45 protein-coding genes, 5 tRNA genes, 1 pseudogene and 1 riboswitch (1 of these 52 cut by a window edge) are annotated in these 57,671 nt (G+C 73.3%); of the genes and pseudogenes, 16 read left to right on the forward strand and 35 right to left on the reverse strand.

Translation table 11 applies throughout. The annotated features are described in order from the left end of the window. From ACIQWA_RS22150 to ACIQWA_RS22170, 5 genes are all read right to left on the reverse strand, one after another. Positions 1-857 carry the 5' portion of an SPFH domain-containing protein gene (locus ACIQWA_RS22150; protein ID WP_402484902.1) on the reverse strand. It extends 427 nt beyond the left edge of the window, so 857 of the gene's 1,284 nt are visible here — the first part of the coding sequence; it begins with the start codon at positions 855-857; its stop codon lies off the left edge, out of view. Positions 858-1,052: 195 nt separating this feature from the next. Further along, positions 1,053-3,836 carry an Ig-like domain-containing protein gene (locus tag ACIQWA_RS22155; RefSeq protein WP_402484904.1) on the reverse strand — a complete coding sequence of 928 codons (2,784 nt, stop codon included), beginning with the start codon at positions 3,834-3,836 and terminating at the stop codon, positions 1,053-1,055. Between the two features lie 296 nt (positions 3,837-4,132). Then, positions 4,133-4,208, reverse strand: a tRNA-Arg gene (locus ACIQWA_RS22160). Positions 4,209-4,239: 31 nt separating this feature from the next. Further along, positions 4,240-4,315, reverse strand: a tRNA-Arg gene (locus tag ACIQWA_RS22165). Between the two features lie 206 nt (positions 4,316-4,521). Further along, positions 4,522-4,615 (reverse strand) — tRNA-Ser (locus tag ACIQWA_RS22170). Between the two features lie 177 nt (positions 4,616-4,792). On the opposite strand from ACIQWA_RS22170, the gene ACIQWA_RS22175 reads away from it, so the two are divergent. After that, the gene (locus ACIQWA_RS22175) at positions 4,793-8,224 is read left to right on the forward strand and encodes a PAS domain-containing protein (protein ID WP_402484906.1); all 3,432 of its coding nucleotides are present in this window, start codon (positions 4,793-4,795) and stop codon (positions 8,222-8,224) included. A 56-nt stretch (positions 8,225-8,280) separates the two neighbouring features. Here ACIQWA_RS22175 and ACIQWA_RS22180 read toward each other — a convergent pair whose 3' ends face one another. Then, positions 8,281-9,942: a long-chain fatty acid--CoA ligase gene (locus ACIQWA_RS22180; RefSeq protein ID WP_402484909.1), complete on the reverse strand. Its 1,662-nt coding sequence runs from the start codon at positions 9,940-9,942 to the stop codon at positions 8,281-8,283. Positions 9,943-10,156: 214 nt separating this feature from the next. Further along, positions 10,157-11,023, reverse strand: a complete 867-nt coding sequence (locus ACIQWA_RS22185; RefSeq protein WP_402484911.1) for a DUF1906 domain-containing protein — start codon at positions 11,021-11,023, stop codon at positions 10,157-10,159. Positions 11,024-11,186: 163 nt separating this feature from the next. On the opposite strand from ACIQWA_RS22185, the gene ACIQWA_RS22190 reads away from it, so the two are divergent. Continuing rightward, positions 11,187-12,251: an EamA family transporter gene (locus ACIQWA_RS22190; RefSeq protein ID WP_360227277.1), complete on the forward strand. Its 1,065-nt coding sequence runs from the start codon at positions 11,187-11,189 to the stop codon at positions 12,249-12,251. A gap of 58 nt (positions 12,252-12,309) precedes the next feature. Here the strand turns inward: ACIQWA_RS22190 and ACIQWA_RS22195 are convergent, their stop codons facing one another. The 5 genes from ACIQWA_RS22195 to ACIQWA_RS22215 all read right to left on the reverse strand — a co-directional run bounded on the left by ACIQWA_RS22195 (position 12,310) and on the right by ACIQWA_RS22215 (position 17,953). Further along, positions 12,310-13,086 (reverse strand): pyridoxal 5'-phosphate synthase, encoded by a 777-nt coding sequence (locus ACIQWA_RS22195; RefSeq protein WP_402484915.1) that lies wholly within the window; start codon positions 13,084-13,086, stop codon positions 12,310-12,312. 438 nt (positions 13,087-13,524) lie between these two features. Next, a complete protein-coding gene (locus ACIQWA_RS22200) occupies positions 13,525-13,854 on the reverse strand; it encodes a hypothetical protein (RefSeq protein ID WP_402484918.1) in 330 nt (109 codons plus the stop codon). Positions 13,855-14,329: 475 nt separating this feature from the next. Continuing rightward, positions 14,330-15,694, reverse strand: a complete 1,365-nt coding sequence (locus ACIQWA_RS22205; RefSeq protein ID WP_402484920.1) for an FAD-binding oxidoreductase — start codon at positions 15,692-15,694, stop codon at positions 14,330-14,332. A 130-nt stretch (positions 15,695-15,824) separates the two neighbouring features. Then, positions 15,825-17,069 (reverse strand): MFS transporter, encoded by a 1,245-nt coding sequence (locus ACIQWA_RS22210; RefSeq protein ID WP_402484923.1) that lies wholly within the window; start codon positions 17,067-17,069, stop codon positions 15,825-15,827. 56 nt (positions 17,070-17,125) lie between these two features. Next, positions 17,126-17,953 (reverse strand): MerR family transcriptional regulator, encoded by an 828-nt coding sequence (locus ACIQWA_RS22215; RefSeq protein WP_402484926.1) that lies wholly within the window; start codon positions 17,951-17,953, stop codon positions 17,126-17,128. An 811-nt stretch (positions 17,954-18,764) separates the two neighbouring features. Here ACIQWA_RS22215 and ACIQWA_RS22220 point away from each other — a divergent pair. Both ACIQWA_RS22220 and ACIQWA_RS22225 read left to right on the forward strand, forming a co-directional pair. Then, positions 18,765-19,376, forward strand: a complete 612-nt coding sequence (locus ACIQWA_RS22220; RefSeq protein ID WP_402484928.1) for a hypothetical protein — start codon at positions 18,765-18,767, stop codon at positions 19,374-19,376. A gap of 13 nt (positions 19,377-19,389) precedes the next feature. Further along, positions 19,390-19,770, forward strand: coding sequence for a hypothetical protein (locus ACIQWA_RS22225; RefSeq protein ID WP_360434443.1), 381 nt, complete (start codon positions 19,390-19,392; stop codon positions 19,768-19,770). 77 nt (positions 19,771-19,847) lie between these two features. Here ACIQWA_RS22225 and ACIQWA_RS22230 read toward each other — a convergent pair whose 3' ends face one another. Further along, entirely contained in the window at positions 19,848-20,297 is a 450-nt protein-coding gene (locus tag ACIQWA_RS22230; RefSeq protein WP_402484931.1) for a transposase, read from the reverse strand. A gap of 2 nt (positions 20,298-20,299) precedes the next feature. Between ACIQWA_RS22230 and ACIQWA_RS22235 the strand changes: the two genes are divergently transcribed. Then, positions 20,300-20,620: a hypothetical protein gene (locus ACIQWA_RS22235; RefSeq protein ID WP_402484933.1), complete on the forward strand. Its 321-nt coding sequence runs from the start codon at positions 20,300-20,302 to the stop codon at positions 20,618-20,620. Here the strand turns inward: ACIQWA_RS22235 and ACIQWA_RS22240 are convergent, their stop codons facing one another. The 3 genes from ACIQWA_RS22240 to ACIQWA_RS22250 form a co-directional block, all read right to left on the reverse strand. Next, positions 20,621-21,154 carry an NUDIX hydrolase gene (locus ACIQWA_RS22240; protein ID WP_402484935.1) on the reverse strand — a complete coding sequence of 178 codons (534 nt, stop codon included), beginning with the start codon at positions 21,152-21,154 and terminating at the stop codon, positions 20,621-20,623. It lies immediately after the preceding gene. Positions 21,155-21,429: 275 nt separating this feature from the next. Continuing rightward, a tRNA-Ser gene (locus tag ACIQWA_RS22245) sits at positions 21,430-21,517 on the reverse strand. Positions 21,518-21,580: 63 nt separating this feature from the next. Beyond that, the gene (locus tag ACIQWA_RS22250) at positions 21,581-23,518 is read right to left on the reverse strand and encodes a S1C family serine protease (protein ID WP_402484936.1); all 1,938 of its coding nucleotides are present in this window, start codon (positions 23,516-23,518) and stop codon (positions 21,581-21,583) included. A gap of 208 nt (positions 23,519-23,726) precedes the next feature. Then, positions 23,727-23,875: riboswitch (TPP riboswitch) on the forward strand. Here ACIQWA_RS22250 and ACIQWA_RS22255 point away from each other — a divergent pair. The 4 genes from ACIQWA_RS22255 (at position 23,868) to ACIQWA_RS22270 (ending at position 28,205) form a co-directional block, all read left to right on the forward strand. Next, positions 23,868-25,280, forward strand: a complete 1,413-nt coding sequence (locus ACIQWA_RS22255) for a purine-cytosine permease family protein (RefSeq protein ID WP_402484939.1) — start codon at positions 23,868-23,870, stop codon at positions 25,278-25,280. Its footprint overlaps the riboswitch before it by 8 nt. A gap of 125 nt (positions 25,281-25,405) precedes the next feature. Further along, positions 25,406-26,230, forward strand: coding sequence for a glycerophosphodiester phosphodiesterase (locus ACIQWA_RS22260; RefSeq protein ID WP_402484942.1), 825 nt, complete (start codon positions 25,406-25,408; stop codon positions 26,228-26,230). Positions 26,231-26,636: 406 nt separating this feature from the next. Further along, on the forward strand, positions 26,637-27,059 hold the full coding sequence (locus ACIQWA_RS22265; protein ID WP_402484944.1) for an ATP-binding protein: 423 nt from the start codon (positions 26,637-26,639) through the stop codon (positions 27,057-27,059). Positions 27,060-27,221: 162 nt separating this feature from the next. Next, positions 27,222-28,205, forward strand: coding sequence for a DUF5926 family protein (locus ACIQWA_RS22270; RefSeq protein ID WP_402484947.1), 984 nt, complete (start codon positions 27,222-27,224; stop codon positions 28,203-28,205). 217 nt (positions 28,206-28,422) lie between these two features. Here the strand turns inward: ACIQWA_RS22270 and ACIQWA_RS22275 are convergent, their stop codons facing one another. Further along, a complete protein-coding gene (locus ACIQWA_RS22275; protein WP_402484949.1) occupies positions 28,423-29,103 on the reverse strand; it encodes a bifunctional DNA primase/polymerase in 681 nt (226 codons plus the stop codon). Positions 29,104-29,721: 618 nt separating this feature from the next. On the opposite strand from ACIQWA_RS22275, the gene ACIQWA_RS22280 reads away from it, so the two are divergent. Both ACIQWA_RS22280 and ACIQWA_RS22285 read left to right on the forward strand, forming a co-directional pair. After that, positions 29,722-31,173 (forward strand): PP2C family protein-serine/threonine phosphatase, encoded by a 1,452-nt coding sequence (locus ACIQWA_RS22280; protein WP_360227311.1) that lies wholly within the window; start codon positions 29,722-29,724, stop codon positions 31,171-31,173. Positions 31,174-31,297: 124 nt separating this feature from the next. After that, positions 31,298-32,797 (forward strand): aminopeptidase P family protein, encoded by a 1,500-nt coding sequence (locus ACIQWA_RS22285; RefSeq protein WP_402484951.1) that lies wholly within the window; start codon positions 31,298-31,300, stop codon positions 32,795-32,797. Between the two features lie 148 nt (positions 32,798-32,945). Here ACIQWA_RS22285 and ACIQWA_RS22290 read toward each other — a convergent pair whose 3' ends face one another. Continuing rightward, a complete protein-coding gene (locus ACIQWA_RS22290; protein WP_402484954.1) occupies positions 32,946-34,385 on the reverse strand; it encodes a hypothetical protein in 1,440 nt (479 codons plus the stop codon). Further along, positions 34,382-34,984 carry an RNA polymerase sigma factor gene (locus ACIQWA_RS22295; protein WP_402485242.1) on the reverse strand — a complete coding sequence of 201 codons (603 nt, stop codon included), beginning with the start codon at positions 34,982-34,984 and terminating at the stop codon, positions 34,382-34,384. The genes ACIQWA_RS22290 and ACIQWA_RS22295 overlap by 4 nt, the downstream gene beginning before the upstream one ends. A 393-nt stretch (positions 34,985-35,377) precedes the next feature. Between ACIQWA_RS22295 and ACIQWA_RS22300 the strand changes: the two genes are divergently transcribed. Beyond that, positions 35,378-36,505, forward strand: coding sequence for a helix-turn-helix domain-containing protein (locus ACIQWA_RS22300; protein ID WP_402484957.1), 1,128 nt, complete (start codon positions 35,378-35,380; stop codon positions 36,503-36,505). A 129-nt stretch (positions 36,506-36,634) separates the two neighbouring features. Here the strand turns inward: ACIQWA_RS22300 and ACIQWA_RS22305 are convergent, their stop codons facing one another. The 7 genes from ACIQWA_RS22305 to ACIQWA_RS22335 form a co-directional block, all read right to left on the reverse strand. Continuing rightward, the gene (locus tag ACIQWA_RS22305) at positions 36,635-37,411 is read right to left on the reverse strand and encodes a MerR family transcriptional regulator (RefSeq protein WP_402484960.1); all 777 of its coding nucleotides are present in this window, start codon (positions 37,409-37,411) and stop codon (positions 36,635-36,637) included. A 79-nt stretch (positions 37,412-37,490) separates the two neighbouring features. Then, entirely contained in the window at positions 37,491-38,714 is a 1,224-nt protein-coding gene (locus tag ACIQWA_RS22310; protein ID WP_402484963.1) for a hypothetical protein, read from the reverse strand. A gap of 205 nt (positions 38,715-38,919) precedes the next feature. Then, on the reverse strand, positions 38,920-40,044 hold the full coding sequence (locus tag ACIQWA_RS22315) for an LPXTG cell wall anchor domain-containing protein (protein ID WP_402484966.1): 1,125 nt from the start codon (positions 40,042-40,044) through the stop codon (positions 38,920-38,922). A 441-nt stretch (positions 40,045-40,485) separates the two neighbouring features. Next, positions 40,486-41,064 (reverse strand): flavodoxin family protein, encoded by a 579-nt coding sequence (locus tag ACIQWA_RS22320; RefSeq protein WP_402484968.1) that lies wholly within the window; start codon positions 41,062-41,064, stop codon positions 40,486-40,488. Between the two features lie 140 nt (positions 41,065-41,204). Then, complete coding sequence (locus tag ACIQWA_RS22325; protein WP_402485244.1) at positions 41,205-42,152, reverse strand: NAD(P)-dependent oxidoreductase; 948 nt, start codon at positions 42,150-42,152, stop codon at positions 41,205-41,207. Between the two features lie 107 nt (positions 42,153-42,259). Then, the gene (locus tag ACIQWA_RS22330) at positions 42,260-42,682 is read right to left on the reverse strand and encodes a hypothetical protein (RefSeq protein ID WP_402484971.1); all 423 of its coding nucleotides are present in this window, start codon (positions 42,680-42,682) and stop codon (positions 42,260-42,262) included. A gap of 195 nt (positions 42,683-42,877) precedes the next feature. Continuing rightward, complete coding sequence (locus ACIQWA_RS22335) at positions 42,878-43,438, reverse strand: heme-binding protein (RefSeq protein WP_402484974.1); 561 nt, start codon at positions 43,436-43,438, stop codon at positions 42,878-42,880. Positions 43,439-43,850: 412 nt separating this feature from the next. Here ACIQWA_RS22335 and ACIQWA_RS22340 point away from each other — a divergent pair, with 412 nt between their 5' ends. Both ACIQWA_RS22340 and ACIQWA_RS22345 read left to right on the forward strand, forming a co-directional pair. Beyond that, entirely contained in the window at positions 43,851-45,083 is a 1,233-nt protein-coding gene (locus tag ACIQWA_RS22340) for a sensor histidine kinase (RefSeq protein WP_402484977.1), read from the forward strand. Then, on the forward strand, positions 45,080-45,748 hold the full coding sequence (locus ACIQWA_RS22345) for a response regulator (RefSeq protein WP_402484980.1): 669 nt from the start codon (positions 45,080-45,082) through the stop codon (positions 45,746-45,748). Before ACIQWA_RS22340 ends, ACIQWA_RS22345 begins: the two co-directional genes overlap by 4 nt. Before the next feature lie 488 nt (positions 45,749-46,236). Here the strand turns inward: ACIQWA_RS22345 and ACIQWA_RS22350 are convergent, their stop codons facing one another. The 5 genes from ACIQWA_RS22350 to ACIQWA_RS22370 form a co-directional block, all read right to left on the reverse strand. After that, on the reverse strand, positions 46,237-46,818 hold the full coding sequence (locus tag ACIQWA_RS22350; RefSeq protein ID WP_402484982.1) for a hypothetical protein: 582 nt from the start codon (positions 46,816-46,818) through the stop codon (positions 46,237-46,239). A gap of 1,085 nt (positions 46,819-47,903) precedes the next feature. After that, entirely contained in the window at positions 47,904-48,248 is a 345-nt protein-coding gene (locus ACIQWA_RS22355; RefSeq protein ID WP_360227352.1) for a DUF6086 family protein, read from the reverse strand. A gap of 14 nt (positions 48,249-48,262) precedes the next feature. Continuing rightward, the gene (locus ACIQWA_RS22360) at positions 48,263-49,471 is read right to left on the reverse strand and encodes a putative T7SS-secreted protein (RefSeq protein WP_360227355.1); all 1,209 of its coding nucleotides are present in this window, start codon (positions 49,469-49,471) and stop codon (positions 48,263-48,265) included. After that, positions 49,471-49,728 (reverse strand): hypothetical protein, encoded by a 258-nt coding sequence (locus tag ACIQWA_RS22365; RefSeq protein WP_402484985.1) that lies wholly within the window; start codon positions 49,726-49,728, stop codon positions 49,471-49,473. Before ACIQWA_RS22365 ends, ACIQWA_RS22360 begins: the two co-directional genes overlap by 1 nt. A gap of 537 nt (positions 49,729-50,265) precedes the next feature. After that, positions 50,266-50,339: transfer RNA gene (locus ACIQWA_RS22370), tRNA-Gly, on the reverse strand. A gap of 278 nt (positions 50,340-50,617) precedes the next feature. Here ACIQWA_RS22370 and ACIQWA_RS22375 point away from each other — a divergent pair. Together ACIQWA_RS22375 and dcd are read left to right on the forward strand one after the other, a co-directional pair. Beyond that, positions 50,618-50,839: a hypothetical protein gene (locus ACIQWA_RS22375; RefSeq protein WP_360227361.1), complete on the forward strand. Its 222-nt coding sequence runs from the start codon at positions 50,618-50,620 to the stop codon at positions 50,837-50,839. A 70-nt stretch (positions 50,840-50,909) separates the two neighbouring features. Then, complete coding sequence (gene dcd / locus ACIQWA_RS22380; RefSeq protein ID WP_360227364.1) at positions 50,910-51,485, forward strand: dCTP deaminase; 576 nt, start codon at positions 50,910-50,912, stop codon at positions 51,483-51,485. A 119-nt stretch (positions 51,486-51,604) separates the two neighbouring features. Here the strand turns inward: dcd and ACIQWA_RS22385 are convergent, their stop codons facing one another. From ACIQWA_RS22385 to ACIQWA_RS22400, 4 genes and pseudogenes are all read right to left on the reverse strand, one after another. Beyond that, positions 51,605-52,495, reverse strand: coding sequence for a metal-dependent hydrolase (locus ACIQWA_RS22385; protein ID WP_360227367.1), 891 nt, complete (start codon positions 52,493-52,495; stop codon positions 51,605-51,607). A 133-nt stretch (positions 52,496-52,628) separates the two neighbouring features. Further along, a complete protein-coding gene (locus tag ACIQWA_RS22390) occupies positions 52,629-53,594 on the reverse strand; it encodes a Yip1 family protein (protein ID WP_402484990.1) in 966 nt (321 codons plus the stop codon). A 328-nt stretch (positions 53,595-53,922) separates the two neighbouring features. After that, positions 53,923-54,987 (reverse strand): annotated as a pseudogene (locus ACIQWA_RS22395) (sugar phosphate nucleotidyltransferase); the annotation flags it as partial. Positions 54,988-55,332: 345 nt separating this feature from the next. Continuing rightward, positions 55,333-57,555: a (Fe-S)-binding protein gene (locus ACIQWA_RS22400; protein WP_360227373.1), complete on the reverse strand. Its 2,223-nt coding sequence runs from the start codon at positions 57,553-57,555 to the stop codon at positions 55,333-55,335. Positions 57,556-57,671: the final 116 nt, after the last annotated feature.

Consider the following 57,671-nt stretch of genomic DNA (forward strand, 5'->3'; position numbering starts at 1 on the left):
GTGAGCACCGCCTGGACCTGCTCGCGCAGGTAGCTCTCGTGGTCCTCGATCGCCAGCAGCGCCCGCGCGGTGTCCTTGACCCGCCAGACGATCAGCAGCCGGACCACGATCGGGGTGCCGGTGCGGTCGACGGCCTTGACCGGCTCGCTGCGCCAGTGCCGCAGCCGCACGTCGACCCGGCGGCGGCGCAGCAGCGGGTTGACCCAGACCAGCCCGGTCCTGCGCACCGTGCCCCGGTAGCGGCCCCAGCGGCTCAGCACCCGGGTCTCGCCGCCCGCGTTGGCCAGCAGGCCGGCCAGCGCGAACACCACCAGCAGCCCGGCCGCGCCGACCGCGGCGATGGCCTGGGCGTCGATCTCGGCCCGGCCGCTCGCCCGCGCGGCGGGACTGCGCAGTTCGGGCAGCACGTCCCAGTGCGGGACGACGCCGGTGCGCAGCAGCGCGTAGCCCACCGCGGCCAGGCCGAGCAGCACCACCAGCAGGGCGACCCAGCCGGGCAGGACGGCGGCGGTGTACTCGCGCAGCGCCTGGTCCGCCCGCGGGGGGCGGCGCGAGGTGGCGGCGGCGGGCGCACCGGCCGGCCCGGGCTCGGGGAGTTCGACGGTCTCCGGGGCGGCGGTCTCCAGCGGGTCCCGCTGGTCGGCGGGACCGGCCGGCGACGGGGCGGGGACGACGGCCATCGGGGCCGTGGCCGGACCGCCGTCGCCCGGACCGACCGGGCCGACCGGCTTGGCGGCCTTGACGGTCGAAACCCTGGGCAGCGGGCTGGCGCCGGAGGCGGAACGTTCCGGCAGGGCCGGGGGGAACGACTTGGACAGGTGGTCGGGTCGCTGCGAAGAATCGCGGGTGACGTCCATGCACGGATCCTCTGGGTCTGGTGTGTCGCGCAACGGGCGGCCCGGATCTGACGGGCAGTGCCAGAGTCAGGCTAAGTTCATACGTCATCAAATGCGACATTTGAGCCGAGGTGTGTCGACATTTACTGACTAATCGTCCAAAGCTGACCTGACGCGCAGGCACATGGTCGGTTGGTCGGGACGGTTCGGCGCAGGTCAGCGCCGTCGGGCACCGGATCCACGGGCGAACACCCGACGGGTGATCAGCCCGATTCCGGCGAGCACCAGCAGCACCCCGGCGAGCAGACCGTGCCAGCGGGCCTCCCGTGGCTGGGCAGCCGCCGCCTGGGCCGGGGGCGCCGGCAACGGCCGGGCAGCGGCCCCGCTCGCCCTGCTTCCTCCCTGGTCAGCGGCCGACAGCGGCTCGGCGGCGACCGGTCCGCCGCCGGGCGACGCGGCCGCCACGGCTCTCGTCGAGCCGACGCCCGGGGCCGGGACGGCGGAGGCGACGGAGGCGGCGGGAACGAACGGAACCGACGGACGGGCCGAGGCGCTGGAGCCGGCCGAGGCCGCCGCAGGAACCGCGGGAAGAGACGTCGCCGACGGCACCACCGGCGGCACGACGATCGGCAGCAGCCCCACCGGAACCGGCCGGAGCGCCGGCACCCCGGTCGGACTCGGCGACCCGACGGCCGACGGCACCACCGCCGACGGCGACGGCGAAGCCGACGGGCTCGCACTCACGCTCGCACTGGCGCTCGCACTCGCCCCCGACGGAACCGCCACTGACGGACTGACCGCCGGAGAGCTGACGGCCGAAGGACTCACCACCCCCACAGCCGCCACCCGCACCCGCACCGGATCCGCCGAAGTCCCGTTCCCCGCCCGGTCGGTGACCGTGACGGTCAGCCACTGCTCCCCGTCCGCCAGGTCCCGGTTGGCGGTGCAGCTCCAGCTCCCGTCCAGCGCCGCCGTGGCCCCGCAGAGCACCGTACGGTCGCCGCCCGCCGTCGGAGCGGCCGCGACCTGCACGTTCGCCCCCGCTTCGGCCCGTCCGGCGAGCTTGGGCCGGCCGACCCGCAGGACCTCCCCGGGAGCGGGCGCGGTGAGCACCGGCTTGTCCGGCGGCACGGTGTCCACGACCAGCGCGACCGGCTGTCCGGCCGTCCGGTTCCCGGCCGCGTCGACGGCGACGGGGGCGAGCTGGTGGCTGCCGTCGGCCAGGTTCTCGACCGGCAGGCAGGACCACCCGCCGTCCGCGCGGACCGCGCTGCTGCACAGTTCGGCGGAGGCGGAGGCGGAGGAGGGTGCGGAGGCGGCCCGGTCGGTGACCGAGACGGTGCTGCCGGCCTCGCCGGTGCCGGTGAGTTGCAGCCCCGGGTCGTTGGTGTAGGCGGGAAGGGTGAGCACCGGCGCGGTCGGCGGGGTGGTCTTCACGGTGACCTTGGCGGGCTCGCCGCGCAGCACCACGCCGCCGCTGGTGGTCTCCACCGGGGTCAGGGAGTGCGGCCCGGCCGCGAGCGCGTTGCCGGGGCGGCAGGACCAGTCGCCGTTGCGTTCGACCTTGGCCCGGCAGAGCACGGTGTCGCCGTCCCGGATCTCCATCGAGGCGCCGGCGACGGCGCCCTCCCCGCTGATCCTGGGGCGGGCGTCGGCCAGCACGGTGCCGTCGACCGGCTCGGCGACCTCAGGCCGGGCGGCGCCGACGGTCAGCTTGATCCGCTGGTCGGTGACCTGTCCGGAGTCGGCGAAGCCGCCGGAGGGCACGAGTTGGCTGGTGTCCCGGCCGATCCGCAGCCGGGCCCAGGTGTCGCCGGAGGCGGCGCCGGCCGGCACGGTCCACTCCAGCGTGGCGGTGTCGGCACCGGCCGGGATCTCGGTCTGCACCCGGTCGGCGGGGTCGAACCGGCCGCTGTGGTCGAAGTCGATCCAGCCGGCCAGGGTGGCGGGCTGGTCGCCCACCGCGACCGGGACGGTGACCCGGTAGTACCGGCCGATGGCGGCCTGGTCCGGGAAGCCGAGCGAGGGGTCGGCGCCCTGGTACTCGCCGCGGCCGGGCTGGAGCTTGGGGGGCGGCGGGCTGCCGGAAGGGCCGGTGGGCAGGCTCGCGAAGGGGTTGCCGCGCCGGACCGCGTCGTGGTCGAGCTCGACCAGCGGCCGGTCGGCCGAGGCGGTGGCGGGGCGGCTGCGGTCGCGGTGGCCGGGGGTGGTGGCGTCAGCGCCCAGGAAGAGGTCGGAGACCACGTGCGAGGCGTTGCCGTAGGCCTGCGGCGCGGTGCCGAACTCCTCGTCCACGGTGACGGTGTAGGCCTGCCGCAGGACGGGCGGCGCGGTGGTGCTGCCGGCCCGGGGGGTGGAGCGCTGCTCGATCCGGAAGACCGCGGTGCGGACCGTCCCGGTGAGTTCCAGGGTGCCCTCGGCGGCGGAGCCCGCGGCGGCGTCGGTGGAGCCGTCGGTGCCCGCGGGCGCCAGGGAGTTGCCGCCGACCGTCCAGCCGGGCCAGTCGGTGCGCCCGACCAGGCCGGGGGCGGCGGGGGATCCGCCGGTGAGGGTCAGCCGGGCCGCGGTGCTGGTGGTGCCGGAACTCCCGGTGGCGACGGCGGCGAGTCCGCTGAGGTGCAGCCGGGGATTGCGGACCGGCCGGGAGAAACCCAGCCGGAGGGTTCCGACGGTGCGCCAGGAACCGTCCGGCTGCGGACGGTCGGGGGTGAGGAGGAAGGTCTGGGCGGGGTCTCCGGCGTGCATTCCGTCCGCGTACCGGACGGGACTCCCCCCTCCGGGACGATCGGCCAATCGGCCCGCTTCGGCGGTGACCGCCGTTCCGGTCTCGGCCGTGAGGTCGAACTGGACGGAGAGCCCGGAGGGCAGCACCGCCCGGTGTTCGGCCGACCAGGAATCCGGGGTCTGTCGGGCCACCGAGAGCGGGGCGTTCCAACCGGTCAGCGCCCCGACCGTGAGGACGGCCAGGGCGGCAGCTGTGCGGGGAAACCGTCGGCTCATCCGGCTCTCCTTCACGGTCGGCTGCCGGGGCGGCGGGCAGTCTGGGCACAAGATCTGACAAACGGAACCACGATCCTGGGCCGGCCATACTCCGACACATGTGCTTCTGGCTGCATCCCACCCGATTGGCGGCCATTCGGGCGGTAGGACGGGAGGTACCCGAAACGACCGCATGTGATCCATTAGGTGGGGCCAGATGCCACCCGGACCGCCCTGGAGTGACCGGCGTCACACGCCTCCGGAAGCCGTGCCCGGAAAACGGAGAAGCCCCCGGCCGGTGGCCGGGGGCTTCTCGCTGGTGCGCTCAGCAGGATTCGAACCTGCAACCTCTTGATCCGTAGTCAAGTGCTCTATCCGTTGAGCTATGAGCGCAAGGAACGGGCGAACCCGATCTTGCGGAGTGTGGTGCGCTCAGCAGGATTCGAACCTGCAACCTCTTGATCCGTAGTCAAGTGCTCTATCCGTTGAGCTATGAGCGCTCGCCCTGGTGAACCATGCCCCCGGGGCGTTGCGTGGACAACATTACATGACCTGCGACGCAGGACGAAATCGATTGATCCGACCCGGGCCGACCGCCAGCGGACCCCGTCCCGGCAGCCCGCGGCCCCCGTCCCGGCCGGGCGGCCGACGGGCCCCGGACATGCGAAGAGCCCCGCCGACATGATCGTCGACGGGGCTCCCCGGCTGGCGGAGGCTGAGGGATTTGAACCCTCGATCAGGAATAACCCCGAAACCGCATTAGCAGTGCGGCGCCATAGACCGGACTAGGCGAAGCCTCCCCACATGGATCACACCCGCGCGAGCGGGCTCGTTCCGTGTGTCAGTGATGATGCCACAACCGTGGGGCTCGGCACCAACCACCGCCCACGTTACTAGGCGGGTCGCTCCCGCCGCAAAGAAGAATGAGATACTGCCGATTCCGGAGGAGCTGCCCTGAGCCGAGGAGACCTGTCGACGTGAGCAGCAGGCCGATCCGAGGCGCTGCTCGCCTCGACGCCATACTCGACGCCCTGCCCGAAGCGCTGTTGCTGGTGAACAGCAACGGCACCGTGGTGGACGCCAACAGCGCGGCGGTCCAGGCGCTACAGGCGCCCGGCACCTCGCTGGTCGGCATGGGCGTGCTCGGCCTGCTACCCGAGTTCGACCCCAGCCGGATCCCGGGCTCGATGCGCCCGGCCACCCGCGAGGCCGACGCCCTGGACCGTCCGGTCCGGATGACCGCCCACCGCACCGACGGGACGACCTTCCCGGTCGAGGTCTCCGGCAACGACTTCGCCGCCGACGGCGGCGACGGCTACGGGCGCTCCCCCTACGAGCCCTACCGCGAGGGCTCCCGCGCCTCCTCGTCCTCCGACCTGCTCCTGCTGCTGGTCCGCGACCTCTCCGGGCGGCTCGGCGTCGAGACCGAGCTGCGCCGCCAGCACAAGCAGACCGAGATGATCCTGCGGGCCGCCGCCGAGGGCGTGCTGGGCGTGGACCTCGAAGGCCGCTGCGTCCTGGTCAACCCGGCCGCCGCGCACATCCTGGAGTACCGGGCGAGCGAGCTGGGCGGGCGCGAGCTGCACCCGCTGATCCAGCACTCCCGGGCCGACGGCACCCCGCTGGCGCTGGAGGAGTCCGCGCTGCTGGACACCCTGACCTCCGGGCGCAAGCACCGGGTGCGCGGCACCGTGCTGTGGCGCAAGGACGGCCGCCCCGTCACCGTCGACCTCACCACCGCCCCGGTCCGGGACGGCGACGAGCTGGTCGGCGCGGTGATGACCTTCACCGACCGCAGCCGCGAACTCGCCCTGGTCGCCCGCAACGAGCACCTCACCGCCGTCCTGGAGAGCGAGCTCGGCGGCGCGCTGAGCGCGCTGAACCAGCGACTGGACCGCCTCGCCGCCGACCCGGCCGGGCAGCTCTGGCCCGAGGCCAACTGGACCCTGCGGCGGCTCGCCGACGAGTGCCGCCGGTTCGGCAGGCTGATCGACGGCGTGCTGGAGCACCAGCGCTCCGAGGCCGGCGAGGGCGCACCGCCCGAGGGCCGGGACGGCAAGGGCGGGCGCGGGGCCGCGAAGCGGGTCCCGGTCGGCCTGGACCAGGTGGTCCGCCGGGCCGTCGAGGAGGCCGGCGAGCTGGTCGGCCCCGGCCGGGTGCGCTTCTCGGTGCACGCCGCCGCGGTCGAGGTGATCGCCGACGAGCGTCGGCTCGCCCAGGCGCTGGCCCACCTGGTCGCCGACGTCAGCGGCACCGGCCTCTCGCTGGACCCGCCCACCGCCCCCTCCCCCGGTCTGGCCGTCCCCGGACTGACCGCGCCCGGGCTGGGCGGCCCGCCCACCCCGCCGGCGCCCGCCGAACCGCCGACCGTCGTCCTGGCCGCCGCCCAGCGCGGCGAGGTCGCCCGGGTCGAGATCCGCGGCCCCGGTGTCGGCGGCAGCCCCGTCCACCTGCCGATAGCCCGCGCGGTGGTCGAGCGCCACGGTGGCGTGCTCCAGCCGCACGAGCTGCCCGGCAAGGCCGGGACCACCTACGTGGTCGAGCTGCCGCTGGACCCGGCCGCCGCGAAGGCCGCCGCCGAACGCGCCTCCGCCGAGGGCCGCTCGGACCGGCCCAAGGAGGGCGACAGCGCCGTCCTGCCCGAGCTGCCGGGCATTCCGCAACTGCCCACCAGCGGCGGCGAGGCCGCCGAGTCCACCGGGCCCACCCCGGCCGCCGGCACCCCGACCGGCTCCGGCCGCCCCGGCGACGCGCCGGGCACCCGCGAGGCCGCCGAACCGGAGCAGGCGCCCGCCGAGGAGGCCCCGGCCGAGCGCCGCGGCCGCCGCGGCCGGCCCGCCGCCGAAGCCGGGGCCCCCGAGGGCTCCGCCCCGGCCGCTCCCGCCGACCAGTGGCCGAACGCCCCCGCCCGGGTCGAGCGGGCCGTCCCCGAGCAGTGGAACGGCACCGGCAACGACCCCGCCTACGGCCGCCCCGGCCCGGCCGCCCCGGAGGCGGCGCAGAGCGACCCCTGGGGCAAGGACGACGGCCGCTCCGGCCCCGCCTACGCCGTACCCGTGGAGGGCGCGCGCCCCGCCCAGGGCCGGCCCGCCGGCCGTGGGCCGCTGGCGCTCGGCCCGGCGCCCGCCGACGCCGCCGCTCCCACCTCCGCCGCCGCCTCGGTCGAACCGCAGCCGAACGGCGCCGTCACCGAGGACGGCGGCGAGGCCAAGCCGCGCAGACGCCGCGCCCTGCCCTCCCCGGAGGACTCCTCGGGCGGCTTCGCGCTCCCCGGCGTGGGCGACACCCCGGTCTACCCCGGCCTGGAACACGCCCTGCCCACCGGCCCGGCACCCGCCCCGGCCGAGCCCGCCGTCGCACCGACCGGCCGCCGCCGCCGGCTCTCCGTACCGCCCGGGCCCGGAGCGGACGCCCCGGCCGGAGCACCCGCTCCGCAGACCGGCGGCGCGCTGGAGCCGGCCCGGCCCGCGCTGTCCGCCGCCGAGGAGCCGGACGGGCCGCGCCCGGTGGGCAGCGGACTGGCCGAACTGGCGCCGCCGCGACCGGCCGCCGCCCCGGTGCCCGCCGCCCCGCAGCCGCCCGGGCCGGCCGCGCCGCGCGCGCTGGCCGAACTGCCCGCCGCCCGGAGCGACCGCCCGGACGCCGAGCAGCCGCAGGCCGCCTCCGGTGAACTGGCCAACACCCGCCGGCTGCTGGTCTGGCCCGAGCCCGACCCGGCCACCGGCCAGGCGCTCCAGGCCCGCGGCTACCTGCCGGTGATCGTCCGCTCCCGCGAGGAGGTGGACGCCCAGGCGAACGCCTTCCCGGCGGCGCTCTTCGTCGACCCGCTGACCGGCCCGATCACCCGCACCGCGCTGCAGTCGCTGCGCACCGCGGCGCTCAACAGCCGGGTCCCGGTGCTGGTGACCGCTGGCCTCGGCCAGGCCACCCGGGACGCCGCCTACGGCGCCGACCCCGCCGTACTGCTGCGCGCCCTGGCCCCGCGCGACGGCGAGCACCACGCCCCGCGGGTGCTGCTGGTCGAGGGCGATCCGGACATCGCCGCCGCCATGATCAGCAGCCTGGAGCGGCGCGGCATGCACGTCGAGCACGCGGTGGACGAGAACGACGCCGTCGCCCGGGCCAGCAGCGTGCAACCCAACCTGGTGGTGATGGACCTGTTCCAGATCCGCCGCCGCCGGATCGGACTGCTGGACTGGCTGCGCGCCAACGACCGGCTGCACCGCACCCCGCTCGTGGTCTACACCTCGGTGGACCTCGACCCGCGCGAACTGCCCCGGCTGCGCACCGGCGAGACGGTGCTCTTCCTCGCCGAGCGCTCCACCAGCGAGGACGTCCAGTCCCGGATCGTCGACCTGCTCGGGCGGATCGGCGCGATGGGCGAGGCGGGCGTCGCCGCCGCGGGCTGAGCCCGGACACACCGGAGGGCCGACCCGTCACGGGCCGGCCCTCCGGTGTGCGTCCGCTACTCCTTGCCGAGCGTGGTGACGTCCAGTTCGTCGGCCGCGTAGCTGGCCCGGATCACCTTCTTGTCGAACTTGCCGACCGAGGTCTTCGGGACGGACTCGACGATCGCCCAGCGCTCCGGCAGCTGCCAGGAGGCGATCCGCTCGGCCAGGAACGCCCGCAGCTCCTTGAGCCCGACGGCGGCGCCCGGGCGCAGCACCACGGTGGCCAGCGGGCGCTCGCCCCACTTCTCGTCCGGCACCGCGACCACGGCGGCCTCGGCCACCTCGGGGTGGCCCATCAGGGCGTTCTCCAGCTCGACGGAGGAGATCCACTCGCCGCCCGACTTGATGACGTCCTTGGCCCGGTCGGTGAGGGTCAGGTAGCCGTCGGCGGTGATGGTGCCCACGTCGCCGGTGCGCAGCCAGCCGTCCTCGGAGAACTTGTCCTCCGGGCGGACCGGGTCCTGCCCGGCGCCGCCGTAGTACGCGCCGGCGATCCACGGGCCGCGGACCTCCAGCTCGCCGGCCGAGACGCCGTCGTGCGGCATCCGCTCGCCGCCCGGGCCGATTAGCCGGGCCTCGACCGAGGCCGGGAAGAGGCCCTGGGTGATCCGGTACGGCCACTCCTCCTCGGGGGTGAGGCCGCCCGGCGGCTGGGCGAAGCAGCCGAGCGGGGAGGTCTCGGTCATGCCCCAGGCGTGCAGCACCCGGATGCCGTGGCGCTCGTCGTAGGCCTTCATCAGCGAGGGCGGGCACGCGCTGCCGCCGATGACGACCATGCGCAGGCTGGAGGTGTCGTAGTCGCCCGCGTCCAGCTCGTCCAGCAGGCCGCTCCAGATGGTCGGGACGGCGGCGCTGACGGTGGGGCGGACGGCGGCGATCATCTCGGCCATCGGCTTGGGCTGGAGGAAGCGGTCCGGCATCAGCAGGTTGGCGCCGGACATGAAGGCGGCGTGCGGGATGCCCCAGGCGTTCACGTGGAACATCGGGACCACCGGCAGGGCGGTGTCGCGCGGGGTGAAGGCGAAGTTGTCGCCGGTGTTGACCTGCATGCAGTGCAGGTAGATCGACCGGTGGCTGTAGAGCACGCCCTTCGGGTCCCCGGTGGTGCCGGAGGTGTAGCAGAGCACGGCGGCCTGGCGCTCGTCGATGTCCCGCTGCCACGGGTAGTCGGTGGGCCGGTCGGCGATCAGCTCCTCGTAGTCGTGCACGCCGCCGGCGAAGCCGGTCAGCACCGAGCGGTCGCCGGGGCCGGCCACCACGATGTGCTTGAGCGTGGGCGCGAGCTGCGGCAGCACGGCGGCGAGCAGCGGCAGGACGCTGCCGTTGACGATGATCACGCGGTCGGCGGCGTGGTCGACGATGAAGGACAGCTGCTGGGCGGGCAGCCGCAGGTTCAGGGTGTGCAGCACGGCGCCCATCGACGGGACGGCGAGGTACGCCTCCAGGTGGACGTCGTTGTTCCACATCAGCGTCGCGACCCGGTCGTCGCCCGTCACCCCGAGCTCGTCGCGCAGCGCGTGCGCCAGCTGCGCGGCGCGCGCGCCCACCTCGGCGTAGGTCCGGACGACCGGACCGGTCGCGTCCCAGGTGGTGACGGTGGAACGGGCGTGGACCGTGGACCCGTGCTCCAGGATCCTGGCGACGGTGAGCGGTACGTCCTGCATCGTGCTGAACACGGGTCCTCCTCGACCTGGCGGCACTGGCGGTTCCACGGCACTTCCTACCGGGGGGTAATGCGCGTGGACGTGCCCGATTGTGCCGTTCCGTCCGGCCGCTGTCAGCATCCTGAACCCGTTGCACGGATCACTGAGGCGCCGTCTCCCCTCACCGCCTTCCCTCGCCGCCTCGCCTCGCCGTCTCGCCGCCGTTGGCCGCGGTGGGGTGGCGCGGTCAGCCGGCGGTCGGACCGTCGACCTGGTCGCGGTCGACGGTGAGGGTCTCGCCGGCGTAGGTCTCCTGGACGTTGCCGTGGTACTGGTGGACGCGCTGGTGGGAGGCCCAGAGCTGCGGGTCGAGCGGGCCGGAGCCGGCGGTGTCGGCGTGGTCGTCCCAGCGGGCGTACCAGACGGCGTCGGGGAGCGGGGCGCTGCCGGCCCGGGCGGCGGCGGCCAGGTCGGCGACGCCGGAGTCGAGGCTGGAGTAGAAGCCGGAGCGGTAGCCCGCCGCGTGCAGGGCCCTGGTCCAGCCGAGGGCGAAGTCGACCACGGCTTGGCCGCAGCCGGCGTCGTGCATCGGGTAGGCCTCGATGTCCAGGTAGACCGGGGCGCCCTTGCCGAAGCCGAGCGAGCGCATCGCGCGCACGGCCTCGCCGGCCTCGTCCCCGCCCTGCTCGGCGGCCTTGGCCGGGTCGATCCGCCTGGGCTTGCGGCTCGGGTCGGCGCACGGCGCCTGGAGGCCGACGTGCACCGGCAGGAACCGCCAGCCGATCGCGCGCGCCTGGTGGATCCAGTCCGCGGTGAGCCGGGGCTGGGTGCAGCCGCGCTGGGAGCCGCTGACGTAGATGCCGACCGCCCCGTACGGGGAGGCGGCGCGCCAGGCCCGCAGTGCGTCGGTCGAGGGGGCGGTGCAGGCGTCGAAGGCGGTGCCGCTCCAGTGGTCGCGGAACCGGGGCGGCCCGATCCGGTCGGGGAGCCGGACGGCCCGGATGCGCGGGGCGGCGGCCGGGACGGAGGCCTCGGCGCTCACACCCGTCCCGTCGATGGCCAGCAGGAGCACGAGGGAGGCGGCGAGGAGGGCCGCTGGGCGGAGATAGCGCACCCGGCCTTGATACTGACGGACCATCGGATGAACGCGTCCACCACGCCGCGTGGCCCGTTCGAGCCCACCCTTTCGGGCGCACCCGTCCGCATCCGTCCCGGTTTCCGTGAACGGGTTGTAACGAGCTTGCTGGTTGGTCACTCCTTACGGCAAACTCGTCAGCATGCCCACCTCCCACACCGGCGAAACCGTCGCCCCCGCCTCGGCCGCTGCCGTCGCCGAGGCCCTTGCCATGCCGCCCGCCCCCAAGGGCGAGCCCGCCGGCGAGCGGGGCAGCTGGCGACGAGGTGGGGAGCCCGGCTCCACGGCGCCCCCGGGGCTCCGACCCGGCCGGTCCACCGGCCGGATCGGCAAGGCCCTGCGGCGCCCGGACAGGATCCCGGCGCCGCTTCTGTGTCTGGTCGCGATGTTCCTGGTGCAGACCGGCATCGCCCTGTCCAAGCCGCTGTTCGGCCCGCTCGGGGTCAGCGGCACCACCTTCCTGCGGCTGGGCTTCGCCGCGGTGATCCTGCTCGCCGTCACCCGGCCCCGGCTGCGCGACAAGCGCCCGCGCGACCTCGCCGCGGCCGCGCTGCTCGGCATGGCCTCCGCCGGGATGACCCTCCTGTTCGCCGGGGCGATCGACCGGCTGCCGATGGGCACCGCCGCGACCATCGAGTTCCTCGGCCCGCTCGCGGTCGCCCTGGTCTTCGCCCGGCGGGCCAGCCACCTGCTCTGGGCGCTGCTCGCGGCGGCCGGGGTCGTGCTGCTGACGCTGCTCGGCGAGGGGGACGGCGGCGGCTCGCTCGACCCGGTCGGCCTGCTCTACGCCTTCGGCGCGGCCGGCTGCTACGCGCTGTACATCCTGTTCACCGACAAGGTCGGCGCCACCTTCAAGGGCTTCCAGGGGCTGGCGGTGTCGATGACGGTCGGCGCCCTGTTCCTCGCGCCGTTCGGGCTCGGCGAGGCCTGGGACGGGCTGACCGCCCCCGGCGCCTCGCCGTTGGTGCTGCTCGCCTCGGCGGCCGGGGTGGCGCTGCTGCTGCCGGTGCTCCCGTACGCGCTGGAGATGACGGCGCTGCGGCGGATGCCTCAGCGGGTGTTCAGCGTGCTGGTCAGCCTGGAGCCGGCGGTCAGCGCCCTGGTCGGGCTGGTGGTGCTCGGCCAGCTGCTGGGCGCGGCACAGCTGGCCGGGATCGGCTGTGTGGTCGCGGCCAGCGTGGGGGCCACGCTGACCGGACGGCGCTGACCGTACGGGGCCGGCCGGACGGGGTCGACCCTTGCGGCGCCGGCCCCGTGACGCCGGCCTACGGCCAGAGCAGGGTGCGGGACCACTCCGGGGTGCGGACCGGACCGGTGCGGGTGTAGCGCAGCCGGACGTGCCGGCGCTGGGCGTCGCCCTGCCAGAACTCCACCTCGTGCGCCCACAGGGTGTAGACCGCGTGGCCGGGCGCGACGGCGTCCGGGGTGGCCTCCAGCCGGCGCCGGGCGACGGCCACCGCCTCGTCGTACTCGGCCAGCTCACCCAGCGGCTCGCTCTGCCGGCCGACCAGCGCACCGACCCGGGCGGCGGGCGAGCGGGTGGCGAACTCCGCGGCGGCGACCAGGTCGGCGGCCCGCTCGACGCTGCCGCGCACCCGGACCTGGCGGCCCAGCTGCGGCCAGTAGACGCTCAGCGCGGCGGCCGGGTGGTGGGCGAGCTGGCGGCCCTTGGGGCTGTCGGCGGCCGCGGAGAAGTTCCAGCCGGTGCCGGCCGCGTCCACGTCGCGCAGCACCAGCACCCGGGCGTCCGGCATGCCGTCGGCGTCGACCGTGGAGAGGGTGAAGGCCTGCGGGTCCAGCACCCCGGCGTCCAGGGCGGTGACGAGCCAGTCCACGAACAGCGGGCCGGGCTCGGCGGGGGCGGTCGCGGGGTCGAAGGAGGGCAGCGGGCGGGCCATCGGCGGGCGGCCGAGCAGCAGTTCGGGGACGGACCGCGGCCCGGGCCGGCGCTCGTCCAGTGGTGCCGGGCACGGCTCCGGCTGCGGCTCCGGTACGGGCCTGGCCCCGTCCGGGCCGGTCAGGCCCTCGTCCTCCGCCGCCATCGCGCGCCTTCCTTCCGATTGCCGCGGTCGCCGCCCCGACCGGGCCGTCCGTTCCGGGCCCGGGCACGTGGAGCGCTGTCGGAGCGCAACCGTACCGCCGTGGACCGACGCCTCCGGGCGCGGGCCCTCGCTGGCGGGATCCGGGCCGCTCGCGGGGACGGGGCGCGCGCGGGGCGCGCACGGGTGGGGCGCGCGGGCGGGGCTGGTGGCAACCCCGGGCCCGGACGCACTCGTGGGCGGTGCCGATGGCGGCACCGCCCACGAGGCCGGTTTCGCGGCGACCCTTTCCGCTGGCCGGTCCATGCGTTCGTCCGGTCTCCCCGGTCCACCCGGGGCGGGAAGCCCGCCCGGTGACCGTTCCGAACCCCGCCGCGGATGTTCAGCTCACCCGCGGCCGTCCACCTCCGGCGCCCCCGCCGGCAGTGGCACCCGGGGCCGTCAGGGGAAGATCGGGGCGAAGATGACGTTGACGTTCTTGTTGCCCTGACCGGCCAGGACGTTGCCCGCGTTGTCCTTCACCGCGACGGTGTTGTTCTGGTTCGAGGCGCCGGCACCGGTGGCCGTCTGCTGGGTGGAGACGTAGTTGCCGTCGACGCCGCCGAAGACGTTGCCGGTACCCGTGTTGGACACCACGCCGGCGTTGGAACCGGCCGCGGCGCCCGCGCCGTTGTCGGCGGCGGCGACCCCGGCACCGGCCAGCAGCAGACCCGCCGCCAGCGGGGCGGCGAGCAGGATCCCGGACACCCGGCGGGTGTTGAAGCGAGCCATGTATGCCTCCAAAAAACTGTTAATCGTGCATTGGTCGAGCAGGGTTGCGGGGGTTCGCCGGCCAGACGAACACCTGCGGGCTGCGACGCCGGGAGACAGACTTCCGCAACAAATCGACAAAGCACTAGCCGACGGATCAGTTTTCGCCCGTAAGCGTGATATCCACCGAGGCCGCGCATAACGGGCACCGAACCGGACAGTGCGCCGACACACCGCTACTGAGCTGGCACTTCGCCCGATCGGCGGCCTTTCGGCGGGCGCCGGACGACGGCGCATCGGTGCCGTACGAACCTCCGGGCGCACCACCCCGGCGCAAGGCGCATCGAAACACGCCCCCGCTACGTTCGATCACCCTTCCAAGTCGACTTTTCGGCCATTCACAGACCATCGGAAAGTCCTACTGAAAATGCGGGCCGACCAAGGGCGCGAAATGCGGAAAAGACATCCGTCCTGAAAATCGGACCATCTTGCCCGGTCAGACCATCTTGCCCGGATTGAGGATGCCCAGCGGGTCGAAGACCGCCTTCACCTGCCGCTGCAGCTCCAGCCCGACCGGCCCCAGCTCACGCGCCAGCCAGTCCCGCTTGAGCAGCCCCACCCCGTGCTCCCCGGTGATCGTGCCGCCCAGCTCCAGCCCGAGCGCCATGATCTCGTCGAAGGAGCGCTGGGCGCGCGCCGTCTGCTCAAGGTCCGCGGCATCGAAGATCACGATCGGGTGGGTGTTGCCGTCCCCGGCGTGGCTGACCACCCCGATCGTCAGCGCGTGTCGCTCGGCGATCGCCGCGACTCCGTTGAGCATCTCGGCCAGCCGGGAGCGCGGCACCGCGACGTCGTCGATCATCGTGGTGCCCAGCCGGTCCAGCGCGGGCAGCGCCAGCCGCCGGGCCGCCAGCAGCAGGTCCGACTCGGCCTGGTCCTCGGCCGGGACCACCTCCGTCGCCCCGGCCTCCCGGCACAGCTCCGCGACCCGGGCCAGTCCGGTCTCCCGCTCCGGCCCGTCGAAGGCCACCAGCAGCAGCGCCCGGGTCGACTCCGGCAGCCCCATCTGCCCCAGTTCGTTGACGGCCCGGACGGAGACCGCGTCCATCAGCTCCATCAGCGACGGGGTCAACCCGCGCTCCATCACCGCGCAGACCGCCGCCCCCGCGGTGTCCGCGCTGGGGAACTCCGCCGCCAGCGCCAGCTGCGGCTCCGGCGCGGGCCGCAGCGCCAGCACCGCCCGGACCACCACTCCGAGGGTGCCCTCCGAGCCGACGAACAGCCGGGTCAGGTCGTACCCGGCCACCCCCTTGGCCGTGCGGCGCCCGGTGGACAGCAGCCGGCCGTCCGCCAGCACCACATCCAGCCCGAGCACGTACTCACTGGTGACGCCGTACTTCACACAGCAGAGCCCGCCCGCGCCGGTGCCGATGTTGCCGCCGATCGTGCAGGACTCCCAGCTGGACGGGTCCGGCGGGTAGCAGAGCCCCAACTCCTCGACCGCGCGCGACAGTTCCGCGTTCACCACGCCCGGCTCGACGACCGCCACCCGGTTCACCGGGTCGATCTCCAGGATCCGGTTCAGCTTCACCAGCGACAGCACGACGCAGCCGTCGACGGCGTTCGCCGCCCCCGACAGCCCGGTCCGGGCCCCCTGCGGCACCACCGGCACCCGCAGCTCGGTCGCGGTGCGCAACACGTGCTGCACCTGCTCGACCGTCTCCGGGAAGACCACCACCGCGGGAGTACCGGCGGCGCAGAAGCCCGCCATGTCGTGGCTGTAGGCGGCGGTCACGTCCGGATCCACCACCACCGCCTCCGCCGGGAGGCCCAGTGCCAGTCGGTCCGTCAGATCACTCATCGCCGCCTCCAGTCACCGCGCACCGCCGCCACCTCCGCACTCTGCCCCGAGGCCCGGGGCCGGGCAAGTGGGCCTCGGAGCCGGCCGCACGCCGCGGCCACCCGCCCCGCCGACGAGCGGTGCCGGTCGGTCAGGCCCGGCGCAGTGCCGGGGCGGCGAGGGCCGCCAGCCCGGCCGCCCCGGTGGCGAGGGCGCAGCACAGGGCGGGCGGGACGACCCCCGTCGCGTCCGCCGCCGTCCCGAGCAGCCCGGTGGACAGCACCAGGGCGAGGCTCTGCACCAGCGTCAACAGCGCCTGCACCCGGGAGAGATGGGAGGCCGGAGCGCCACCGAGCACCAGCGGTCCGAGGTGGCAGGCGAACAGTCCGGAGCCGAGGCCCAGCACCGTGCTGCCGGTCACCGCCGCCGCCGGACCGCTGGACAGCGCCAGCAGCGCGGTGCCCGCCGAGGCCGTGCAGAGCCCGGCGGCCGCCCCGACCCCCGGCCGGGGCAGCCCTCCGCGCCAGGCGACCGACGCCGCCACCACGAGCACCCCCGCCGCCTGACCGGCGGTCACCAGTCCGGCGGTGCCCGCCGCCCAGCCGTGTGCCCGGGCGAGCAGCGGGCCGAGCAGCGAGACCACGGGCAGCAGCGCCCCCGCAGCGGCCCCGGTCAGCAGCAGCGCGGCCCGCAGCAGCGGATCCCCCAGGGCCAGCCGGACGCCCGCCCCCGCCTCCCGCAGCAGGCCCACCGGGGCGGCGGCGGGAGCCGGACCGGGCCCGTCCCGGTCCGGCCGGACCCGCAGCAGCACCAGCAGGACGACCGCGAAGCTCACCGCGTCCGCCGCCGCCGCGCCCGCGAGCCCGCCCCCGGCGACCAGCAGGCCGCCCAGCGGCGCCCCCAGCAGCACCGCGCACTGCCCGCCGGCCTGCCGCAGCGCGAGCGCCCGGGGCAGCCGGTCCGCGGGCACCAGCCGGCGCGGCATCGAGCCGCTCGCCGGGAGGTAGAACGCGTCGACCGCCCCGGTCACCCCGGCCGCCCCGACCAGCAGCCACAGCGGCGCGGCCCGGTCGCCGGCCACCGCGAGCGCCAGTCCGGCGGTCACCACCAGCATCACCGCGTCCCCGGCGAGCATCACCCGGCGGGCGCCGAACCGGTCCGCCACCGCCCCGCCCAGCAGGACCAGCACCGTACGGGGCACGGTGACCGCCGTCAGCACCAGCCCGGCCGCCCCGCCGCCGTACCCGGAGGCGGCCCAGCCGAGGGCGAAGGACAGCGCGGCGTCACCCAGCAGCCCGGCCTGGGCCCCGGCCAGCCAGAGCAGGTACGGCCGGGGCAGGTACGGCCGGGGCAGGGCGGTGCGCCGGGCCGCCCCGGCGGAGGTCACGGTGGTCATGCCGGGTGACGCTAGGGCCCTCGACCTGGTCGAGGGCAAACCGCGAGCGGCGGCCGCTACCTGCGGACCACCGGTTCCTGGAACTCGACGACCCAGCCGGACCGGTCGTCCGGGGTCTCCAGGTAGCGCTCCCGGGCGTAACCGGTCGAGCGGTAGCCGTTCTCGTCGATGTAGCGGGCCAGCGCCTGGAAGCTGCCCATCGCGTCGTCCATCGAGCCGCGGTGGACGATGGTCACCGCCTCCTCGATCGGCGCCAGGTCGACCACCTCGAAGTCCGCCCGGTCGTTCCGCACGGACGGCGCCACCTGGAGGGCGACCCGGATGACCACCGAGCCGTCGCCCTCCGGCCCGTCCTCGTACCAGGCGACGGACGGCCCGACCACCTCGATCCCGGACTCCTCCACCCGCCGGCACAGCTCGTCGAAGAGCGGGCCGATCACCGGGGTGATGTCCTCCGGCGCGTAACTCGCCGCCACCCCGCTCAGTTGGGCCACCCGCACGGACGGAACGGGCTTCACCACGACATCGTGCTCGAACATGTTCCCCTCGCTCTCGATCGTCCGGAGCCTCGCCTCCACCCGGGCCAGCCGCCGCTCGTCCGCCGCGATCGCCTCGGCGAGCTGGGCCCGCCGCAACCGCAGCATCCCGCGCAGCTCGGCCGCGTCCAGGTGCTCGTCCAGCACGGCCCGTACCTGCTGCAGCGTGAAGCCGAGCTCCTTGAGCGCGATCACCCGGTTCAGCCGGGCGAGTTGGCCCGCCTCGTAGGAGCGGTACCCGGTGACCGGGTCGACCCTGGCGGGCGTGAGCAGGCCGATCGCGTCGTAGTGGCGCAACATTCGCACCGACACCCGGCCGTGGACGGCGAAGTCTCCGATGTTCAACATGGTGCTCCCACTCCACCGTCTCCCCCCGTGTCAGGGTCAACCCCCGGCCGCCGGGCCGTCCGCGGCCCGCCACCGGCCCACCACCGGCCCACCGCCGTCACGCCCCGGAAAACACCGAGGGCGGGTGCCGAACGATCTCGGCACCCGCCCTGAGCAGGTGGTTCTCCTACCGGCGGAGAGCGTGGGATTCGAACCCACGGTGACGGGTCACGCCACGACAGTTTTCATGACTCACGCTCGAACAGGTAGCCGAAATGACGTTATTGCAGGTCAGGAGGGTAGCAAAGCCGCCCGCGAACCGTCCTCATCGCCACCGTGCCAGTTCCGTGCCAGATCAACAACGGTGAGCTTCCCCCGCTATGGACGGCCCCGCTGGCGGCGCAAGGAACGAGGCGGCGGTCGGCTGGGCAGGAGGCCCTCGGGAAGGCTGTCCGGCCCCACGGGGGCCCAGGTCACGGCCGATGGTTGCCCGCCGTTCGTTCGGGCCCCCCGCCGCCCGATTCTCCGGGGCGAACGGAACCCGTCAAGCCCGCACCACGCGCCACCGTCGCCACATACAGACCCGTACGAGCGGGCTTGACCGAACCCGCCCGTCCCTACAACTCCGCTCGCCAGAATGCGGCCGCTGTCGGGCGTTCGCCCTCATCAAATCCTCAGCTTTGATGATTCACACTGAGCCGCGTGGCCTAGCCACGACCTAGGACCCTGACAGCTTTACGGACTAGCTGTCAGCTAATTTGGCGCGGCTGGCATGGTCCGCCGTCGTCCGCCGCGACATGCTCGGTCAGACACACGGGGAGCTACTGGAGAAATGTCGCACAAAGCAACCGCCAACCGGTTCCTGCCGCCCATGGCAGCGGCGTTCGTAGCCGCGCTGACCGCAGGAGCCGTGATCGCAACGGCCTCCGGCGCTCATGCCGAAACGTTCCAGCAGAAACGGGCCTTGGCCACAGTTGTGGCCGAGCGGGCCGATCCGGTTCCGGATGACGTTCCCACCAAGCTCAGCGAGTTGACGGAGGAGGAATCTGATCAACTCTCGGCAGCCGTGTACGAGCCGTACCTGACGCAGCTGGAGGCCGTTCCTGACGAGGTGATCGATCAGGGGGGCGAAGCCGTGATCACTCGCGTCACGGAGCAGATCGCTACGGCGTCCGGTCCGCGCCCCGGCGACACCCAGGCCGTTCAAGCTGGCTGGTTCGACATCAAGTGCATCGGCTTGGTCCTCGCCGCTGCGGGAGGAGCACTGATCCCCGCCTCGAAAGTGCTGAAGGTCGCAAAGATAGTCAAGAAGTACGGAGTTCGCCGGGTGGTCAACGCCATCAAGGGCGTGCGCAAGGGGAAGGGCGCCACGGTGGGTGCCGAGCTGAAGGACGTGGCACTGATCCTGCTCGGGCTCGATAAGGTCCAAGAGGCTTGCTCATAAGAGGAGGCGAACGGTGAAGGCAACGCAACTCGTTCTCGGCGCGGAGATCACACTGGTAGTCGCCGGGGTCACATGGATGCTGCTGGGTGTACGACACCGCGCGACCATCGCAGGAGCCCGCCGGGCCCGGCATGAACTGCTCGCTCCGACACGGGAGATGCTGACAGCAGCAGCCCTCAGTCTTGGGGTTGGCTGGGCCATCACACGACACGAGGTCCCTGACCTCTTGAGCCTGGCAATGCTCGGAGTCCTCCTACCGGCCACAGCGGGCATGGCGCTGGCGCTGATCCTCAAGCAGGAGGGCGAGCCCACCCGAAGCGTGCGTGGCTGGCTGGTTCTTCTCGTGCCCGTCATCGGTGGTGGAACAGCAGGACTCATGCCATCGATGTTCTGACGTCAGGTTGGCTGAGACCGATCAAACTGGGAATTGTGCGCCCGGGTGAGCTTCCCCCGCTGCGCGGGAGGTGCTGATTACCTGGTCAGGACGGGTGTGGGTGGTTCGACGGCCACTGGTTCGGCCGTCGCCTGGTCGGTGTAGTACTTCGCCTCGTACTCGTCGGGGCTGAGCCAGCCGAGGCGCTTTTGGATGCGGCGGGTGTTGTACCAGCCGTCGACGTAGGCGAACAGCGCCAGGTCGGCGTCGGTGCGGGTCGCGAAGGTCGCGCGGCGCACGCACTCGGTCTTCAGCACGCTCCAGAAGTTCTCGGCCAGGGCGTTGTCGTAGGAGTCGCCGACGGTGCCCATGCTCGGCTCAATTCCCGCCTTGAGCAGGCGGGTTGTGAGCTTGATGGACGTGTACTGACACCCGTGGTCGCTGTGATGGATCAGCTTTCCCGGTTCGACGGGCCGGCCGTGCAGGGCGTACTCCAACGCGGTGAGGACCAGGTCGGCGTCCGCCCGTTCGGAGGTGTGCCAGCCCACCCGTGGACACCGGAATCGCCCTCGGCCAGTTGGGGGACGCGACCGCCGCCGAACCCCTCATCGCCGAAGCCTTACGGGCCGAACCGACGACGAACCTCCGGGGTCGAGCGTTCCACAGCTTTTGGCTCGCACGGACCCAACTCCAGCGACGGCAGGTCGAGTTGGCGTGCGCGACCGCCACGGAAGCCCTCGATCTCGCGGCAGTGATCGAGTCACCCCGAGTGGTTGCCCACCTCCAGGAGTTCCGCCACCTGCTCAAGCCCTACCGGGCCAATGCCTCAGTAGCGACGTTGGCCGACCGGATCACCCGCGCGGCCAGCTGATCAAAGGCCGGCCTCGTCCAGCAGCAGGTAGAGCACACCCACGAGCGTGCCGCTGCTGACGATCTCGCGGCGGTCGATCATGCCGCGCAGCTCGGACAGCGGGACCCACTCGATCCGGTCGGACTCGTTGCGCTCGGTCGGCGGTCCCACGTACTCGACGGCGTCGGCCCGGAAGACGAAGTGCTCGGAGTCGGTGATCCCGTTCGCCGGCTGGGCGTAGATCAGCGGCTTGACCTCACCGACCTTCCAGCCGGTCTCCTCCATGGCCTCACGGGCCGCCGCATCTGCCGGAGACTCGTCCGGCTCGATCAGTCCCATCGGCAGTTCCCAGGCCCAGGTGTCCGTGATGAAGCGATGCCGCCACATCATGAGGACCTGCTTCTCGCTGTTCACGATGGCAGCGACGGCCAGGTGCCGGAGCTTGACCACGTGGTGTTCCCAACGGTGGCCGTCGGGCTGTTCCACGTCAGCCAGCCACAGGTTCACCCATGGGTTCTCGTAGATCGGACGTTCCCCGTGGATCTTCCATTGCATCGCTGCGGCCCCTCTCAATGGACCTTTAGCATGTCGGACCACGGAGGCCGGCGAGCCAGTTCCCGCGAATTTGCGTCAATCTGACGAAATGTAGGCGCTGACCCGCTGGCTGGAGTCGAGCAGAGAGCGCATCGGTGTCCGAGCGCGCTCGGCTCGGCCCCCGTGCCAGATCCGTGCCAGAACGGGCGGTCAGGAGGGGTCACTCACGGATCATGACGGCCATCGGGAAAAGCGTCGGCCCCTGACCAAAGTTGCTGGTCAGAGGCCGTTCCACGCGGAGAGCGTGGGATTCGAACCCACGGTGACGGGTCACGCCACGACAGTTTTCAAGACTGTTCCCTTAGGCCGCTCGGGCAGCTCTCCAGGCGGAGGTCAGCCTAACGGGTCCGGCGGCGTTCGGTGCACACGATTCCGCGTGCCCAGGGGTCACTGATCGCCGTCCCGCTGGCCGAGCGTGACCTTGGTGGTCATGGTCTGGCCGTTGCGGGTGTACTCGACGTCGACGGTCTCGCCCGGCTTGTGCGTCCAGATCCGGCTGACCAGGGCGGGGCCGTTCTCGATCGGCACGCCGCCGAGCTTGGTGATCACGTCGCCCGGCTTGAGGCCGGCCTTGTCGGCCGCGCCGCCGGGGGTGACGGCGGGCTGGCCCTGGATGTCCTTGGTCTGGATCTGCGCGCCGTCGCCCTTGTAGTCGTCGTTGCGCAGCACGTCGAGCTTGGCGTAGACCGGCTTGCCGGTCTTGATCAGGGTGTCCGCGACCCACTTGGCCTGGTTGATCGGGATGGCGAAGCCCAGGCCGATGCTGCCGGCCCGGCCGTTGGCGGAGGCGTTGGACTGGATCGCCGAGTTGATGCCGATCACCGCGCCGCTGGAGTCCAGCAGCGGGCCGCCGGAGTTGCCGGGGTTGATCGAGGCGTCGGTCTGCAGGGCGTTCATGTACGAGGCCTGCGAGCCGGTCTCGTCGCCGGAGGCGACCGGGCGGTCCTTGGCGCTGACGATGCCGCTGGTGACGGTGGACTCCAGGCCGTACGGCGCACCGATCGCGACGGTGGCGTCACCGACGTTGACCTTGTCGGAGTCGGCCAGCGGCAGCGGCGACAGCCTGCTCTTCGGCGGGTTGTCGATCTTGACCACGGCGACGTCGTAGCCCTCGGCGTGACCCAGCACCGAGGCGCTGTAGGAGGTGCCGTCGGCGAACTTGACGGTCAGTTTGCCGCCGTTGAGGGTCGGCGCGACCACGTGGTTGTTGGTGAGGATGTGGCCCTCGGTGTCGAAGACGAAGCCGGTGCCGGTGCCCGACTCGGTGCTGTTCTGCGCCTTGATGGTGACGACGCTGGGCAGCGCCTTCTGGGCGATGGCGGCGATCGACCCGGGGGCCGGCTCGTTCTTCTGGGTGTTGCTGGCCTGGACGGTGGTGCTGCGGTGGTCGTCCGCCGAGCTGCTGCCGCTGTTGTGGTCGCTGGCGACCACACCGACCGCGCCACCCGCGATGCCGGCGACCAGCGCGACGGCCGCGAGCAGGGCCACCAGGCCGCCGCGCTTCTTGCGCGGGCCGTGGCCGCCCGGGCCGCCGGGGTACTCGGCGGGGTAGCCGAGCGGACCGCCGGGGCCGCCGGGGTGGCCGGCACCGGCGTCGTGGCCGGCGCCCCAGCCGCCGAGCGGCTGGCCGGCACCGAAGGGGTGGTGACCGGGCGCACCGGGCGCGACGGGCACACCGGCGGCCGGAGCACCGTACGGCTCCTGGGCGTTGGCGGCCGAAACGCCGTACGGGTCCTGGGCGCCGGCAGCCGGCACGCCGTGGGTCGGGGTCGCGTACGGGTTGGTACCCGGGGCGCCCGGCGGCAGGGCGGGCGCGGCCGGGGCGGCGGCGACCGGGGCCGCGGCGGGTGCGGGTGCGGCGGGCGGCGCGGGCGGCAGGACCGGCGGCGGGGCGTCGAGGTAGCCGGTGACCGGGTCGACGGCCGGCTCCTCGACGGCGGCCGCGGCCGGCGCGGCCGGCGCGGCCGGGGCCTCCGGCGCGGGCACCTTGGTGAAGGCGACGGTGGGCTTGTGCCCGCCGTCGGCCGGGACGGCCGGGGCCGGGGCCTCCGGGGCGGCCTCGGCCGCCGCGCTCGCGGCGGCCGGCTCCGGGATCCGGCCGAAGGCCATGGTCGGCTTGTGCCCGCTGTCGGCCGGACCAGCCGGGGCGGCCTCGGCCGTGGCGTCCACCGGCTCGTCCTTCGGCTCGGGGACCCGACTGAAGGCCATGGTCGGCTTGTGGCCGCCCTGAGCGGTGCCCTCGGAAGCGGCACCCGCCGCCTCCGGGGCCCCCGCGGGCTGCTCCCCCTGCGGCCCGGTGGGCCCAACCTCGCGCTCGGTGCTCACGGACGACCTCCATAGCTGACAGAACCAAGGACCATAGTTTTTCGCACCGACGATTCGATTGCCGTAAGGACCCCTCTGAATAACTCATAAGAATCCTTAGCCGCCACCGACAGCCGGGGCTCCCCACCCCCGCCCGGCGTCCCGCGATGCGGACCGCGCACCCCGTGGCCTTTGGCGTTCGTCTCCGTGCCGGTTAGCCTGTCGCTCCAAACTGACACGCGGGAGCTTGGACCGACCAGGCTGAGAGTGCGCATGTCGACCGTACGCCAGGCCAGTGACCGGCGGACCGTCGAGGGGGCGCTGACCGCCGGAACCTGTCCGGGTAATGCCGGCGTAGGGAGTATCGGCCATGCCGCCTGCTTCGCCATCCTCTTCTTCGGGCGCGCCCGCGTCCAAGGATTTCCCCCCGGGCCCGGCCGGCGCCGGTGCCGCGCTGCTGGACCACCGCGTCGAGGCGCCGCTGGTCCTGGACACCGAGCCGCCGCGCACCCTGCGCTTCCGGGACCACTTCGCGCTCTGGATGAACCTCGGCGTCAGCCTGATCGGCTTCTCCACCGCCGCGACCGTGCTCGGCGAGAAGGGCAGCGAGCTGTCGCTGGCCGCCGCGGTGACGGCGATCGTGACCGGTACGGCGGTCGGCACCGCGATGCTCGGCGTCGCCGCGCTGATCGGCGCCCGCACCGGCGCCCCCGCGATGGCCAACCTGCGCGGCCTGTTCGGCACCCGGCTGTCCTACCTGCCGACCGTGCTGAACATCGTCCAGTGCGTCGGCTGGGGCGTGTTCGAGCTGCTGACCATCGCGGCGGGCGCCCAGACCGTCGCCCACACCAGCGACTACCGCTGGCTGTTCGTGCTGCTCGCGGGCGCGCTGACCACCGTGCTGACGATCTGGCCGCTGGGCTCGATCGCGGTGCTGCGCCGCTTCGTGGCCGGGGCGGTCGCGGTCGCGATGGTGTACTTCACCGTCCAGCTGGGCCGCCAGGGCGTGCCGGACCCGGGCGCGGGCAACTGGCACGGCTTCCTGGGCGCCACCGACGCGATGATCGCGGTGTCGATCTCCTTCGTCCCGATGGCCGCCGACTACACCCGGCACTCGCGCAGCCCGAAGTCGGCCTTCTGGGGCAGCTTCTCCGGCTACACCGTCGCCCAGGTCTGGTGCTACGTGCTGGGGCTGATGGCGCTGCTCCAGTCCGACGGCGACCCGAGCCGGATCTTCGACTCCTTCCTCGGCGTCTGGGCCGGCTGGCTGTTCCTGCTGGTGCTGGTGCTGCGCGAGACCGACCAGTCCTTCGCCAACGTCTACTCGACCGCGATGTCGCTGCAGAACCTGCTGCCGCGGGTGGACCGCCGGGTGCTGAGCGGCGGGATCGGCGTGCTGACCACCGTGCTGGCGCTCAGGATCGACCGGTTCACCGACACCTACAGCAACTTCCTCGGCCTGATCGGCTCGGTCTTCGTGCCGCTGCTGGCGGTGCTGGCGGTGGACTACTTCTTCGGCGCCGGCCGGCACGGCTGGGACCTCTCCGAGCGGGCGCCGTCCCGCTGGCTGATGCTGCTGCCGTGGGTGCTGGGCTTCGCCGTCTACCAGCTGATCGCGCCGACCGCGGTGGCCGACTGGTGGGTGGACTTCTGGACCTCGGCCCAGCAGGCGCTGCACTTCACCCCGCAGGAGTGGACCTCGGCCTCGCTGTTCGCCTTCCTGCTGCCGGCGCTGGCCACCTGGGGCCTCACCCCGCTGACCCGCCGCACCGCCCGGGCCTGACCCACCGCACCGCCCGGGCCTGACCCACCGCACCGCCCGGGCCTGACCCACCGGAGGCGGAGCCGGCCCCACAGGTTGGGACCGGCTTCGCCCCCGGTTCACCCGCGCCCCCTATCGTTGGGGCCGTGACCAGCCCAGAACTGCCCTCGGCGGCGGCGCGCACCACGCCCTCCGTCCAGGTGATCGCCCACCGCGGCTCCTCCCACGCCCTGCCCGAGCACACCCTCGCGGCGTACCGGCGCGCGCTCGACGAGGGCGCGGACGCCGTCGAGTGCGACGTGCGGGTGACGGCCGACGGCCACCTGGTCTGCGTGCACGACCGCCGGATCGGCCGGGTGTCGAACGGCCGCGGCACCGTCTCCGCGATGACGCTGGCCGAGCTGGAGGCGTACGACTTCGGCGCATGGAAGACCGGCCGGCCCAGCACCGACCCCGAGCTGCGCGGCGTGCTGCGGCTGGAGCGGCTGCTCGAACTGGTGGTGGACTGCGGCCGCCCGGTGGACCTGGCGATCGAGACCAAGCACCCGGTGCGGTTCCGCGGCCGGGTCGAGGCCGAGCTGCTGCGCACCCTGGAGCGGTACAAGATCGGCACCGCCCCGGACGGCGACCGCCCGTCCGCCCGGATCATGAGCTTCTCCTCGATCGCGCTGAACCGGGTGGCCGCCGCCGCGCCCGACTACCGGCGAGTGTTCCTGATCGAACGGATGCTGCCGCTGCTGGGCCGCCTCCGCCCCGGGCAGCCGCTGCCGGGCGGGGCCCGGATCGCCGGCCCCGGCATCGAACTGGTCAAGGCCAAGCCGCAGCTGGTGCCCCGGCTGCGCGAGCTGGGGCACGAGGTGCACGTGTGGACGGTGGACGAGCCGGCCGACGTCGAGCTCTGCCTGGAGCTCGGGGTCTCCGCGATCATCACCAACAGGCCCGCCGAGGTGCTGGCCCAGCTCGGCCGCTGAGCCGGGGCCGGGCGCCCGGCCGTCCCGGGAGAACCTGATCGCCCTGGTCGGCAGTCAAACCTTCCGTGCACGTTGTTGCCGGAATTCTTGCGCACGGGCGACGGAGGGTGAGCACGGAATGACCTCTTGTCGACCCTGAGTCGCATCGCCCGAAATGGGCCCGCAGGATCCTCCGACGGTCGTTTCCGACGCATTACCAAGGGGCATCCATCCCTCGGCATACGCTGAAGGAGGTCCGGGGGTGGCGTTGATGGTGGCGCGTGAAGTGCCGACTTCATCGACCATGGCAGTGCCGCACGGCCCAGCGAGTGTCGGGGTCGCACGGCGCCGACTGCGTCGAGATCTGGGTGACCGGCAGATACCGGAACCGGTCATCGATGATGCTGTTCTGATCCTTTCCGAACTGTTGAGCAACGCCTGTCGATACGCCCGTCCGCTGGGCCCGCTGCCCGCCCTGGGCCGCGGTGCCCGGGCCGAGGTGGTGGACCAGGTGCTGGTCGGCGTCCCCTCCGGGACGCACCCGGCGCCGGGCGGCCGGGAGCCCGAGGACGGCGCGACCGAGCCGGACGGCGGCGTGCTGGTCCGCTGGCAGATGCACGCCGACGGCGTGCTCACCCTGGAGGTCACCGACGGCGGCGCGGCCACCCGGCCGCTGCCCGCCAGCCCCTCGCTGACCTCACGCGGCGGCCGCGGCCTGGCCATCGTCGACCAACTGGCCAGCGACTGGGGCGTCCGGGACGCGCCCGGCGAGGTCACGGTCTGGGCGGCGCTGCCCGCCCGTGCCCGGCACGCCCGGCGCACCGGGGGCGGCACGGCCCGCAGCGCGTAGTCGTCCCGGCCCGCACCCGGGCGCCCGTCCGACCCGGCAGCCGGACGCCCGCCCGACCGGCAGCGGGGCGTACGGTGCCCGCCCCGGCGCGTTCCCGCGCGCCGGGGGAACCTCAGTAGGCTTCCCGTGAAACAGGACCACCGTCCCCGGGAGAGCCGCAGCATGGGCAAGAAGGCCGCCAAGAAGGCGCCGCAGCGCCAGTCCACCACCGCCGTCACGGGCGAGATCCCCGTGGTCGGGGCCCGCGAGGACTGCCCCTGCGGCTCGGGCCGCCGCTACAAGGCGTGCCACGGCCGGGAGGCCTCGCACGCCGTGCAGGAGCTGGTGCACCGTCCGTTCGAGGGCCTGCCGGGCGAGGCCGACTGGGTGGCGCTGCGCGAGCTGGTGCCCGCCGCCACGGCACCGCTGACGCTGGCCGCCGGGGTGACCGCGAGTGCCGCTGGCGACGTCCCGTCGGTGACCCTGGCGACGGTGCTGCCGCTGGCCTGGCCGGCCCTGCGCCGCGCCGACGGCTCGATCCTGCTCGGCCTGCAGACCCAGTCCTCCTCGGGCGACCTCAGCCGCGACCTCGCGGACGCCCTGGAGCTGGCCCTGGCCACCGAGCCGGGCAGCCCCGTCCCCGCCCGCCGGACCGTCCCGGGCGGCCGTCGCCTCCAGGACCTGCTGGACACCTCCGCCGCGTTCACGCCCACCGTGCACACCGGCTTCGAGTTCTGGCTGGAGGACGCCGAGACCGCCACCGGCGAGGTCGCCGCCTCGCTGGAGCGCGCCAACGCCTCCGCCATCCCGACCGAGAAGCTCGCGAGCGTGGACGCCGCCTACTGGTGCGGCACCCCGGACAAGAACCACCTGCGCTGGGTGATGACCGTGCCCGAGGAGCAGCTGCTGGACGCGCTGGCCCGGCTGAACGCCGCCGGTGAGGCCTCGCTCGGCGCGGACACCCGCCTGGTGGGCTCGTTCCGCGCGCACGGCCTCACCGTCCCGGTGTGGGACCTCCCGCTCGCCATGACCGCCGCCGACTGCGAGAAGCCGGCCGCCGAGTTCGGCGAGCGGCTCGCCGCCGTCCTCGCCGACCCGACTCCGCTGACCGCCGAGGAGCGGCGCGCCCGGGCAAACCTGGTGAACCGTCAGGTCACCTTGAACTAAAGGGCGCAGGATCCGGGTGATACGCGTCACATTGTCGCCGGGAAGCCGCAATTTCCGGGCCTGGAGGGCGTCTTGGAAATTGGCGCGGGCGCGGATCCTTGTTACTGTCTAAAGAGTCCGGCCGCTGGTGCATCCCCCGTCGCCAGCGGCCGGATCTTTTGTTTTCCGGAACGCCCCGCACCACCGGGCCCGGAGTCCGGCCCGACCCGGCGATCCGTCAGTACGTCGAGCGCCCGCTGTCCAGCCGGACCGTCGCCTCCACCAACTCCCCCAGCAGCGGCCCGACCTGCGGCAACCGGACCCCGCCGTCCGCAGCCGGCCGCGGCGCCAGCACCCAGCGCACCCTCCCGGCCCCGCCGCCGGGCGGCAGCGGCAGGAAGCCGCCCGGCCCGTGGTAGCGCAACGATCCGGGCACCAGAGGGAGTTGGGCGAGCATCTCGCCCAGGGCGTCGAGCGAGTACGGGGCCACCAACAGGGCGTAGCGGCCCGGCATCGCGAGCACCGGGCCGAGCGGCAGCCGCAGCGCGCCCAGGTAGACCAGCGCCCTGGCACCGGCCGCCGCGGGCAGGCTGACCGCCGAGACCGCGGAGCCGGTGGCGGCCAGCACCGGCGCGTCCGGGTTCTGCCGCTCCCACCACCAGCGCACCATCCGGGGGTCCGTGGTGGCGGCCAGCAGGGACGGGTCGTGCGGATGGGCGCCGGGCGCCGGGCAGTCCGGCTCCCCGCAGGAACAGCGGCCGCCGCACAGCACGGTGCCGGGCACCACCGGCCAGCGGTGTTCGACGGCGGCCGTGAGCGCCGCGGCCAGCCGGGCGGACGACTCCTGCGACTGCTGCGGTTCCTGCGGCTCCCGGGGCTCCTGCGACCGGCTCCTCGGGCTCTTCCGGTTCTCACGCATGGCGCTCGTTCCTTTCCCTGACCGCTCGGTTCGCTCCGCCCCACCGACATCCGTCGGGACCCGCCGCACGGGCCCGCGGCGGCACGGCCCCGGAAAGGCGCGGAGCGGGGCGGGCGGCACGGCGGACGGCGCGGCTACGACGTGGAGCACGGTGTGGAGCACGACATGAGAAGGGCCGCGCACTGGAACAGCCCCTGGAACGAGAATCCCGTATGCGACCGGATGGACGCCGCCCGGGCGCGCTTGGTTCCACCGTACGAGTGAGAGACTTCCGGCCAGCCCGGATCGCGGGCGGCGCGGACATACGATCCGGACGGCCACCCGGTCCGTCCCCTCCGTTCTGCCCGCTCCCGGCTCGCTCCATGCCTCCGGCTCCGACCGGCGCGCCGCGCCCGGTGCGCGCCCTCCGGCCGGGTCGCGCGGACGTGGAACCGGCCACCGCGTCGTCCTGGATCTGGACATGCCCCGAATGGCCTGTGTAGAAGTGGTGGCATTGCTGTCGATCAATGACGAGTAGTAGCGAATCGAGGCGAAACGCGTCCTTTGGCCGTGCTCGCTCCACATCGGCCGTACCTGGGGGTTTCGCATGGCACGTAGCACCGCGTCAGGAGTGGCGGCATGACCAAGTCCCACGCGTCGGCCGCCCAGCCGTCGACCCCGCCCGCAGAGCCGGGTGAGACCGGCTGTGCGGGCGGGCTCACCGTCCTCGACCCGCCGCCGGACCTGCCCGGCCCCGCCGACGCGCCGGACGGCGGCACCGACGGCCCCACGGCACCGTCCACCACGGTGCAGGACCGTTTGGCCGGACGCCTGTCCGAAATCACCAGCCTGTACGAGCACACCGAGCGGCTCGCCCGCGCCCGCGGCACCACCGCCACCCTGGACGCCGTGCTCGCCTCCGGCGCCGCGCTGCTCGGCGCCGGCCGCGGCGTCCTGGTCACCCTGCTGCCGGGTGGCGGCACCGGCCAGCCCGTCGGCCTCGGCCTGGACCGGGCCAGCCTCGGCGCCCTGGAGACCGTCCCGACCGAACAGAGCCTGCTCGCCCGGCTGCTGAGCGAGCACGACCGGCCCGAACAGCTGCACTCCGCCGACCTCGCCGACGACCCGGCCGTCGGCGCCCGGCTGCGCGAACTCGCCGTCCACCTCGGCCTCGGCGGCGCCTACGGCCTCCCGCTCGCCACCGCCGAGGACGGCCCGCTCGCCGCCGCCGTCTGGTTCTACGACCGGCCCGCCCAGCCCACCGACTGCCAGCGCGAACTCGCCCGCCACTACTGCGAGATCGCCGCCCCGCTGCTCGCCAAGCAGCTGGAGGCGGACCGCACCCTGCGCACCACCGAGGCGCTGCGCCGCGGCCTGCTGCCGGACCACCTCCCGCAGACCCCCGGGCTGCGGCTGGCCGCCCGGATCGCCCCGGCCGGCCTGGACCGCTCCAGCGGCAGCGACTGGTACGACGCCATCCCGCTGCCGGACGGCACCGTCGGCCTCACCGTCGGCTCGGTCTCCGGCGACGGCCCCGGCGCGGGCCCCGGCTCCGCCCCCGGCGCGGCCGCCGCGATGGGCCGGATCCGGGCCGCGCTGCGGGCGTACGCGGTGCTGGAGGGCGAGGACCCGGTCTCCGTCCTCGGCGACCTGGAACTGCTGCTCAAGACCACCGAGCCGACCCGCACCGCCACCGCCGTCTACGCCTGGATCGAACCCGAGGAGCGTCGGATCACCCTGGCCGGGGCCGGGCACTGCCCGCCCGTCCTGGTCGGCCGGCACGGCGCCGAGTTCGTGGAGACCTCGCTCTCCGCCCCGCTCGGCATGCTGGCCTGCTGGGAGGCCCCCGGGGTCGAGTTCACCGCCGGGCGCGGCGACACCCTGCTGCTCTACACCGAGGGCCTGGCCCGCCGCTGCGGCCCGACCCTGCACGCCGGACAGGCCAACCTGCGCCGGGCCGCCGCCGACGCCCCGCGCGACGTGCGGATCGACCCGGACCGGCTCTGCGCCCACCTGCTGGCCGTCTGCCCCGCCCCGGACGCCGCCCCGGCCACCGACGACCTGATGCTGCTGGCCGCGCGCTTCGAGTAGGCGTACGAACCCCGGACCGGCGAGCGGCCGGGCGTCCGTACCATGGACGCACGGCCGCCCGCGCGTGTCGCGACCCGACACCTCCCCCGAGGGCGGCGGTACCACCCCCAAGGAGGCGTTGCACGTGACCGAGGACCGGACCCCCGCAGTGGCCGAGAACCCCGAGGCCGAGGGCGGCGAGGAGCCGCCGCAGTTCAAGGGCCGCAAGAACGGCCTCTACGGCGAGATCTCGGACGAGCTGTCCGCCTCGATGAGGACCGGCTGGGCCGACACCGAGCTGCACGGCCTCACCCCGGTCGCCCAGGCCCCGTACGCCGCCGCGCGCCGCGCCGCGCTGTCCGCCGCCCACCCGGGCGTCCGCCTGGTCGTCCCGGCCGGCAACCTGCGGGTGCGCTCCAACGACACCGACTACAACTTCCGCGCCGCCAGCGAGTACGTGCACCTCACCGGCGACCGGACCGAGGACGCGGTGCTGGTCGGCGAGCCGACCGGCGACACCGGCCACGAGTTCACCCTCTACCTGCTGCCCCGCTCGGACCGCGAGAACGGCGAGTTCTGGCTGGACGGCTACGGCGAGCTGTGGGTCGGCCGCCGGCACAGCCTGACCGAGCAGGAGCAGCTGCTCGGCCTGCCCGCCCGCGACGTCCGCAAGGCCGCCGAGGAGCTGGCCGAGCGCGCCAAGGACTCCACCGTGCCGACCCGGATCGTCCGCGGCTACGACGCCGGCCTGGAGGCCGCGCTCGCCGAGGTGCTGGACGCCGACAAGGACGCCGAGTTCAAGGAGTTCCTGAGCGGCCTGCGGCTGGTCAAGGACGAGTGGGAGATCGGCGAGCTGCGCGCCGCCTGCGACGCCACCGTCAACGGCTTCACCGACGTGGTGCGCGAGCTCGGGCAGGCCGTCGCCACCTCCGAGCGCTGGATCGAGGGCACCTTCTGGCGCCGCGCCCGGGTCGAGGGCAACGACGTCGGCTACGGCACCATCGCCGCGGCCGGCCCGCACGCCACCACCCTGCACTGGGTCCGCAACGACGGCGACGTCCGCCCCGGTGAGCTGCTGCTGCTGGACGCCGGCGTGGAGACCCACACCCTCTACACCGCCGACGTCACCCGCACCCTGCCGATCAACGGCTCCTTCACCGAGCTGCAGCGGAAGATCTACGACGCGGTGTACGACGCCCAGGAGGCCGGCATCGCCGCGGTCAGGCCGGGCGCCCGCTTCCGCGACTTCCACGAGGCCTCGCAGCGCGTCCTCGCCGAGCGACTGCTCGCCTGGGGCCTGCTGGACGCCTCGGTGTACGACGTCGAGAAGGTCCTGGAACTCGGCCTGCAGCGCCGCTGGACCCTGCACGGCACCGGCCACATGCTCGGTCTGGACGTCCACGACTGCGCCCACTCGCGCCGCGAGGAGCACGTCGACGCCCTGCTGGTGCCCGGCATGGTGCTCACCGTCGAGCCCGGCCTGTACTTCCAGCAGGACGACCTGACCGTGCCCGAGGAGTACCGCGGCATCGGCGTCCGGATCGAGGACGACATCCTGGTCACCGCCGAGGGCAACGAGAACCTCTCGGCCGGGCTGCCGCGCCGCAGCGACGAGGTCGAGGCCTGGATGGCCTCGCTGGCCTGAGCCTGGCCTGAGCCCCGGGCCCGGGCACGGGCACGGGCACGGGCACGGGCACGGGCACGGGCACGGGCACCGAGCACGCGCACACCGGAGGGCCCGGTCTCCCCGCCACGGGGAGGCCGGGCCCTCCGTGCTACTGCTACTGCTACCGCTACTGGACGATCCTGAGCGCGATGTCCTGGTGCCCGAGCACGGTCTGGTCGCCGCTGCCGCGGTACGGCACCAGGGCCTGCGCCCTCAGCGGCATGTCCCCGGTCCCGTCCTTGGGCCCGATCGTCAGCCGGTAGGTCAGCCGCTTGCTCTGCCCCGGGCCCAGCGAGAAGACGTCCTGGTCCTGCGCCACCGCGTAGGACATGTCGCTCCCCCGGGACATCGCCCGGGCCGACCAGCCGCCGTCCGTCTGCACCTCCAGCTTGCCGTCGTTGGGCAGCAGCTGGCCGGCCGTGGTCGGCGTGCCCCCGTAGCGGTCCGTGAAGACCAGCGGCTGGACCTGGTCGTAGGTCCCCTGCCCGGTGTTCCGGAAGGTCACCGAGAAGGTGGCGACCGCGCTGCCGATCCGCAACTGCTGGCCGGAGCCGAGCCCGTCGATGCTGACCGCGAGGTCGTTCGGGCCGGGCCCCGCCGCCACCGGGGCCTGGTGGCCGCTCGGGTCCAGGCTGTTGACGATGGACGCCAGCCCGGGCTGGTAGTCGGACTTGAGCCCCTGCGCCGAGACGAAGACCTGGTCCTTGGGCAGGGCCCACAGCTGGGTCGTGAAGGAGTCGCTGCCGCAGGTGACCTGCCACTGCGACCTGACCGCCGGGCTCCCCGCCACGGTGACCGTGCTCTTCGTCGGACCGGCGCTGTTCATCTCCCCCGCCGCCGGCGGGTGCGGGTTGCCCCAGACCGGGCAACTGCCCTGGTGCGCCCAGCCGGCCGGGGCGTCCAGGTCGGCGGTCGTCGGCCAGGCACCGCCCTCGAGTTCGCCCGCCGAGCTGTAGACCGTGACCTGGACGCCGTACGGCGCGCACACGGCCGACGACCAGTTCCGCTGCGGATCCGACGGCGCGCCCGGGCTCAGCAGGCAGAGCGCCCGGTCCGAGAGCGGTACGGCCTTCCAGCCGGCCGGCACCTTCAACCTGACGCCGCGGAAGGTGTACGGCGTGCCCGGCCCGGTCGGCACGCCCGAGCCGGAGGAGGACGGGACGGCGTCGGCGAGCGGCCGGTCCGTGGCGGGACCGCCGGTCGTGGTGGCGGTCCCGTCGGGGGTGGGCGACGCGTCCGGGGTGGGGGTCGCGTCCGGCTTGGGGGTCGGGGGCGTGGTGATGCTCGCGGCCGGGGGCGGGGGGACGTCCTGCTTGGCGACCGGGTCGCCGTGGAAGGCGAGCAGGCCGATCCCCAGGGAGGCGGCCAGGGCGAGGATCGGCACAGCGGTCAGGTACACCGGGCGGAGCCTGCGGACCCGGCCCCGCGGGGGTGCGGCCGGGCGCAGGTCGTGGACGGTGATCAGGGACGCACGGGCGTCCATCGCCTCGCGGAGCAGCCGTTCGGTAGCGGTCTCGGCCGGCCCGCCGTCGTCACCGCCGCCCGGGCGGGAGAACTTGTCGGTCATCGAACCTTCTCCAGGTGCTTCTCCAGGGCGTCCAGGCCCCGGCTGGCAGTGGACTTCACGGCGCCCCGGGAGAGCCCCAGGGTCTCGGCTATCTGGGCCTCCGACATGTCGGACCAGTAGCGCAGCACCAGCACCTCACGCTGGCGGGGGGTCAACTCCTGCAGGGCGACGAGCACCCGTCGGTGCTCGTCGTTGAGCACCGCGTGGTCCTCGGCGGAGGGGGCGTCGGCCTCGTGCGGGGGCACGTACTCCCGGGCGGTCCTGCGGCGGCGCAGCATCGAGCGGGCGCCGTTGACCACCGAGGTCCGCAGGTATCCGAGCGCGTTGTCGAGGTCGTCCAGGTGCTCGCCGTGCCGCTGGTAGAGCTGGGTGAAGGCCTCCTGCACGACGTCCTCGGCCAGGTCCTGGTGGTCGACCAGCAGCACCGCCATCCGGACCAGGCCCAGCCGGTGGGCGTGGTACAGGTCGGTCAGCGTGGGCCGGTCCGCCGCGGGCCCGCGGCCGCCGCGCACCAGCCGGAAGCCGGCGCGGCGCGGCGCCGGCTGCTGCTCCGCGGCGGGCGTGGAGGCCGGCAGACCGACCTCCTGCGCACCGAACAGCGCGACGACCGCTCCGCGGACTCCCCGGACTTCCCGGACTCCGCGGACTCCACGTGCTCCGCGGGTTCCACGGGTTCCACGGGTTCCACGGGTTCCACGGACGGAGAAGCCGCGCCCCCACCGTGGCGCGGCGGACGGGCCGATGGCCATGGACATGTGCGGTTCTGCTTTCCCCCAGGACGGTGTGGCGGCGTGCTCGCCCGACCGTCAGGCACCTGATGAAGATCGTGATCGGGAGATCCTCGCAGCCGTGTTCCACCCGGATCCCTCCGCCCCCGTATTGATGGACGTGTGGCACGGGTGGAGGTTGCAGGGGGATTCGCGGGAAGTTCCCGGAGGGCCGCGACGACTACACTCACCGGCAGTTCCGCCACCCGTGAGCAGGGGGTTCGCATGGCCGAGCAGATCGCCGGACAGGTCACCCAGCAGGTTGCCGAGGATGTCGTCGCGGATGTCGCCGCGGATGGCGCCGAGGAGTTCGCCGCGGACCGGCCCGCCCGGCCGCGGCCGGTGGCCGTCGCCATCGGCCGCCGCCCGGAGCCCGTGCACGACCTCGCGGTGTACGCCTTCGATGGCATGGCACCGTTCGAACTCGGCGTGGTGGTGGAGGTGTTCGGGCTGGCCCGGCCCGAGCTGGGCGGGCTGCTGGCCGCGCCCTGGTACGGACTCAAGGTGTGCGCGGACCGGCCGGGCACGCCCCTGGACGCGGTGGGCGGCTTCGCGCTGACCGCCCGGCACGGCCTGGACGAACTCGCCGCGGCCGACACCGTCATCGTCCCCGGCGTACGCAACGCCTTCGGCGGCGAAGTCTCCCCCGGCCTGGTCGAGGCGCTGCGGACGGCGCACGAACGCGGCGCCCGGATCGTCTCGATCTGCTCGGGCGCCTTCGCGCTGGCCGCCGCCGGACTGCTGGACGGCAAGGAGGCGACCACCCACTGGCGGTACGCCGACCTGCTCCAGCAGCGGTACCCGCGGGTGCGGGTCAACCCGGACGTGCTGTACGTCGACCACGGCGACGTGTTGACCAGCGCGGGCAGCGCCGCCGGGATCGACCTGTGCCTGCACCTGGTGCGCCGGGACCACGGCGCCAAGGTGGCCAACAACGTGGCCCGCCGCTTCGTGGTGGCGCCGCACCGGGACGGCGGGCAGGCGCAGTTCATCGAGGCCGCGGTCCGTCCGGTCGAGGAGGACGAGGACGGGATCGCCCGCAGCATGCAGTGGGCGCTGGACCACCTGGCCGAGCCGCTCACCGTCTCGGTGCTGGCCCGGGCCGCCCGGATGTCGGACCGCTCGTACCTGCGGCACTTCACCGCCCGCAACGGCACCAGCCCGATGCGCTGGGTCGTCACCCAGCGCATCGCGGCCAGTCTGACGCTGCTGGAGTCGCCGGAGGGCACGGTGGAGGAGGTCGCCGCGGCGGTCGGCTTCGAGAGCGCCGCGACCTTCCGCCACCACTTCGGCCGGGTGATGCGCACCTCGCCGACCGCCTACCGGCGCTCCTTCGGGCGCGGGGTCGCCTAGCGGGGTCGCCTGGCGAGGTCACCTAGCGAGGGCGCCAGGCGGGGTCGCCCGACGGGGACACCCAGCGGGGCGCGCAGCGAACCCCCGCGCCGCTGCGCGCCCCCCGTACCGCTGCGCGCCCCCGTACCACTACGCCTTCTCGTGCCGGTCGGCGTTGGCGACGATGGCGTCGTGCAGCCACCGCGCCAGGCCGGGGGCCAGCTCCTCGTAGGTGGTGGTCCAGCGCTGGTCCTCGACGTACAGGCAGGCGAGGCCGCGGTGGATGGTGAACGTGCAGTCGTAGAAGTTCCGGCAGATGTGCTGCCGGTGCTCCTCGGCGAGGTCCATGGCCGCGGTGCCGTCGGCGGGCTCGCCGGCGGTGACGGCCGCGGCCAGACGGGCGTTGAGCCCGCTCGTCTCCTCCTGGATCCGCTGCCAGTCGGCCTTGGTGTAGCCGCCGGTGCGGCGCTGGGACTCGGCCCAGGCCTCGGTGTTCCCCCAGCGCTGCTCGGCCTCCTGCTCCCACTCCTCCTGGTAGCCCTCGCCGAAGATCTCGAACTTCTCCTCCGGGGTCAGCTGAATGCCCATCCTGCGTGCCTCCATGGCGTGTTCGACGGCTGAGGCGAGTTCCTGGAGGTGACTGATCCGGTCGGTCAGCAGTCGGTGCTGACGCCGGAGGTGCTCGGTCGGGCTGACCGAGTCGTCGTCCAGGATCGCCGCGATCTCCTCCAGGGCGAATCCGAGCTCGCGGTAGAACAGGATCTGCTGCAACCGGTCGAGGTCGGCGTCCACGTACCGGCGGTAGCCGGCCCGGGTGCGTCCCGCGGGGGACAGCAGTCCGATCTCGTCGTAGTGGTGCAGGGTGCGGACGGTCACCTTGGCGATCTTCGCCACGGCGCCGACCGGGTAACCCGCGTCCCCGTTCATCCGGAGCTCCTCCCTGGTGGTGACCACCACCCTCCGCTCTCACGTCGCGTGAGGGTCAAGCCGTGTTTCCCGGGAGGCCTCAGGCGTCGACCAGCTCCCGCTCGCGCCGCCGGGCGGCGCGCCGGCGGCCCTCCCCGTCCTGCGTCGGCGGCCGGGGCCGGCGGGACCGCTGGGTGGGCCAGAACAGCACGTACGCGGCGGAGACCACCACGAAGGCGAGCCGGACGAAGCCACGGGCCGCGTCGGACGGCAGGAGCAGTGTGCCGCCGTACAGCGCGGCCAGCGCGATCCAGCTCCACCACGGGACCAGCCGCTTCTGCCCGACCGCGTCCCAGAGCAGGGTGCCGAGCAGGATCGAGGCCGTGTAGTACGTGTAGACGCTCGGGTCGAGCAGGATCCGGGCGTCCGCCCCGAGCAGCACCACGGCCGGCCAGCGCCCCCGCCAGACGGCCACGCAGCCGAGGCCGATGCCGAGCGCGAACTGGGTCGGGCGGTCCCACCAGGGGGTGGCCGGGTCGGTGACCCCGAACCAGCGCAGCGCGGAGGCGGGCTGGTTCGGGATGGTGAACTTCGCCGCCGCCAGGGTGTCCAGGTTGCCCAGGTAGAACGGCAGCCAGGCGATCGCGACCAGCAGGCAGAACCAGAGCGCGGTGCGCAGCCAGACGGGCCGGGGCAGGGCCAGGATCAGCGGGGCGAAGGCGATCGCCCAGGGTTTGGAATCGACCGCCAGGGCCAGGAAGATCCCGGTCTGGACGGACTTGCCGCGGGCCAAGGCGTGCGCGGCGAGGGTGGTGAAGAACAGCGCGAGGACGTCGTCCAGGTGCGCGAAGCGGACCGAGACCTCGACCCACATCGGGATGAACGCCAGCCCGGCGATCAGCAGCCGCTGCTGGAGCCGGCGGTGGTTGGTACCGGTGCCGAGGTAGTACAGGGCGGCGGTGCGGCCGACCAGCACCAGCATCACCAGGCCGAGCCCGGCGCTCGCCGCCTCGGCGATCAGCTGGCCGGCGTGCGGCGAGAACGGGGCGGTGAGCCGGGCGGCGGCCAGGCTGACCGGGCCGATCTGCAGCTCGGGGTGGTGGGCGTAGAGCGAGAGGCCGCCGTCGGGCTGGCTGCTGAACAGCAGTTGTTCGCCCTGGCGCAGGTAGTGCCAGGAGAAGCCGCCGCTGGGCTCCACCAGGAAGAACCAGAGCACCGTCCACGCCGTCAGCAGCACGTGGTGTCGGCGGAGCGGTAGACCCGCGATCCGACCGGTCGTGGCTTCGTAGTCGGTGGTGGCCCGTGCCGTGCGATCTCCCCGCACCTGTACCTCTCCCCGCCGTTCCGCCCCCTCCGGCCGGACATCCTATGTGACGGAGGAGAACAGCCCGTTCCGCCCGGCGCCGCCGCCCGCTGGGGAGCGGCGGCACCGCGCCGTCGGGGACGGAGGTCCGTCCCCGACGGCGGTCGGGCGGCAGTGGGGTCCCTCAGCGGGAGCCCCTCCGGGTCGGTCCCGGGGCGGGCCCGGATCAGCCCTGCCGGCCGGCCTTGCGGCGGCGGAGCACCACGAGGGTGCCGACACCGGCGACCAGGACCGCGCCACCGGCGGCCGCGATCATGGTGGTGTTGTCACCGCCACCGGTGGTGGCGAGGGTCTTGTCGGCGTCGGCGGCGGCCGTCTTGGCCTTGGTGACGACGGCCGGGGTGATCTTCGGCGGGGTGACCTTCGGGACGTCCACCGGGAAGTCGATCGGCTGCTGCACGTCGGTGCTGCCGGCGGTCGGGGCCGGGGTGGTGGTCGCGCCGGAGTCGGTCGGCGAGGCCGACGGCGAGGCGGTGCCGGTGGCCGGGGTGGTCGGCGCGGGGGTGGTCGGGGCCGAGGTGGTCGGCGCCGGAGTGGTCGGGGCCGGAGTGGTCGGGGCCGTGGTGGGGGTCCCCGTCGTCGTGGCCGAGGGCGACGCGCTGGTGCTCGGGGTCGGCTTGCCGGTCTTGGTGGGGGTGGGGGTCGGGGTGGGCTTGCCGCCGCCACCGGCCTTGATGGTGAAGCCGGCGCCCTTGATCCCCTCGCAGCTGAAGTGGCCGTTGTCGGACTCGTCGTCGGCGTTGGCCGAGAAGACCACCGGGACGACGCCGGCCTTGCCCAGCGGGGTGTCCTTGGTGAAGGAGACCCGGACGTCGATGTCGATCCGCTTGCCCTGGGCGAGGTAGAGCAGCGCGTCGTCGGCGGGACCGCCGTCGTTCACGCCGCCGAGCAGGATCAGCACCGCGCTGTCGTCGCCGTCACCGCCGCCGGGCGCGATCGAGCCGGTCCGCCAGGTGCCGCTGCCGGGCAGCTGGTACTCGACCTTCAGGTCCTTGGCCTTGAGCGTGCCGGCCTTGTTCTTGAACTTGAGGAGCGGGAAGGCGACGAAGTCGTTCTCCGTCGAGTTCTGGATCCGGTAGGAGAAGACGCGGGCGTCACCGCCGGCGACGAAGGTGTTCGGGACGCCCCGCACCGAGAGGTCGAGGTTCTGGTGCTTCGCCTGCGCGGCCTGAGCGGCGGCGGACGGGGTGCCGGTGGAGCCGACGGCCATGGCGCCCTGGGCGCCGGTGAGCACCAGCGAGGACGTGAGCGCGGCGACGCCGGCCAGGGCAAGACTGCGACGTATGGACAAGGAGACCTCACGGAAGTGTCCGGGCGAGGCCCGGGCGCGAGGGGGCGGCCACAGACGCCGCTACTCCCCCGCGAAGCTGAAAGTCCGACGGAGAGTACCGAACGATTCGGCCACTTCGGAAGGCGGGTGCCCGGTTCCGTCGTACGGCCGGGCCCGGGGCGTCCGAATCGCCCAACTCCGTCCGCCGGTAGGGCTTTTGCACCCCGACAAGGGCGGCCGCAAAGTGACGGGTACACGCCCGGGAGGACGGTAGCGCACGGGCCCGGGTGGCGCGAATGCATCGGTCCGTGGCGGGGGCCGGGGCGGGGGCGGCGGGGCCCGGGGCGACGGTCGGGGTCGGGTCGCGTCGCGCGCGACGTCAGGTGACACCAGGTGGCGTCAGGTGGCGTCAGGTGGCGTCGGACGACGTCAGGTGGCCGACCCCGGCCGTCGTCGATCGGGTCAGCCCGCGAAGAAGGACTTGGCCGCGATCAGCGCCTGCTCGTCGCGCAGGACGTCCCCCGGGCGGGTGCCGTTGCCGATCAGCGCGCCGCCCCAGCGCATCCCCATGTACTCGGCGGTCAGTTTGAGGGTGCCGATCAGCGGCTGGACGTGCTCCTCGGTGCCGGCCAGCACGGTGACGTCCCACAGCGTGCCCCCGCGCATCCCGTCCCGGAAGTCCACCCCGGGCACCCGGAACCAGGCCGACCAGTAGTCGAGGTAGAGCTTGGCGCTGGTCGGCATCGTGTACCAGTACAGCGGCGCGACGAGGACCAGGTCGGTGGCCGCCAAGGTGGCCTCCAGCAGCGTCCGTTCGTGTCCAACCGGCTCCGGGTAGCGGCCGTCACCGGTGTGCCGCAGGTCCTGGAAGGGCGGCAGCGGGTGGTCGTCGAGCCGCAGCCACTGCTGCTCGGCGCCCTCGGGCAGGCTCGACTCGGCGGCCAGCCGGGCGAGTTGTGCGGTGTTTCCGTCGACGCGCGAGCTCGCGTCCAGGAACAGGAAACGGCGCGGCGCCCCGGCGCCGGACGGCTGGTCGGTCATCGGTACTCCCCCTGATCAGGTGCTGTGGACACCCGAACGAGCACCGGCGGACCGCCGGGTATTCCACCGCCCGCCCCGCTCCTCCCAGCTCCGGCTCCGACTCCGGAGCGGGAGTGGGCGGGAGCGGGGGCGGGCGTCGGTCAGTCCGGCAGCCCGGCCCGGCGGCGGGCGACCTCGGCGACGGCCGCCCAGTCCTTCTCGCCGTCGCCGTGCGCCAGCGCGTCCAGGAAGGCGTCCCGCAGGATGCCACCGAAGGGCAGCGGGACGTGCTTCGCGGCCCCGGCCTCCAGGGCCAGGCCGACGTCCTTGAGCCCGAGCGGCAGCCGGAACCCGGCCGGCTCGTAGCGGCGTTCGGCCACCATCGAGCCGTAGCCGGAGTAGACCGGCCCGGGGAAGACCGTGCCGCTGAGCATCTCGACCAGGTCGGTGGGCCGGACCCCGTGGGCCTCGGCCAGGCTGCACGCCTCGGCCATCGACTCGATCGCGCAGGCCAGCAGGAAGTTGGTGCTGATCTTGGCGGTGTTGGCCTGCGCCGGGCGGTCGCCGAAGTGCCAGCTGCGCTCGCCCATCGCGGCGAACAGGGGCTCGGCCCGGTCCAGCAGTTCGGGTGCGCCCGCCACCAGGAGGTTGAGCTTCCCCGCCGCCGCGGCCGGCGGGCGGCCGAGGACGGGCGCGGCGACGTAGCCGATGCCGTGCTCGGCGTGCAGTGCCTCGGCCCGCTCGGCCAGGGCGAGCGAGACGGTGGCCATGTTGACGTGCAGGGTCGCCTTCGCGCCCGCCAGCAGCCCGGGGTCGAGCAGCAGCCCTTCGACCGCCTGGTCGTTGGCCAGCATCGAGACCACCGTGTCGGCGGCGAACACCTCGGCGAGCGAGCCGGCCGCCTCGGCGCCCTGGGCCACCAGGGCGGCCACCGGCTCGGGCGAGCGGTTCCAGACCCGTACGGCGTGGCCGGCGCGCAGCAGACTGCCGGCCATGCCCTGCCCCATCGCGCCCAGCCCCACGAAACCGACCGTCGCCCCGCTCATCCGCGCACTCCGTTCGCCGCCGTCACCCGGACGTTGGTCCGTCCGGAATCGACTGTACGTCAGGGGAGTTCGGTGGGCCGGGGACGTCCGGGCCGGGGACGCTCGGGCCGGGGACGCTCGGGCCGACCCCGCCGCGCCGGCCGGGTGGCTACGTGACCCGGGCCAGGCGGCTACGCGACCCGGGCCGGGCGGCGGAGACGGTCGGCGGAGGCGCCGCGCTCCAGCTCGGTGACCACGCGGTGGCGCAGCAGCTCGTACTGGGCCTGGAGCCGACCGGGGCGGGCCGGGCGGGCGACCGGGCGACCGGGGCCGACCAGCTCGCCCGGGCCGAACTGCTCCCGGGTGAGGTCGATCTCGAAGCCGGTGGCGAAGCGGTTCCACCAGTGGAGGTCCGTCCGGACCCCGTCGACGTGCACCTCGCCCATCATCAGCTCGCCGCCGAGCAGGTCGTGCACCACCATGGCCGTCACACCGCACTGGCCGCGGGCGGGATTGTCGGGACGCCAGCGGGCCTGGTCCTCGGGCGCGCAGGTGTCGACACCCCAGGAGGAGCGGATCGCACGTTCGATGTCGTTGAGGGTCCACGCCGTCATACCGGGAAGCCTGCCACGCGGCACTGACAACGACACCGGCTTTTCAAAGGGTCACCGCCTGTTCTGCGGCGACCCTCCCCTTGTTCACCCGAACGAGTTCCACCGCGGGCCGTCGGCCGGGAGCACGGCGGGTGCCGGGTACGGGAGTTCGCCCGGCCGGTCGGCCCCGGCGGCGGGCCGGCCGACCGGAGCGGGTCACTTCGCCAGGGCGGCCACGCCGGCCTGCGCGAACTGCTCGTCCAGGTCCCCGCTGGGCGCGCCCGCGACACCGATGCCGGCGACCGGAGCGCCCTTGGCCTGCACCGGGGCGCCGCCCGCCAGGAACAGCGTGCCGGGGATGTCCTTGAGGTTCGGGGCCTGGGCCAGGCGCTTGGCCAGCTCCGAGGTCGGGGCGTTCCAGGAGACCGCCGTGAAGGCCTTGCGCTCGGCCGACTCCGGGGCCTGTGGGCCGGCGCCGTCGCCCTTGAGCAGCACGCGGGTGACGCCGTCCCGGTCGACCACGGCGACGGAGACGTGCTGGCCGGCCTTGGTCGCCGCGTCCAGGGCGGCCTGGGCGGCGCGGGTGGCGGCGTCGATGGTCAGGCCGGTGCTCTGGGCGAGGTTCTTGTTCTGGGTGTCGACCTTCACCGCGGCCGGCGCGGCCGGGGTCTCGGTGGTCTCGGCGCTGGCCGAGACGGCGCCGACACCGGCGGCGGCGAGTGCGGCGACGGCGACGGTGCCGGTCAGCACCCGGGTGCGCACGGAGGTCTTCTTCATGGTCCAGCTCCTCAACTCAACGGGACGGCGGGGCCGCGGGGTCCGCAGGGTCCACGGGGGCCGCGGCGGGTTCAGGGCCGGGCGGCGGGGGGACCGCCCGGCTCTGCTCCGATCCTCCGGCCGGAACCGGGCGCGCGGCATCGACGGTCCGGCGCGACCGTCCGGGCATGATGGGGGACGCCGGTGTCAACCGATCGGCTGATGCGGGACCGAGCCGGACGGGTCAGCATCGAGGGATCGGCGCAGGTCGGCGCAGGTCGGCGCACCGGGCGCCGGTCCTCACCGCTCCGCCCGACACTGCTCGGCCATCGGCCATCGGCCATCGGCCGGGCCCTGAGCACCGTCGGCCGAGCCCCAGCCGCGCCGTCGGCCGAGCCCCGTCCGGAGCCCGTACGTAGCCCCAGGAGCCCCCGTGCAGCAGCCCCGCCCGTCCGCCGGTCCGCCCCCGGGCGGGCTCGACGCCGGCGACCCGGACGCCGGACGGCTGGCGCTGCTGCTGGACTCCGCCTTCCTGCTGCTGCTCGCCGCCGCGCTCAGCCGCTACCTCACCCACCACGCCGGGAGCCCCCGGATCCCCTGGGTGATCGGGCTAAGCGCCGCCCTGGCCGTCGCCCAGCCGGCCGCCTCCTGGCTCGACCACCGCCGTCCGACCCCGCCGGGCCGGCCGCGCCGGTGGCCGCTGGCGCTGGTGGTCGCGCTCTGGGTGGTGCTGGTGCTGCTCGCGCCGAGCTTCGCCTGGTGCGCCGTCCCGCTGATCTACACCGGCCTGCGGGCACTGCCCGCGAAGGCCGCGATCCCGCTGGTCGCGGCCCTGACGCTGCTCGTGGTGATCGCCGAGGTCCGGCTGCCCGGCACCACGGACGCCACCCTCGTCCTGCTGCCGCCCGCGGTGGCCGCGCTGGCCACCGGGGTGTTCCTGTTCATGGCCCGGCAGGCCGCCCGGCAGCGCGCGCTGATCGCCGACCTGGTCCGCACCCGGCGCGAACTCGCCGCCACCGAACGGCGCGAGGGCACGCTCGCCGAGCGCGAGCGGCTGGCGATGGAGATCCACGACACCCTGGCGCAGGGCCTGTCCAGCCAGCAGATGCTGTTGCAGGCCGCCGACCGCACCTGGGACACCGACCCGGCGACCGCCCGTACCCACGTCCGCACCGCCGCCGAGGTGGCCGCCCGCAACCTCGCCGAGGCCCGCCGCTTCGTCCATGACCTCGCCCCGGCCGAACTCGCCGACGGCGGCACCCTGGACCGCGCGCTGCGGGCGCTGGCCGAACGGGAGTCCGCGGAGAGCGGGCTGCCGGTCCGCTTCCACCTGGACGGCGCGCCCGTCCCGCTGCCGGCGGCCGTGCAGTCCGCGCTGCTGCGGATCGCCCAGGGCGCGCTGGCCAACGTCCGGGAGCACGCCGGGGCCTCGGCGGCCGCGATCACCCTGTCCTTCCTGGGCGACCAGGCCGTACTGGACGTCGCCGACGACGGGCAGGGCTTCGACCCGGCGGCGGGCGGGCACCGCGCGACCGGCGGCACCCGCGGGTACGGCCTGCCGGCCATGCGCGCCCGGCTGCGGCAGCTGGGTGGCACGCTGACCGTGGAGAGCACCCCCGGCGAGGGCACCGTCGTCTCCGCCGCGATCCCCCTGGAGCACCGATGACCGCAGCGCGCACCCCGTCGAGCGACGCACCGGACGGCTCCGCCGCCGTCCGGCTGCTGGTCTGCGACGACCACGCGGTGGTCCGGGCCGGCCTGCTGGCGCTGCTCGCCAGCGCGGGCGACATCGAGGTGGTCGGCGAGGCGAGCACCGGGGAGGAGGCCGTCGCACTGGCGGCCGGACTGGCCCTGCAGGTCGTGCTGATGGACCTCCAGCTCGGCGAGGGCATCGACGGCGTGGAGGCCACCCGGCGGATCACCGCCGCCCCGGGCGGGCCGCACGTCCTGGTCCTCACCACGTACGACACCGACGCCGACATCACCCGGGCCATCGCGGCCGGGGCCACCGGCTACCTGTTGAAGGCCGAGCGGCCGGAGGAGCTGTTCGCCGCCGTCCACGCGGCCGCCCGGGGCCGGACGGTGCTCTCCCCGCCGGTCGCCTCCCGGGTGATGGCGCAGATGCGGGCGCCCGCGCCGCAGCTCACCGAGCGCGAGCAGGACATCCTCGAACAGCTGGCGCGGGGGCTGGGCAACCGGGAGATCGCCCGGGCGCTGTTCATCAGCGAGGCGACGGTGAAGACCCACCTCGGCCGGATCTACGACAAGTTGGGCGTGGACACCCGGGCGGGCGCGGTGGCGGTGGCCAAGGAGCGCCGGCTGCTGCGCTGACCGCGCCCCGGCCCGCCTGCCCCGGCGAGCCCGTCGGACCCACCCCTCCACTGCGCTGGGCACTCGCGCGGTGTCACTCCGTGCTGTCATGATGCATGGAATGTCGGCTTCCAGGCCGCGCGCTCCTCGCGTCCCGGGCGGGCGGTACGGCCTCGGGGCCGACCGCGGGCACCCCTGACGAGGTCACAACTGCCTGGTGGGACGCCCATCACACCGACCCGACCACATCGCCACGATTGTGGATTTTTCGTGGATCTCACTATTGACAAACCAACCACGCGGTTTGTTAGCGTGAGAACACGACGTCCCCGGGGGTGGGGACTCGCCGGGTCTGTGCGGACGCTCTCGCCGGAGAGTGGTGCCAGGGGGGAACGGCGAGGCTGCCGGGGTGTCGGGGGGAGCGGCAGCGCCGAAGCCGCGCGACGTGGCGGCGTGGAGCGGGTCCGGGGGGACTCGCTCCACGCCTCCCCCGTAACCCGCCCCACCCGTCACACCAGCGCGCTCCAGTACGCGCAGTGCACGTACGGCAGCGGAGCCGGATCGGGCTCACCCGCTCCCGGCAGTTCGGGCACCCGCTCCGAGCGGGCCACCCCGAGCAGGCTCGCGGTCACTCGGATCTCACCGAACTCACCGAAGCACAGCACCAGTTGGGAACCGTCCCGAGTCGTCGCGGCGACCCCGGGCCGGTCCCGCCCGGCGTTCAACGAGGTGATCGTCCACCCCCGCCGCCGCCACAGCCGCTCCACCGTGCCCGCCAGCTCCGCCCGCCGGCCCGGCGACACGACGGTCAAGAGGTCCCGCCCCCGGGTCACGTACCAGAGCACCTCGGGCCCGCGCCGCCCCGGCGCCGCCAACCGCACCCCCGCCCGGGGCACCGCCTCCTGCCACGCCGGCACCGGCCGGAGGGCCTCCACGGTCTCCCGCAGCAGCTCCTCGCACCGCTCCCCGGCGTCGAGTTGATCGACCGTCACATCCGGGGCCAACACCGGCCACCAGTCCGGCACGGCCACCGCACCAGCGCGGAAACCGTCCGGGCACCCCAGGTTCAGCTCGGCACCACCTGACTGCACAGGGCCCTCCGTACTCCCCCCGGCGTTCAACCCGGGCAGGCATTCCGTCACTCCTTGGACGGCACCCGGGCACGGACAGTTCCCCCGCCCGGGCCCCACCGCACCCCACCACCCGGCGCGGCCCACCCCCCACCCCACCCCAGCACGCCCCTGCCCCGGCCGCCCCCAAAACGCCGAAAGCCGCAGGTCAGATGACCTGCGGCTCTCGGTACGGAGCGGGCGACGAGAATCGAACTCGCGCTCTAAGCTTGGGAATCTTTGGGCCTTCGGGCCCAAAAGTACTCCTGACCTGCACCGATACCAGTGCGACCAGCCCTTCGGACGCCCTGCGCTGACCGCCGCTGCACGTCCTTCACCGCCCGTTCTGCCCCAGATCTGCCACGCGCCGCAACCGCACCAGAAGGACTTCGACAGATCGAATACGCATTCGATCAAATGTCGCCCTAAAGGTACAGACTTCGCTGGCGCCCGCTCGGAGGATGGTGCTGGGGAGATCAGCCCGCCATCCTTTCGAGGTCTGTCGTGTTGGGAGCCATCGCCGAGTGGAGTGTCCTCCTGATCTGGGGCGTCTCGCTTGTGGGCGTCCTACTAGAGAGGGTGCGAGTGGTCTTGGAAAGGGCCACCGGTGTCGTTCGCGCTTGGCGTGAACTACGTCGGGAAGTGCAGCCGCCCGCCGCCGACACGGACCGGCGAACGGCTGATCCATGACGCATTCGCCCGGACGGCTACCCGCATGGCAGGACTTGCCCAGCGTCTCGGAGCCCGGCAACGCCGTGGCACCAGGCAACAGCCGGTTCAGGCCGTAGAGTGCCAGACCGCACGGCGAACGGCGAGAATGAGACGACCGTCTGACCGTCGCACGCCGGTGGGGTGCGAGGTAGGCCATGACCACCTGGGACTGCACAGTCGCCGAACTGCGGACACCTGCGCAGCGCCGTGTGCTGCGGCGCCCGGTACGACCGCTCCTGGCACCGCAGCACACTCATCCGCGTTCCCGGTATCGACCCATCCGGTGGAACTGGCCGACGAGTGCCCGCGGCAGAGAGACATAGCCGAGGGCGCTCCCGCGACCGGTCCGGTCCCGTTCAGCGCGGCATCGACCTTGCGTGCTCCTGGCGCAACTGGGCCCAGGCCGCGACCTGGTCCGGCTCACCAGACGGAAGCTGCCCGCCGGCCCGCTCGACCAGCACCGACGCCGTAGCGATGAACCCCACCGTGAGCGATCGGAGGATCGGGTGGGTCGCCTCGTGGTACCGCCGCACGAGTTCGGCGACAAAGGCCTCCAGGACCGGGATATCGAGTTCGCACTCGTCCTCGATGATCTCACCGATTCCCGAATGCAGCCCGAAAGCAGATGCCACCGCCGCCGCCTCTCCGGTGAACAACCTGGCCACCGTGTTCGACGGATCCCACACGATCTCGTCCCCCACCTGGAAAGTACAACTCACTGCGCCCACCTAACTGATACATCCACGCCCGGATTGGCGGCTTTCCAATCCTCGACAGCTTGTTCAACCGCAGCCCTGAACTGGGGTGTTGCTCCCGGCTCCGTGAAGTCCATTCCGAGTGGGGCATTCTCGTAACCCTCAAGATAGGGACGAGCGCGGACATAGGAGTCGAGCTTCTTGACAACATTCTTCTGCACCCACTTCTGGGGGTCCATCCGCGGGTCCTGGCCAGTGGCCGTCTTCTCCTCCCAGAGGGTCCCGTTCTCCACCCGATCGATATCGGTGATCGTATCCGAAAGATCAGATGGATTGTCGACAACGTAGTTGGTGTCACCCTCCCGAGGGGGCCGGACGCGATTCGAGACAGGCTCGCCGCCGGTCTCTCCTCCGCCACCGCCACCGCCGCCGTCGGAGTTCATGTTGACCCGATCTGGACCAGCCGCGTCATGCATGATCGTGTTCAGACCAACGCCGGCCATCCCGAGACCGCCGGTGATGGCCACGGCTGAGATGACGTTGACCGGCACGCCCAGCACCGCCCCGATACCAGTGACGTCGAGGGCGAAGCCGCCGATCTCGCCGCCCGCGCCGAGCACGGCCAGGCCGAGCCCACCTGCCAGCTGGAGCACAGCACCCGGGTCATGCACCATGGCGTTGCCCACCGACGCGAGGTCGCCAAGAACCACCTCTCCGGCTTTCTCGACGAAATGTCCGGCATCGGAGAAGAACCCACCAATGTCGTCGCCCAGGCGGGACCAGAAGCCCGGCTTGGGCGGCGCCAGGTCACGGGCCTTCCCAACTTTGGAAGCTGCACTGTCACCAGCAGATGACAGTTGTTCTCTGGCACCGCGCAGCGTTTCACCCGCGGCTGCCTTGTCGCCGGAGTTCCACTGACTGACCGCTGTAGCTGCCTGGGCCTGTGCCCACACCAGAGTCGAGACATAGCTCTTGAGTGCGTCTGCGGCATCGTGAAATGCGTCGCCAGCCTGGAGCCACTTTCCCGGCTGCCCATGGAATGCGTGGCGGAAGGCGTCTCCGGCGTCTCCACGCCAGCCGTCAACCGTGTCGATCCGTTGGAGTCCGGCTCCTGCCTGATGCAGGTGGTCTCCATAGGAACGCAGTTCGGCCTCGGTCGCGTAGATCGCCGCCGGATTGCCGGGGACCAACGACTTCGGATCGCTCGTGGTCCCGAGTTCGGCCGCCATCAGCGCACTCCGGGATCGGCCCCGGGAGCCGTCACCATGTTGCCGCTCTGCACGACATGCTGGTGTGCGTCCTGCTCAGCCTTGGTGTACGCATTCACACTGAGCGTCAGCCGACTTCTGATCTCCTTGCCATCCTTGGCAAGGTTGTCCACACCACGATTCCATCGACTCAGGAAATCGGACAGCGTGCTCGCCAGGTGGCCATGACCGATCGCCGACGGGTCGTGGGGTATGTCGGCGACCTTCCGCTGGCTCACCTGCTCGAGAGTGCCATTCACGCCTGCGGCCGCCTCCCTTAACGCACCCAGATCTACCGAGTAACCGTCTTGCACCGCATCCCCCTTGCACCCTGCCGACATCACATCCCGCCCCGGCCGCTGTGGAACCCACCGCGGCGACCTATCCCATCCTGCGATGGGATGATCGAATCTTCTATCGATCAACTGCCAAATAGAGGTCAAGAGTTGTGAATCAGCACACCGATCAGGACAGCAGCGGTCGGCAGCAAGCCGCGCCCCCACCTTCACGGGGCACACAGCCTCGACGACTCGGCTCGCCACGGTGACAGTCGCTTCTCCCGAGCAGAGGATCGCCGCCAGCCCGGCTCACTGCCGCTAACGCCTCCATCGCCCCGAGAGCCGCCCTGCGGCTCGGCCCTCCAGGCGCGCAGCGATCGGAAGAGGCGTGACTTCAAAGATCACCCAGCCGCGTTCGGGCACGGATCTGGCGCGGGCGGAGTCGGATTGGTCTAGACAATGCGAAAGGCCCAGGTCGTTGACCTGGGCCTTTACTGCTGGAGCGGGCGACGAGAATCGAACTCGCGCTCTAAGCTTGGGAAGCTCATGTTCTACCATTAAACTACGCCCGCCTGATGAGCCGTCAGAGACTGCTCATTCCAGTGTCACTGTACCCCATCCGCGACAGTGGTTGCACGGCCGGTCCCGGGCCGTGGCGGAGCCCGGCGGGGGCGGGCCGGGGGCGTACTGTTTGGGCCGCGTGCCAGTGCCCCGGTGGGTGTGGGGTCGGGGCGGCGAGCCACGGTGTGGAATGTCCGGAACATCCCCTAATGTGACGCTGTCCCGGGGCCAGGCCGCCGGGGCGCGATGAGTACGGGTGAGTACTGGGTTAGGGATGGGAAGGGGATCGATGGAGCAGCGCGCCGTCGTTCGTTGTGCCGAGGGGCACCTGTTCAGCACCACCACGTTCCCGATGCAGAACCTCGGTCCCGGGCGGCTCGGGCCCGGGCGGTTGATCCGCTGTCCGCAGTGCGGACGGCTCCGGAGCTCGGTGCTGGCCGACGTGCGGGAGCTGTCGACGGCCCAACTGGCTCGGGCGATGCGGTTGGAGGCCGCTGAGTTCCTGGCCTGACGGCCGACGGGAGGACACGGGGCCCCGGACGGATTCGTCCGGGGCCCCGTCGTGCACGTAACCTCGAAGCGTGCTGCTCTCTGACAAGGACATCCGGACCGAAATCGACCTGGGCCGGGTCGTCATCGACCCGTTCGACCCGGCGATGATCCAGCCGTCGAGCATCGACGTGCGCCTCGACCGCTTCTTCCGCGTGTTCGAGAACCACAAGTACCCGCACATCGACCCCTCCGAGGAGCAGCCGGACCTGACCCGGCTGGTCGAACCGGACGGCGACGAGGCGTTCATCCTGCACCCGGGCGAGTTCGTGCTGGCCTCGACGTACGAGGTCATCACGCTGCCCGAGGACGTGGCCTCCCGGCTGGAGGGCAAGTCGAGCCTGGGCCGGCTGGGCCTGCTCACCCACTCCACGGCGGGCTTCATCGACCCCGGTTTCAGCGGTCACGTGACGCTGGAGCTGTCGAACGTCGCGACGCTGCCGATCAAGCTCTACCCGGGGATGAAGATCGGGCAGCTGTGCCTGTTCCGGCTCTCCTCGCCGTCCGAGCACCCGTACGGCTCCGCGCGCTACGGCTCGCGCTACCAGGGGCAGCGCGGCCCGACGCCGTCCCGCTCGTACCTGAACTTCCACCGCAGCGAGGTCTGACCGCGCCGCGGCAGAGCGCACGCACGGCGGGCGGCCACCCCCTCGACCAGGGGGTGGCCGCCCGCGGCGTTTCCGGACGGACGGCGGTCCCGGACAGACGGCGGGGCCGCCCGGCGGTGTCAGGCCCGCTTGGGGCTGGTGACGGCGACCAGCTCGGCGCCGTCCTCGGACAGCCGCAGCTCGGTGCGCAGCTCGGCGAGCTCGCCGAGGTGGTGCAGGTGGGTGCCGCCGCAGAAGATCTGCGCGCCGCCCTCGGGCAGCTCGCAGTGCCACTGGCGGCGGGCGGTCAGCTCGGGGCCGGGGACGTCGATCCGGACCGGGGCGTCGGCCGCGACCCAGGCGGCCAGCCGGGCGTTGACGGCCTCGGTGAGGGCGGGCAGGGCGTCGGCGAGGGCGGGGAACTCCTCGGTGGCGTCGACCGTGAAGCCCTTCTTCTTGAGCGACTTGCCGAGCCGGTAGGTGTCCGTGCTGGCCTGGGTGTCCATCACCGAGCTCGCCATGGCGAGGCTGTCGAAGTCGGGGTTGCCGAAGGCGTCGGAGCGGCCCGGGTCCTTGCGCCAGCGCGGGGCGAGCGCGGCGTTGAGGGCGAGGGCGAGCAGGTGGCAGCCGCTGTGCGAGGCGCTCAGGGCGGCCCGGCGCTCGGTGTCGACGGCGAGCACCGCGGTGCGGCCGACGAGGTCGCCGGGGTCGGCGGCGAGGACGTGCAGGACCAGCCAGGACCACTCCTCGTCCCCGCGCTTGACCGGGATCTCGGCGCCGACCAGCGGCGCCCCGCCGTCCGGGCCGACCGCGCCGGTGAGGCAGTCCACCACGGCCAGCTCGGTGCCGTCGACGGTGAGGGTGCCGTGGTCGGCCGGCTGGTCGGGCCAGGTGTGGTCGAGCGGGTGGAACGGGGTGGCCGCGGTCACCACCGCGTACCGGCCGTCCGCCAGCGGGTGCACCGCCAGCACCGGGGACTCTCCGGTCACCGCCCCGGCCGGGAAGCTGACGTGGGTGGTGGGGAGGGTCATGGCTGGCTCCGCTTGGTGGTCGACGAACGAGGGTGGGCGGGCCCGGGCCTTCCGGCCGGACCCGCCCACCATTCTGCCTGTCGGCCCCGCACCGGCGGCAGGGACCTTGATCACGTCGGCCGCTGCCGCCCGGTCACCCGAGCGTCGGCAGCTTGATCAGAACCAGCAGCGCGAGCAGCTGCACCGCCGCGGCCGCCGCCGCCTTGCCCCAGGGCAGGTCGTGCACCCGCCGGACCATGGTGGTCAGCAGGTACGCGCAGAGCATCCAGGTCGCCCAGCCGACCACCTGCACCACCGCACTGCCCGAGGGCAGCACCAGGTCGAGCAGCAGCCGGGGCGCGTCGGTCAGCCAGCCGATCAGCGCGGCCAGGCCGACCGTCGACTTCCACGGGCCGTCGCCGCCGAGCTGGCGGGCCAGCGCGTAGGTGACCGCGCCGAAGACGGCGCCGGCCACGGTGAAGCAGACGGCAGCGGCGAGCAGGCCGGTCAGCGCGACCGAGAAGGTGGAGTTGACGATGTCGTCGTGGGTCAGCCCGATGCCGAGCACCGCGAGCACGCCGTACAGCAGCGAGACGCTGAGGGCGGGCAGCCAGACCTGGTGGTCGCGGGTCCGGTCGAAGATCGCGGTCGGGGTGCGGAAGATGCCGACGAACAGTTCGCGCCACTGCGGCCGGGGCCCGCTGACGTGCGGGGCGGACTGGCCGCCGGCGCGGTAGACGGTGACGTTGTCCTGGCCGTACGGGGGCTGCTGCTCCTGGCCGTACGGCGGCTGCTGCCCGTAGCCGCCGTTGTCGTCGTAGCCGTACTGGCCCTGGTCCGGGCCCTGGCCGTACGAGCCGGGCCGGCCCTGGCTCTCGTGGCCGTAGGGAGGCGGCTGCTGCCCGTACGGGGCGCCGCCGCGGTACGGGTCGCCGGCCGCCGGGAAGGCCCGGGTGTTGCCCGGCCGGTCGGCCGCGTACGGGTCGGCCGCGTAGGGGTCGTACCCGCCGCCGGCCGTGCTCCCGGGACCGCCCGCGCCACCGCCCGGGGTGCCCGGGGCACCCGGCCCGCCGGGTGCTGCCGTCGGGTGCGCGGCCGTGAAGTACTCCGGCCCGTCCACGGGGCCGTCCGTCCGCCCGTACCCCCCGGGCGCCCCCGGCGGCGGCGGAGGCGCCGACCATCCGCCGTGCGGACGGTCGGCGCCCTGACCGCTGTCGTATCGATTACCAGCCACGCTCCGAAGGTACCCGTCCGGCCCAATGCGCGTCGGCCCCGGACGGAGCCGGGGCCGGTTTGCAGCGAGCCTGAGACGAACGGGTCCGAAAGTCGTCCGAACGGGACGCCCGGGGCCCGCTGCGGAGCCGCTAGCGCGGGGCGCTGACCGACGGCCCGTGCACCGAGGCGGCCGCGGCCGTGCCGGCCGGGCAGCCGCCCGGGCCGGCCGTGGTGCGGACGGCGCCGACCGGCAGCAGGGTGCCGCAGGCGATCCGGATGCCGCTCGGCAGCTCGTTGTCGGACTCGACGATCGCGCCGTCGCCGATCACCGCGCCGTCCAGCGCCGAGCGGTCGCCGACGGTGGCGTAGGCGCCCACGATCGAGTCCTTGACCAGGGTGTCCGGGCCGATCACGGCGCCGGGCAGGATCACGCTGCCCTCGACGATCGCACCGGCCTCGACCACCGCGTCCGCGGAGACCACGGTGCCGCCGCTGAGCACCGCGCCCGGGTGGACGGTGGCGCCGGGCAGCAGCAGGGCGTCACCGGTGGGGCCGGGGACGGCCGGGGAGTCGACCTTGCCGAGGACCAGGTCGGCCGAGCCGCGGACGAACGCGGCCGGGGTGCCGAGGTCCAACCAGTACGAGGTGTCGACGACGCCGCGCAGCAGGGCGCCGGTGGCCAGCAGCTCGGGGAAGGTCTCGCGCTCGACGGAGACCTCGCGGCCGGCCGGGATGCGGTCGATCACGGACCGGGTGAAGACGTAGCAGCCGGCGTTGATCTGGTCGGTGACGATCTGCTCCGGCGTCTCCGGCTTCTCCAGGAACTCCAGCACCCGCCCGTTCTCGTCGGTCGGGACCAGGCCGAAGGCCCTCGGGTCCTCCACCCGGGTGAGGTGCAGGGTGACGTCGGCCCCGGCGGCCACGTGGCCGTCGCGCAGGGCGGCGATGTCGAGGCCGGAGAGGATGTCGCCGTTGAAGACCAGGACCGGCTCGTCCGGGCCGCAGGTCAGCCCGGAGGCCGCGTTGCGGATGGCCCCGCCGGTGCCCAGCGGCTCGCGCTCGGTCAGGTAGACCAGCTCGATCCCGTACGGGGTGCCGTCCTGGAAGTGGTCCTCGAACACCTCGGCCAGGTAGGAGGTGGCCAGGACCACCCGGGTGACGCCGGCGGCGGCCGCACGGGCCAGCTGGTGGGCGATGAACGGGACGCCTGCCACGGGCAGCATCGGCTTGGGGGTGTGGGTGGTCAGCGGACGCAGTCGCGTGCCCTTACCACCGACGAGCATGATCGCCTCGGTCATGGTCTGCGCTGTTCCCCTTGTGCTCTCCGCGGCCCGGCCCGGCGGGCCGATACCTCCGTCAGTGGTCTGAGCCCGTCGTGAACGGGTCGACCGGCGCGCGGCCGGTCCGGCGCCTACTGTATTTCCTTCCGACCGAATGCCCGTCCGGCGGCCGTGCGATTGACGTCACTCGCCGTCCGCCCGCCGTACCGCCGGCCGTCGCCCGGGGCACCGAAAAGCCCGGCCCGGCGGGCGCGTTGGCGGCGTCCACCGGGCCGGGCGGTTGTTGCAGAACTGTCGAACAGCGAACGGTGACCGCGGTGATTGCGGTGACCGAAGTGACCGCAGTGATTGCGGTCACCGCGGTTACGCGTCGACGGTCGCGGGCTCCTCGGCCTCGGCCGGCGGGGTCGCCTTCACCGAGTCGAGCAGCAGCTGGGCCACGTCGACCACCTTGAGGTGCTCCTTGGCCGCGCCCTCGTTCTTCTTGCCGTTGACCGAGTCGGAGAGCATCACCAGGCAGAACGGGCAGGCGGTGGAGACGATGTCCGGGTTGAGCGACAGCGCCTCGTCCACACGCTCGGTGTTGATCCGCTTGCCGATGCGCTCCTCCATCCACATCCGCGCGCCGCCGGCGCCGCAGCAGAAGCCGCGCTCCTTGTGGCGGTGCATCTCCTGCTGGCGCAGACCGGGGACCTTGTCCATGATCTCGCGCGGCGGGCTGTAGACCTTGTTGTGGCGGCCCAGGTAGCAGGGGTCGTGGTAGGTGATCAGGCCCTCGACCGGGTTGACCGGGACGAGCTTGCCCTCGTCGATCAGGTGCTGCAGCAGCTGGGTGTGGTGGATCACCTCGAAGTGCCCGCCGAGCTGCGGGTACTCGTTGGCGATGGTGTTGAAGCAGTGCGGGCAGGTGGCCACGATCCGCTTGGTCGGGGCGTCCTCCAGCGCGGCGTTCAGCGTCTCCACGTTCTGCGCGCCGAGCATCTGGAAGAGGAACTCGTTGCCCAGGCGGCGCGGGGAGTCACCGGTGCAGGTCTCCTCCTTGCCGAGGATGGCGAACTTCACGCCCGCGGTGTGCAGCAGCTCGGCGAAGGCCTTGGTGGTCTTCTTGGCGCGGTCCTCCAGGGCGCCGGCGCAACCGACCCAGTAGAGGTACTCGACCTCGGCGGGGTCGATGTCCTCACCGATCACCGGCACCTCGATGCCGGTCTCCTTCTTGAGCTCCTTGACCCAGTCGAGGCGGGCCTTGGTGGCCATACCCCACGGGTTGCCCTTGTTCTCCAGGTTCTTGAGCATCGTCCCGGCCTCGGTCGGGAAGTTGCTCTCGATCATCACCTGGTAGCGGCGCATGTCGACGATGTGGTCGACGTGCTCGATGTCTACCGGGCACTGCTCGACGCAGGCGCCGCAGGTGGTGCAGGACCACAGCACGTCCGGGTCGATGACGCCGTTCTCCTCGGCGGTGCCGATCAGCGGGCGCTCGGCCTCGGCCAGGGCGGCCGCCGGGACGTCCTTGAGCTGCTCGGCGGTGGCCTGCTCGGTGCCCTCCATGTCCTTGCCGCCGCCGGCCAGCAGGTACGGCGCCTTGCCGTAGGCGTGCTCGCGCAGGCTCATGATCAGCAGCTTGGGGGACAGCGGCTTGCCGGTGTTCCAGGCGGGGCACTGCGACTGGCAGCGGCCGCACTCGGTGCAGGTGGAGAAGTCGAGGATGCCCTTCCAGGAGAAGTGCTCGACCTGGGAGACGCCGAAGACGGCGTCGTCGGCCGGGTCCTCGAAGTCGATCGGCTGACCCTTGCTGGTCATCGGACGGAGCCCGCCGAGCGCGGTGCTGCCGTCCTCCTCGCGCTTGAAGTAGATGTTGAAGAAGCCGAGGAAGCGGTGCCAGGCCACGCCCATCGAGGGGTTGAGGCCGATGGTGATCGCCCACGCGAACGAGATGCAGATCTTCAGCATCGCGAACAGGTAGACCAGGTTCTCCAGCGTGCCGTGCGACAGCCCGCTCAGCGCCGAGGTGATCGGGTACGACACCAGGTGCTCCGGGCCGTACGAGTCGACGCCGGCCAGGGCGCCCTCCAGGGCGCGGAGCATCAGGATGCACAGGCCGATGCCGAGGATCGTGTACTCGACGTAGAAGGCCTGCCAGGCGATCGAGCCGGCGAACCGGGACTTGCGGCCGGACCGGGACGGCAGGCTCATCAGCCGGATCACGATCAGGGTGGCGATGCCCAGGGTGGTCAGGGTGCCGACCAGCTCGACGAAGAGCTGCCAGATCATCCAGTGACCGATGATCGGCAGTTCCCACTCGGCGTCGAACAGCTGGCCCATCGCGTTGACGATGGTGAGCACCAGGCTGAAGAAGCCGACCGCGACGAACCAGTGGGCGATGCCGACGATCCCCCAGCGGTTCATCCGGGTGTGGCCGAAGAACTCGGTCGCGAGGGTCTTCACGCGCTGGGCGGGCCTGCCGAAGCGGGTGGTGTCCGGCGCGCCGGTCAGCACGACCCTGAAAATGTGCCACGCCGCACGGAGGGCGAGCGCGGTGCCGATCACGAACGTGACCAGCGAGATGACGATCGCTGCTAGTTGCATCGCTCTCCGTCTCCTGCGGCTTGCGGTTGAGCAGTGTCTGCGGTTCTGCGGTTCTGCGCTTCTGCGGTCTACGTTTCTACGTTCTGCGTTCTGCGGGCCCGCGGGTTTCCGAGTGA

Source organism: Kitasatospora sp. NPDC098652, assembly GCF_044760155.1.
In the GTDB taxonomy this organism is placed as follows: Bacteria; Actinomycetota; Actinomycetes; order Streptomycetales; family Streptomycetaceae; genus Kitasatospora.

Coding starts and splice junctions, on each gene's coding strand:
- ACIQWA_RS22360 (WP_360227355.1), bottom strand. CDS start 49,471: ATGGCGGCCGAACTCGGGACCACGAGCGATCCGAAGTCGTTGGTCCCC.
- ACIQWA_RS22220 (WP_402484928.1), top strand. CDS start 18,765: ATGTCGCACAAAGCAACCGCCAACCGGTTCCTGCCGCCCATGGCAGCG.
- ACIQWA_RS22335 (WP_402484974.1), bottom strand. CDS start 43,438: ATGAAGAAGACCTCCGTGCGCACCCGGGTGCTGACCGGCACCGTCGCC.
- ACIQWA_RS22375 (WP_360227361.1), top strand. CDS start 50,618: ATGGAGCAGCGCGCCGTCGTTCGTTGTGCCGAGGGGCACCTGTTCAGC.
- ACIQWA_RS22300 (WP_402484957.1), top strand. CDS start 35,378: ATGGCCGAGCAGATCGCCGGACAGGTCACCCAGCAGGTTGCCGAGGAT.
- ACIQWA_RS22240 (WP_402484935.1), bottom strand. CDS start 21,154: ATGCAATGGAAGATCCACGGGGAACGTCCGATCTACGAGAACCCATGG.
- ACIQWA_RS22270 (WP_402484947.1), top strand. CDS start 27,222: ATGGGCAAGAAGGCCGCCAAGAAGGCGCCGCAGCGCCAGTCCACCACC.
- ACIQWA_RS22400 (WP_360227373.1), bottom strand. CDS start 57,555: ATGCAACTAGCAGCGATCGTCATCTCGCTGGTCACGTTCGTGATCGGC.
- ACIQWA_RS22210 (WP_402484923.1), bottom strand. CDS start 17,069: ATGACCACCGTGACCTCCGCCGGGGCGGCCCGGCGCACCGCCCTGCCC.
- ACIQWA_RS22345 (WP_402484980.1), top strand. CDS start 45,080: ATGACCGCAGCGCGCACCCCGTCGAGCGACGCACCGGACGGCTCCGCC.
- ACIQWA_RS22190 (WP_360227277.1), top strand. CDS start 11,187: ATGCCCACCTCCCACACCGGCGAAACCGTCGCCCCCGCCTCGGCCGCT.
- ACIQWA_RS22385 (WP_360227367.1), bottom strand. CDS start 52,495: ATGACCCTCCCCACCACCCACGTCAGCTTCCCGGCCGGGGCGGTGACC.
- ACIQWA_RS22275 (WP_402484949.1), bottom strand. CDS start 29,103: ATGCGTGAGAACCGGAAGAGCCCGAGGAGCCGGTCGCAGGAGCCCCGG.
- ACIQWA_RS22255 (WP_402484939.1), top strand. CDS start 23,868: ATGCCGCCTGCTTCGCCATCCTCTTCTTCGGGCGCGCCCGCGTCCAAG.
- ACIQWA_RS22215 (WP_402484926.1), bottom strand. CDS start 17,953: ATGTTGAACATCGGAGACTTCGCCGTCCACGGCCGGGTGTCGGTGCGA.
- ACIQWA_RS22195 (WP_402484915.1), bottom strand. CDS start 13,086: ATGGCGGCGGAGGACGAGGGCCTGACCGGCCCGGACGGGGCCAGGCCC.
- ACIQWA_RS22200 (WP_402484918.1), bottom strand. CDS start 13,854: ATGGCTCGCTTCAACACCCGCCGGGTGTCCGGGATCCTGCTCGCCGCC.
- ACIQWA_RS22205 (WP_402484920.1), bottom strand. CDS start 15,694: ATGAGTGATCTGACGGACCGACTGGCACTGGGCCTCCCGGCGGAGGCG.
- ACIQWA_RS22280 (WP_360227311.1), top strand. CDS start 29,722: ATGACCAAGTCCCACGCGTCGGCCGCCCAGCCGTCGACCCCGCCCGCA.
- ACIQWA_RS22155 (WP_402484904.1), bottom strand. CDS start 3,836: ATGAGCCGACGGTTTCCCCGCACAGCTGCCGCCCTGGCCGTCCTCACG.
- ACIQWA_RS22305 (WP_402484960.1), bottom strand. CDS start 37,411: ATGAACGGGGACGCGGGTTACCCGGTCGGCGCCGTGGCGAAGATCGCC.
- ACIQWA_RS22330 (WP_402484971.1), bottom strand. CDS start 42,682: ATGACGGCGTGGACCCTCAACGACATCGAACGTGCGATCCGCTCCTCC.
- ACIQWA_RS22290 (WP_402484954.1), bottom strand. CDS start 34,385: ATGACCGACAAGTTCTCCCGCCCGGGCGGCGGTGACGACGGCGGGCCG.
- ACIQWA_RS22320 (WP_402484968.1), bottom strand. CDS start 41,064: ATGACCGACCAGCCGTCCGGCGCCGGGGCGCCGCGCCGTTTCCTGTTC.